The organism is Psychrosphaera sp. 1_MG-2023, assembly GCF_030548245.1.
Classification (GTDB): domain Bacteria; phylum Pseudomonadota; class Gammaproteobacteria; order Enterobacterales; family Alteromonadaceae; genus Psychrosphaera; species Psychrosphaera algicola.
This window is the reverse complement of sequence record NZ_JAUORW010000026.1, coordinates 1-46,358: the sequence shown is the minus strand read 5'-3', so window position 1 is coordinate 46,358 and position 46,358 is coordinate 1. Positions and strand designations below refer to the sequence as shown.

25 protein-coding genes are annotated in these 46,358 nt (G+C 40.7%); 14 read left to right on the top strand and 11 right to left on the bottom strand.

Annotated elements, in window-relative coordinates:
* Positions 1-77: 77 nt before the first annotated feature.
* Positions 78-1,073 carry an alpha/beta hydrolase gene (locus Q4575_RS18290; RefSeq protein WP_303523787.1) on the bottom strand — a complete coding sequence of 332 codons (996 nt, stop codon included), beginning with the start codon at positions 1,071-1,073 and terminating at the stop codon, positions 78-80.
* Between the two features lie 428 nt (positions 1,074-1,501).
* Here Q4575_RS18290 and Q4575_RS18285 point away from each other — a divergent pair, with 428 nt between their 5' ends.
* Entirely contained in the window at positions 1,502-2,932 is a 1,431-nt protein-coding gene (locus tag Q4575_RS18285; protein ID WP_303523784.1) for an arylsulfatase, read from the top strand.
* A gap of 146 nt (positions 2,933-3,078) precedes the next feature.
* Here Q4575_RS18285 and Q4575_RS18280 read toward each other — a convergent pair whose 3' ends face one another.
* The 5 genes from Q4575_RS18280 to Q4575_RS18260 all read right to left on the bottom strand — a co-directional run bounded on the left by Q4575_RS18280 (position 3,079) and on the right by Q4575_RS18260 (position 10,863).
* The gene (locus Q4575_RS18280) at positions 3,079-4,158 is read right to left on the bottom strand and encodes a glycoside hydrolase family protein (RefSeq protein WP_303523783.1); all 1,080 of its coding nucleotides are present in this window, start codon (positions 4,156-4,158) and stop codon (positions 3,079-3,081) included.
* A gap of 64 nt (positions 4,159-4,222) precedes the next feature.
* Positions 4,223-5,641: a sulfatase gene (locus Q4575_RS18275; protein WP_303523781.1), complete on the bottom strand. Its 1,419-nt coding sequence runs from the start codon at positions 5,639-5,641 to the stop codon at positions 4,223-4,225.
* A gap of 59 nt (positions 5,642-5,700) precedes the next feature.
* Positions 5,701-7,269, bottom strand: coding sequence for a sulfatase-like hydrolase/transferase (locus tag Q4575_RS18270; protein WP_303523779.1), 1,569 nt, complete (start codon positions 7,267-7,269; stop codon positions 5,701-5,703).
* Complete coding sequence (locus Q4575_RS18265) at positions 7,269-8,624, bottom strand: sulfatase (RefSeq protein ID WP_303523789.1); 1,356 nt, start codon at positions 8,622-8,624, stop codon at positions 7,269-7,271. The genes Q4575_RS18270 and Q4575_RS18265 overlap by 1 nt, the downstream gene beginning before the upstream one ends.
* Before the next feature lie 322 nt (positions 8,625-8,946).
* Positions 8,947-10,863, bottom strand: coding sequence for a hypothetical protein (locus Q4575_RS18260; RefSeq protein ID WP_303523777.1), 1,917 nt, complete (start codon positions 10,861-10,863; stop codon positions 8,947-8,949).
* Positions 10,864-11,250: 387 nt separating this feature from the next.
* Between Q4575_RS18260 and Q4575_RS18255 the strand changes: the two genes are divergently transcribed.
* The 3 genes from Q4575_RS18255 (at position 11,251) to Q4575_RS18245 (ending at position 17,437) form a co-directional block, all read left to right on the top strand.
* Positions 11,251-12,804: an arylsulfatase gene (locus Q4575_RS18255; protein WP_215962660.1), complete on the top strand. Its 1,554-nt coding sequence runs from the start codon at positions 11,251-11,253 to the stop codon at positions 12,802-12,804.
* 246 nt (positions 12,805-13,050) lie between these two features.
* On the top strand, positions 13,051-15,774 hold the full coding sequence (locus Q4575_RS18250; protein WP_303523776.1) for a GH116 family glycosyl hydrolase: 2,724 nt from the start codon (positions 13,051-13,053) through the stop codon (positions 15,772-15,774).
* Positions 15,775-15,931: 157 nt separating this feature from the next.
* On the top strand, positions 15,932-17,437 hold the full coding sequence (locus tag Q4575_RS18245; RefSeq protein WP_303523774.1) for a sulfatase: 1,506 nt from the start codon (positions 15,932-15,934) through the stop codon (positions 17,435-17,437).
* A 116-nt stretch (positions 17,438-17,553) separates the two neighbouring features.
* On the opposite strand, the gene Q4575_RS18240 is transcribed toward Q4575_RS18245, so the two are convergent.
* Positions 17,554-19,614: a Sip1-related alpha-galactosidase gene (locus Q4575_RS18240; RefSeq protein ID WP_303523772.1), complete on the bottom strand. Its 2,061-nt coding sequence runs from the start codon at positions 19,612-19,614 to the stop codon at positions 17,554-17,556.
* Positions 19,615-19,944: 330 nt separating this feature from the next.
* On the opposite strand from Q4575_RS18240, the gene Q4575_RS18235 reads away from it, so the two are divergent.
* The 4 genes from Q4575_RS18235 (at position 19,945) to Q4575_RS18220 (ending at position 26,704) form a co-directional block, all read left to right on the top strand.
* On the top strand, positions 19,945-22,485 hold the full coding sequence (locus Q4575_RS18235; RefSeq protein ID WP_303523770.1) for a glycoside hydrolase family 95 protein: 2,541 nt from the start codon (positions 19,945-19,947) through the stop codon (positions 22,483-22,485).
* Between the two features lie 429 nt (positions 22,486-22,914).
* The gene (locus Q4575_RS18230; RefSeq protein ID WP_303523769.1) at positions 22,915-24,048 is read left to right on the top strand and encodes a hypothetical protein; all 1,134 of its coding nucleotides are present in this window, start codon (positions 22,915-22,917) and stop codon (positions 24,046-24,048) included.
* Positions 24,045-24,569 carry a polysaccharide biosynthesis/export family protein gene (locus Q4575_RS18225; RefSeq protein WP_215962656.1) on the top strand — a complete coding sequence of 175 codons (525 nt, stop codon included), beginning with the start codon at positions 24,045-24,047 and terminating at the stop codon, positions 24,567-24,569. Before Q4575_RS18230 ends, Q4575_RS18225 begins: the two co-directional genes overlap by 4 nt.
* Positions 24,569-26,704 carry a polysaccharide biosynthesis tyrosine autokinase gene (locus tag Q4575_RS18220; RefSeq protein ID WP_303523768.1) on the top strand — a complete coding sequence of 712 codons (2,136 nt, stop codon included), beginning with the start codon at positions 24,569-24,571 and terminating at the stop codon, positions 26,702-26,704. Before Q4575_RS18225 ends, Q4575_RS18220 begins: the two co-directional genes overlap by 1 nt.
* A 60-nt stretch (positions 26,705-26,764) precedes the next feature.
* On the opposite strand, the gene Q4575_RS18215 is transcribed toward Q4575_RS18220, so the two are convergent.
* The 4 genes from Q4575_RS18215 to Q4575_RS18200 are packed head-to-tail and all read right to left on the bottom strand — an operon-like array spanning position 26,765 to position 30,021.
* The gene (locus Q4575_RS18215) at positions 26,765-27,937 is read right to left on the bottom strand and encodes a sensor histidine kinase KdpD (protein ID WP_215962654.1); all 1,173 of its coding nucleotides are present in this window, start codon (positions 27,935-27,937) and stop codon (positions 26,765-26,767) included.
* Positions 27,934-28,635, bottom strand: a complete 702-nt coding sequence (locus Q4575_RS18210) for a response regulator transcription factor (RefSeq protein ID WP_215962653.1) — start codon at positions 28,633-28,635, stop codon at positions 27,934-27,936. Before Q4575_RS18210 ends, Q4575_RS18215 begins: the two co-directional genes overlap by 4 nt.
* Positions 28,632-29,015, bottom strand: coding sequence for a DUF3019 domain-containing protein (locus Q4575_RS18205; RefSeq protein ID WP_303523767.1), 384 nt, complete (start codon positions 29,013-29,015; stop codon positions 28,632-28,634). The genes Q4575_RS18210 and Q4575_RS18205 overlap by 4 nt, the downstream gene beginning before the upstream one ends.
* 1 nt (position 29,016) lies before the next feature.
* Positions 29,017-30,021 carry a MipA/OmpV family protein gene (locus Q4575_RS18200; protein ID WP_215962651.1) on the bottom strand — a complete coding sequence of 335 codons (1,005 nt, stop codon included), beginning with the start codon at positions 30,019-30,021 and terminating at the stop codon, positions 29,017-29,019.
* 195 nt (positions 30,022-30,216) lie between these two features.
* On the opposite strand from Q4575_RS18200, the gene Q4575_RS18195 reads away from it, so the two are divergent.
* The 6 genes from Q4575_RS18195 to Q4575_RS18170 form a co-directional block, all read left to right on the top strand.
* On the top strand, positions 30,217-36,069 hold the full coding sequence (locus tag Q4575_RS18195) for an autotransporter outer membrane beta-barrel domain-containing protein (protein WP_303523765.1): 5,853 nt from the start codon (positions 30,217-30,219) through the stop codon (positions 36,067-36,069).
* 57 nt (positions 36,070-36,126) lie between these two features.
* Entirely contained in the window at positions 36,127-38,919 is a 2,793-nt protein-coding gene (locus Q4575_RS18190) for a TonB-dependent receptor (protein ID WP_303523763.1), read from the top strand.
* Between the two features lie 49 nt (positions 38,920-38,968).
* A complete protein-coding gene (locus tag Q4575_RS18185) occupies positions 38,969-41,008 on the top strand; it encodes a S9 family peptidase (protein WP_303523761.1) in 2,040 nt (679 codons plus the stop codon).
* Positions 41,005-41,532 carry an energy transducer TonB gene (locus Q4575_RS18180; RefSeq protein WP_215962647.1) on the top strand — a complete coding sequence of 176 codons (528 nt, stop codon included), beginning with the start codon at positions 41,005-41,007 and terminating at the stop codon, positions 41,530-41,532. Before Q4575_RS18185 ends, Q4575_RS18180 begins: the two co-directional genes overlap by 4 nt.
* A gap of 264 nt (positions 41,533-41,796) precedes the next feature.
* A complete protein-coding gene (locus Q4575_RS18175) occupies positions 41,797-43,059 on the top strand; it encodes a TIGR03032 family protein (RefSeq protein WP_303523759.1) in 1,263 nt (420 codons plus the stop codon).
* Between the two features lie 315 nt (positions 43,060-43,374).
* Positions 43,375-46,358: thrombospondin type 3 repeat-containing protein (locus Q4575_RS18170; protein WP_303523758.1), on the top strand; the 2,984-nt coding region annotated here is incomplete at its 3' end.

Genomic DNA, 46,358 nt, shown 5'->3' with positions numbered 1-46,358 from the left:
CTTACTTACTTACTTACTTACTTACTTACTTACTTACTTACTTACTTACTTACTTACTTACTTACTTACTTACTTACCTATTTAATGATTTTAATAGTTGGTTGGCCTTCTAAATACCCTAGAGACGTTAAAAATTCGTCTAATTTGTATAACGTATCGGTAAAATTCTTTTTAGAGTTGTAGTTGAAGAATCCGTGTTTCCCGCCTTTATACAAATACAGTTCAGAGCGAGAACCTAATGCCTGCATTTTGTCTCGGAACGACTCAGCTGTCGCAACTGGTACAAGATGATCTTTTGTCCCTAAAAATACAATTGTTGGCGGCACATCTTTTGTTAGATTATGCATTGGCGAAAAATCCTGCCAGTAATCTTTCACGCGATTAAAGCCATAACCTGCTTTGCTATTGTCATAAACCGGGTTAAATAATGCTAATGCACTAGGCATAGTGTCGATGTTCAAATTATCATTTGGGTCGTCAAATTTTGATATGGTTGCCATAGCTACTGCCAAATGGCCACCTGCAGAACCACCTGACGCAACAATTTTGTTCGGGTCGATGTTAAATTGGGCAGCATTTGCCTTAAGCCAGCGCATTGCGGATTTAGCATCCATTACCGCTTCTTTTGGAGTCGTTTTGTTGCGACTTTTAACTCGATATTCCGCTGCAATCGCCACCATTCCACGAGAGGCTAAATATTCACTTTGGCGATAAAATTGTGCTGGACTACCACCGTTCCAACCGCCACCGAAGTAAAATAGTATTGCAGGGCGTTTTTTGTTGGTATTGCTTGATGGTGGCAAGAACACATGCATCTTAAGTTGTGTCTTCCCTATGGTTTTGTACAAAACTTTCTTGTCAGGTTGCGGCACTGGATCTGCTTTTGCCTTCGCTTTTGCCTTCGCTTTCGCCTTCGCCTTCGCTTTTGCTTTTGCCTTTGCATCTGATTTAGATGCAGAACTTACTTTTTCCGACGAAGCGTCAATAGTCGACTTTTCTACTGTCACTGCCTGTTCACTCGCGCATCCGGTAACAAATACACAAGCAAAAAGTAAACTGAATATTAATTTCATTTATGGAGCCTTTATAATTCTAATTAGTGACCTTTAAAACAAGGTTAAAACCGAAAAAGCGTAAAAATATGTATTAACTAAAGTGCATACAGATTGGGCACGACGCATTCGATTATTTGTCGGGTTCAGTTTAACTTACAATTTAAAGCCGCAAAGGTTGATACATAAGATTTTAGTGGTATTTTTTTACGGTTGTTGCCAATTAAAACTGTTTTAATTTTATGGTCAATAATTTTGATAATATAAAGCACATTGGACAAGGATTTAATTTTCCAACTGCAATTTTTGCTGTGCGAATAAAAAAATTATTCAACGTTATTGGTAAATAAACCGTTTTAAAGAAGAAGAACAACATGGCAATACTCCGTCAAACAGGGTACAAATTTCTCACCACTTTTACACTACTTTCGGTCCTTTCGGCCTGTAACATGTCATCGACAAAATCCGTTTTAGAGAGCAAAGTAGAAAATCCGTCAAAATCACCAACAAAACCTAATATCGTTATCATATTTGCAGATGACATGGGGTTTGGTGATATTCAAAGTTATAACACCGACAGCCTTGTGCCAACGCCTAATCTAAACGCACTTGCATCTGAAGGTATGAAGTTTACTGACGCTCATTCTTCTTCAGCCGTTTGTACACCGTCACGTTATTCATTGTTAACCGGGCGTTATGCCTGGCGTACAGCGCTAAAGAAAGGAGTGCTTGATGCAGAGTCTCCGCTGATGATAGACACTAAGCGCGAAACTATTGCTGGCTTGCTAAAAAAAGCGGACTACGAAACGATTATGGTTGGTAAATGGCACTTAGGACTAGGGGAAGGTAAACCTGATTATCGTGGCCAGTTATCACCGGGACCAAATGTTCTTGGCTTTGATTATTTTTACGGCATCCCTGCATCATTAGATATGGGACCTTATGTTTATATCGAAAACGAACACGTTGTGACGCCATTAACAGGTAATAAAATCGCAGCGAGCAAACATAGAAGAGGCGGTGGTGATGGCTTTTGGCGCAAAGCTGAAATAGGTGACGGCTTTAAACACCAAGAAGTACTGCCTAATTTAACTAAAAAAGCGGTAAGCAAAATTGCTGAAGCGGCTAACAAAGAGAAGCCATTTTTTATGTACTTCTCACTCCCTTCACCACATACACCGTGGTTACCAGCTAAAGAATTCCAAGGCGTTAGTGGTGCAGGCACTTATGGTGATTTTGCCGCTAATACAGACCATGTTGTTGGTGATGTTTTAGCTGCAATTAAAGCCGCTGGCATTGAAGACAATACGATAGTTATCTATTCGTCAGATAATGGCGCGCACTGGAAACCAAATGATCAAAAGAAATATGCGCATCGCGCAAATGGCGAATGGCGCGGACAAAAAGCCGATATTTATGAAGGCGGACATCGTGTACCACTTATCATAAAGTGGCCTGGTAGAGTTGAAACAAATGCCGAATCGGCTGCCCCAATCGTATTAAATGACATTGTTCGCACTATGGCATCAATTGTAGGTGTGCAACCAGGACAGGGTGCTGCGACAGACTCTTATGATTTCTCACAGGTATTGCTTGGGCAGAGCGACAAGTTTGACCGCGCACCTATGATCCATCATTCAATTAAAGGTCGTTTTGCTATTCGAGTTGGCGATTGGAAATTAGTGGAAGGCAAAGGAAGTGGTGGCTTTTCTAAACCGGCTAATATAACCCCTAAAAAAGGTCAGAGCCCGTTTGAGTTGTACAACTTGGCCCTTGACCCTGCAGAAAAAAATAACCTGGCAGATAAAGAACCAGCCCGAGTAAAATCGATGTTAATTGAACTTAACGATATACGAAACCACGAAACGGTTTCATTTTAGGAAGGGAACTAAACCTTCGATATAAAAAAGCTAGGGCACTTAACATGCCCTAGCTTTTTTTTGCTCTAATTCACCAATCAATAATCTCTATTTTGCAATAAAAATAAACAAACTTACTTTTATTGCTCTTGAGGAATGATACGTAATTACTTAGTGTCAGCTTCGATAAACTTAATCTTAAAGACATGAGACCGACTACCATGACCCGGTGTAGAGTTAATTCCGGTAGCCATATATAAATATGCTGGCTTGCCGTCTTCAAACAAGATCTGAGGACGTTCTAGACGACCGGTTAAGTCACCACGGTAGACGGTATTGTCAGCCAATGTTTCTTTGCCAACGTAATGATCTAACGCTTCAAAGCTTCGAGTAACGTTTTCCCAAGGAAAAAACAAACCGTCATCTGATTGCCACAACAGACCACCGCCATGTGAACCTTTTTTACTGCCAAAGTCACGACTTAAAAAATAAACCGACTCATTCATCTCAAACGCGTATACATCTTCAATACCGCGCCAGTCAGGGGTCACTTGTTTAGTGTAGTTGTAAGGGCCTTCAAGCGTATCTGAAATGGCAACACCGTAGGTATATGCACCCCATTTTTTCTTTGGATTTTTTTTCAGGACAGACTTGTTATAAAGAAAATATTTGCCGTCTACTTTGAGTAACGTCGGATTTGAAACCCCAAGCTTAGCGGTTTTATTCCAGCTATTTTCATGGGTGCCTTTTCGTAAAATCGTGCCATCGGGTTCCGCACCAGCAGCCGGACGCCAGTTGTCGTTTAAATCGTCTGCAACGTACATAATAATGCGCTGGGTCACCAACTTATTGTCTTCATTAACAATAAAGCTCAGGACATAGCGGCCATCAATCTTTTTAATCGTTGGATTATGTGGAGCATTAAATTTGCCACCTTTGTCGGCCACAGCGATACCAACAAATTTAAACGGGCCTTGAGGTGTATCCCCAACATAGTGACCGATTTCACTTTCTTTAAACCAACCACTGAAGTCTTTTTGTCCATCTAGAGACCACTGGGCAACATATAAGTGAACCTTGCCATCAGGTCCTATAATCGGCGATGTGCCCCATATGTGTTTGCCTTTGGCTTCTAGCGCGACGCCAAGGTATTCATATTCTAACTTACTCGGTTTGGCGATACTCGGTGAAGGCATTGCGCTTAATATCACTGAGATACACAAGATTAACATAACTTTATACTGCATTTGTGAAACTCCAATTTAAAAAAATCTGTATTTAATTTGTTTATTAATAATAAACAGCGACTATCTACCAGCTCGCTTTATTAGGGTCGTAGTTTTTATTAAGAGGCATAGTTTGGGCGCCGACTTCTAGTCGCCACTGGCGTAATTTTGATAACAACGAAGCGGTTAATTCGGGCTGTAAATGCGCGATGTTGTGCTGTTCGCCAATATCATTTTTCAAATTATAAACCTCAATTTTTTGGTCATTAAAAAATTCAATAAGTTTAAAGTCGCCATCGCGGATCGCGCCAGAAGGCTGACCTTGACGGTGATAATGTGGGTAGTGCCAATACAAGGCATTGCGATGTAATGTTGCTGACGGTTCAAAAAATAAGTGAGAAATGTCAACGCCATCTAATGTTGATGTTGGCGTTTTTGCTCCGCTAATTTGGGCAAATGTGGGCAGCAAATCCACTGTACTAATTAATGTATCTGATGTTTGATTCGGTTTGATCTGTCCGGGCCAACTGGCAATAAATGGAATGCGAATTCCGCCTTCATAAAGCGTCGCTTTACCATTTCGAAGTGGCGCATTATCCGTTGGTCGTCCCGTATCATTTTTATCTAAACCACCGTTATCGGACAACAGGATGACAAGGGTATCTTCGGCTAAATTATTGTCAGTTAAGTAATTCATCACAGTCGCTACGCTATCGTCGAGAGAATGCAGCATTGCCGCGTATTGGCTATTATTTTGGTTCGATTTAACCCATTTTTTTCGTTCGTCATAAAGGGCTTTGATGTCATCATTAAAATGCACTTTGGTATGAACGCTATAGTGAGAAATCGTGACAAACCAAGGTTTGTTTTGTTTCGATATTTGCGAAATATAGTCAATAGCTTCATTGGTCAGTTGATGCACACCTTTTGGATCTTGTTTGTTGTGCACGCCATTGAGACTAAAATCTTGATGTCCGGCGTCGAAACCATGGTATTGGGCTGCGATATTTTTTTCGCTGTCTTGTTTTGTTAATGGTCTATCGACAAACTCTTTAAGACCCTTTATATGCCACTTACCAAACCATGCGGTTTTATAGCCGTTATCTTGCAGGACTTCGCCTACCGTCAGATCTTTTGCCTTAATGCCATCTAAATTCCATGCGGGAACTGAGTATTTTTCGTTTGGATATTGCCATCCTGGGATCCAGTCGGTGACGTGCAATCGGGCTGGGTGCTGGCCGGTTAAAATGCTCATACGTGTTGGTGAACAAATATGTGCGGCGGAATAGGCTTGGGAAAATTTGATGCCGCTGTTGGCAAGTTGGTCTATGTTTGGTGTCTGATAAAAGTCACTGCCATAACTCGATAAGTCTCGCCAGCCAAGATCATCAACTAGGATCATCAAAATATTAGGCTGTTTACTTGTTTCGGTTTGCGCAATCGCGCTCGACATAAAACTAATACAGCTATAAAACAACAGTAAACTGATTAGGGACTGTTTCATTTTACATATCCTAAATGGTATCCCCTCAGTGTTAACTAAGGGGATGTTGTTTCTTAACGCTAATAACGGCCTTGGATGATTTCATCAAGACGTCTTTGAAGCTTTGACACTAACTCTGGATTTTCCGCAGCAAGGTTATTCAGCTCTCCAGGATCGGTGGATAGATCATAAAGTTGATCCTCGTTTATGTAGCCGCCTTTAATTTTTTTGGATTTTATAAAATTCGGCTTTTTGTTCGATTTAGGGATGAATTTAAACTGGTTATGGCGCAACGCCGAATTCCCCAATGACTCTTCAATCAAATCAACTCGGCCATTTTCTGATTTGCCTAACCAAACAGAAAGCTGATCTAAACTGTCGACAGCCTCATCATCGGCTAATTTGACGCCAACCAGTTTCGCCAATGAGCGGTAGATATCCATTTGTGAAACTAACGCATCGTTCACTTGTGGTTGAATGGTTCCTGGCCAGTAAACGAGTGTTGGTACACGTGTTCCAGCTTCTAAACGACTGTATTTACCACCGCTAAATGGTCCCCCGGGTTTATGGTCGCCAAGCATATTGGCGGCATCATCAAAATATCCGTCAAACAAAACTGGGCCATTGTCGCTGGTAAAGATGATCAAGGTATTTTCAGCTAGTCCTAAGTATTCAATTTCTTTTATGATACGACCAGTGATCCAGTCCATTTGAGCAATCGCGTCACCACGTGGCCCCATTGTACTTTTTCCTTTAAAACGAGGATGAGGCAATCTTGGCACATGAATGTCGTGAAATGACTTAAATAAGAAGAATGGGTTAGCTTTATTTTTTCTAATAAAATCAATGGATTTTTCGGTAAATACTTCTGCAAAATCTTCGTCTACCCAATGAGCCGCTTTACCGCCATCCATGTGACCTATGCGACTTACACCGTTTACGATGGTTTTGTTATGTTGACCATCCGCTTTATAACGAAGCAGTTCTGGATTTTCATAACCTGTTGGCATATCGCCAATTTTTTTCTTGTAATTAACTAATAGCGGATCGTCTTTTTGCAAGTTAACGACATTGTGATCTTCAACATAAACCGTTGGTACTCGGTCGCCTGTAGCAGGGATCAAAAAGCTATAATCAAACCCTATTTCGAGCGGGCCCGGTTTTATGGCTTTATTCCAATCTAGATTGCCATCGCCTAAACCAAGGTGCCATTTACCAATAACCGCGGTTGTATAACCCGCTTTTTTAAACATGGATGCCATAGTGGGTTTGCTCGGCTGAATTAATGCAGGAGCATCGCCTTTTAAAATTTGCGCATTATTTCTAAATCCATGTTCCCCGGTTAATAAAGAGTAACGTGACGGAGTGCAGGTAGCCGCAGAAGAATGGCCGTCGGTAAAACGAATGCCGTTTGCTGCAATACGATCAAGCTCCGGGGTTTCAACGCCTTTTGCGCCGTAACTGCCTATGTCGCCATAACCTAAGTCGTCAACATAAAAGATAACAACATTTGGCGTAACCTTATGTTTTGAGCCCTCGGGCATCACATTATCATTCATAGTGCTAGTTGCGTTTTGAGATGATTGCCCACAGCCTGACGCCAGCGCCGCTAGCGTCATCGCAAACAATATTTTTAGTTGCGCTTTCATTACCTTCCCTTATCTTGAAGTAGTTTTTTATTAGTATGATTTAGAGTGAATTCTGGATCAAATTTGGGATTTAGCTCTGTTGGAATTGGCGCATTTATGGCAGTGCGCCAAGAGTTAAGATCTTTACTTAAGTTATTAACGATTTTAGGCAAGTAAGCAGCTAAATTTACATGTTCACCTAAATCATTTTCTAAGTCATATAACTCAAATACGTTATCTTCGAAATAATGGTGTAGCTTCCATTTTCCTTGGCGCATAGTCGAGCCTGGCCGAGTTCGAAATAGCGGGTCGCGACTTTGATCAGCGCTTGCATTGTAGGCCTGTAAATAAATAGGAAAATGCCAGTATAGGTTTCTTTTTTCGAGTGTTTTGTTGTCAAACCAAAGTGGTGATAAATCGCTTCCGTCTAACGTTTGTTTACTCACATCTGCATTGATAACGCTAGCTAACGTAGGGTATAAATCAGCATTTATGACTGGGGTTGCATCGGTTCTTGGTGCAATACGATTTGGAAAAGAAACAACAAGTGGCACACGTGTTCCACCTTCATAATAACTGCCTTTGCCGCCTCTTAGTGGGTCTTGGTATGAAATAGAACGGATCCCACCGTTGTCTGAAGTAAAGATAACCAGGGTATTGTCGAGTAGTTTTTGCTGCTCTAACGAACGCATTATTCTGCCAACGTTGATGTCCATTAGTTCTACCATTGCAGCAAACGTAGCGTGTCGTTCATTGCGAATAAGCGGGTGATCTAAATACTTTTGTTTTACCGACTCGGTTGCTTCAAGAGGGGTATGAACCGTGTAAAAAGGAATGTAAGCAAAAAATGGCTGCTCTTTGACCGCCGATATCCAATCGATAACTTCGCTAGTGAGGCGGTCAGGCAGATATTCTCCGTCAGGGCCATCGGTGATGAATGGTAGGTTATAGGGACTAAAATAGGTTTTTGGATGTCCCTTTTGATACCCCGCCACATTGTGATCAAAGCCCTGTGTTTTAGGATCTAGACCCAAATGCCATTTACCAAAATTGCCCGTGGTATAACCTTGTTTCTGAAACATTTCAGCCATGGTAATGACATCGTCTTCCAAATCATTCGTATTGGGCTCTGGGATCAGCTTACGTGTTTTTGCATTGCCACGAGTTGAAGGCGATACGGTATAAACACCGTGACGCGGCGAATATTGGCCACTCATCAAAACCGCTCGACTAGGAGCACAGTTCGCAGCACCGGCATAAGCATCGGTAAAGGTAAGTCCTTTCGTTGAAAGGGCATCAATGTTCGGGGTTTGAAAAACACCAGAGTGGTCGTTATAGCCAACATCAGCCCAGCCTAAGTCGTCAACTACGATCATGACCACATTTGGCGTCTGTGCTGAATAAGCATTAAAGCAACAAATCGATAGGAAAAAACTTACAATAGAGAGCGTTCGCATTGGTGTGTGTAATTTTTTGATTATATTGGTTAATAACAAAAAAGCGGGCTGAACCCGTAAATTTGTTGCCAACATGAATGGTTGTTTAGGATTAAACCTGTATTAAATCAAAAATCAGTTAAAGATGTTTCGACGATTGGTTTGAATTAAAGTTAGGAAGGTTAGGAAGGTTTACTAAATTGGTGATTTTCTAAAAGGCGCCAGCTTGCGATATAGGCAAGCCTGGCGCATTGAATTGACGTTACTCTGTCTGCGGTGACCACTTAATTATAAAGGTTGCACCCGGTTCCACAGTTATATCAAAATCTGTATTTGCTCGCTTCATAGCACCTAATGGTTCAAGTGTAATAGCGTTAGGATTTGACTTTGAATTATCGATAAGTGGATTGCCAACCGTCGACATCAATGCCCATACTTCTGCTTTCATTGGCGTTTCTGTTTTAAATCCATCCATCGTAATTTTAGCAACCGTTCGCTTTCTGTCAGAGGTATTCGTTAATACCACCCCAACGTGTTTTTGATCAGGGCTGACACTAGCGGTCGCTAAGATTGCAGGTATTTTTTTCCTTCTAAATTTGTTTTGAGCGCCACTGACTTCAACTTTAACAAACTGCTGTTGCATATGTTTGGCAAATATTTCAATAGGGAACGCACGTGAGCGTATTACGCCGTCATCGTTAACCATAGGGGTATTGTTATTGAGAAATAAGGAATGACCCATTAAAGCGGCAACGTCATCACTGTACTCGTTAATTACGGTATGCATAATTGCCAATTGGTTTATGTGATTTTTTAAGCCATATTCGGTTAACCAAATTTGCTCTTTACCGGTTAACGATGGGTTATCGTAGTTGGCATTCCATTCTTTGATTTCTTCAATTTTGTGGCCGATGCCCAAACCTGCATATATTGCTTGCGTATAGTTTTTATGGGCTTGTTTAAGGTCTCCAGGGTAATAATGCTTGGCAATACCGTCAAAAGGTTGTTTCGCTTTGGCCATATGTTTAAAGAATGACTTTTTCTCGAAACTAGAAATGATTTGAATCGACGGATCTACCGCTTTCATTTTATGGTAATAGTCGATAAATCCTGGTTGTTTACCTGTGAGGTAATCCAATTTAACAAACTCATTACTCGGTGGGATCATGCCGTTGACGCCATCGCCAAATGTAATTTCACCGATTTTAGTGTCTAAAACGTAATGTTTATCTTTAGCGCCAGATTGCTCAAAACTTGAGACTCTTTGCCACAAGGTTCCATCAATTCGAAGGTTAAAAGGTTGTTTAGGGTCGTGCAAACTTACCGGTGCAAACTTCACATAGAGTTTTTGATTTGCCGCTGTTGTGGTTTTTATATGACTGTCTTTCCAACTTGTTTGTGCTGCAGCTTTTTGACTTTTGAAGTATTTGTAGCCACCAAAAACATATCTATCGGCATCGCCAAACGCCAACATGCCATTGGTTCCTTTAGCATCGTCTTTTTCGACATTTGCATTACCACGTTTGCCATCGAGTTCCGTAGGATAGGAGCCCCAGTTTAATTCCCAGTTACCAAAGACTTCGTTGCCAATTTCCCAATATTTAATACCGTAAGGTTCAACATGGCCATTTTTGGCACGTTCTGCGGCCCAGTCTTTGCCACCATTAGGGTTTTCCCCGACTTTCGCATTCATGTATTCCACCCAATCGGCGGCGTCTTCAGGCGTTTCATATCCCCAGGCAACCATGATCACGCCGTGAGTAAAGCTGGTGGTTTCTAACAAGCGTCCAAATTCATCCGGGCCAAATTCGTTTGACCGATTACTTTGATTGTTACCACTGACATTATCAATACGTTGAGAAACAGGACCAATTGCTCGTTTCCATTTATATAAGTTAGCTTCAGAACCCCCTGGGAAACGATATGACTGTAAGCCCAGTTTTTTAGCTGCATTCATTTCAACAGGATCAAATTCGCCATTGGCTTTTAAAATGCCCTGGCCACCTTTTGGGTAGATGTTATTGCCACCGTAATAGAGGGGATTTTGTTGTCCTATAACATCGCTAACGTTGATTTCAACTTTAACCGTTTGGTCGGCGAAGCTGAACATGGAAACAGTAGAAATTAATAAGCCTGCTATACAGGTCTTAACTGACAACATTTGTTTATTGGAAGACATAATGGGTTACTTATTGTTATTTTTTAATAGTAACAGTCATTTTAGAAAAACCCGTAAATTATCAATAGAGTTTAACGCTCGCTATTACGCTCTTTGTTCTGCATATAATGACACAGACTCTAGGCAATTTGTCGGCGTACTAAATTGTTTATATAAAAGAATTTATTAGGGATAATCTCAACTTTATTTAACAAAATTCAACTTTTTTTACGGGTTTAGTTTCCTTACAAGGTTTGTAATTCAGAGCTGGCTATTAGCGCTGGTAATGAGCGACAACTTTAAGTAGCAAATTTAAGAGCTAATACATTAATTGTTAATATATAGGCACATGATAGATCGATACCTCAGTGTCTAAATTACTATGTATCGAGAGTTAGGGTAAATTTTATGAATTTGAGCAATTTATTTGCATTAACAAGCTTAGCGGCATGTTTGAGTCTGGCTGGTTGTTCTGGTGCTTCTAAGAGTGAAAGCGACACAGTAGCTAACGTTAAACATGATAAACCTAATGTTATCTATATTTTGGTAGATGACTTAGGTTATGGCGACATTGAACCCTTTGGTCAGGAAAAAATTAAAACGCCAAATCTGCAAAAAATGGCAAATGAAGGCATGACCTTTACGCAACATTATGCAGGTAACACCGTTTGTGCTCCTTCTCGTGCAGCTTTGATCACAGGTCAACACTCTGGTCATGGTCAAATTCGTGGTAACTATGAACTTGGCGGATATGAAGACGCCGAAGAATTTGGTCAAATGCCTTTGGTTCCAAATTCACCAACTATTGGTAAATTAATGCAGAAAGCCGGTTATGAAACTGCGCTTATCGGTAAATGGGGCTTAGGTGGACCTGGTTCTTATGGTTTACCAACCAAACAAGGTTTTGATTACTTCTTTGGTTACTTAGACCAAAAACAAGCGCATAACCATTACCCAACACATTTGTGGAAAAACGAAGAGTGGTTCAAATTGGACAACGAGTGGGTTCATCCACATGCACCATTCCCTAAAGGTGCAGATAAAAATGATCCGTCTGTTTACGAACAGTGGAAACGTCCAGACTTTGCTCAGCAACGTTTAACCAACGAAGCACTAGAGTATGTTGAACAAAATAAAGACAAGCCGTTTTTCTTATATCTAGCTTACGCTGCACCACATGCGGCTTTACAAGCACCAGATGAAGAAATTGCAAAATATGACTTTGAAGAAACGCCATATGACGGTTCGACAGACGGCGGTTATTTACCATCGCTTAAACCAAGAGCAACTCGTGCAGCAATGATTTCGCATATTGACGAAGGTGTTGGTCAATTGATGGCAAAACTTAAAAAGTTAGGTCTTGACGATAATACATTGGTTATCTTTACGAGTGACAACGGTCCAAGCCCTGAAGGTGGTGCAGATCTTGAGTTCTTCGAGTCTACAGGTGAACTTCGAGGCATCAAACGTGACCTTTATGAAGGCGGTATCCGCATGCCTATGGTTGCTCGCTGGCCTGAAAAAATAAAACAAGGCGTGCGTAACGAACATATTTCAGCATTCTGGGATGTTATGCCGACATTAGCCGACATCGTTGGAACTGAAGCACCTAAAGAAACAGACGGTATTTCATTTTTACCAGCACTTACTGGCGAAGGTCAACAGCAGGAACACGACAATTTATACTGGGAATTCCATCACTGGAATGGCACTCATTCACAGGCCGTGCGTATAAATGGTGTTAAAGGTTCTGATTGGAAAGCGATCCGTTATTTCAACGGTAAAAAAGGTAAGCAACCTAAAGTTGAATTGTTTGACCTAACTAATGATCCAAGTGAATCAACAAACCTTGTGGCTAAACACCCTGAGATTGCATCACAGGCATTAGAGTTAATGGACAATTCACGTACTCGTTCATTTATCGATACTTGGAACTTCGATTATTACAAAGGTAAGAAGTAACTTATCTCTGAGTAAAACTATTTTTTTAGTTGTGTGTGTTTTGGGGTGCCTTTTGGCACCCTTTTTTTTACCTACTGCTGAATTTGCCATTTGGTAAAAAGCATAAGTTAAAAAACATAGTTAACAAGAAAAACAAGAACGGCGTTAATAATGAAATCGAAGGTTACGGCGTTCCCATAAAGTAGAAATCAATAATAAAAAGAACCACATAATTTGGTTGTTAAAAAACAGCGTAGTGAGGGGAACATGGATAATTCAATCGACAAAAAACAATCATGCTGTAATACATCGAATCACAGCGAACCCGAGTCTAAAAGCCGTCGACAGTTTGTAAAAGGAAGCGGATTAACGGCATTAATGTTAATGGCTGGCAGTCGCAACGTTATGGCCGGCCCATTTAATATGAAAGACTACAATGAAATTATCCCAGCCGATAAAAAATTAAGTAAGCAATGGATAGCCAGTTTGTATGAACGTGGTAAAGCCATGACAGCAACAGGGGATAATTTAAAATACATTGGAATGCCTATTAATGGTATCTGCACTGGGCAGGTCTATTTGGGTGGTGACGGAACTTTATGGCGTTGGAATATTACCGGTAAACGAAACGTTAAAAAAGAAAACCCGAAAGGCGAACGATACTTAGACCCTGAAGTTGCTGAGTCACCACTCAACCAAGGGTTTGCGATTAAAGTCGATGGCGACGTAAGGACTTTGGATTCAAAAGGCTTCGCTAACATCGTATTCACAAATCAATACCCAATGGCAAATGTGGATTTTAAAGATTCAAATTGTACAGTAGACGTTGCATTACAGGCCTACACCCCATTTATTCCATTAAATCGTGACGATTCGAGTCAGCCAGTTATCGTTATGAAATATACCTTAACCAATCGTTCAACAGTGGTAAAAGACACCACTATTGCTGGTTGGATACCTGATGTTATTGAAGTCGAGAAAGAAGATAAACGGTCAGTGTCTAAAGCGTTTGTATATAGTGAGTTGGATTCAATAGCGACAGTCGAGAGTTATGCGTTAGTCGACTCGACTCGTAATGACGAATTTGGTGCTATGGCAATTGGTCTATTAAATCAAAAAAGCCCGAGCCTGATTAACTTATCCGCTGAAGCTGCGAGACCCGATTCCGTGTTCTGGCCCACCGGGAAAAAGACCAAAAATGGCGATGTTGTCAGCCATCAATTATCTGATAAACAATGTGGCGCACTTGGTCATAACGTAAGGCTTGAACCCGGTGAATCAAAGACAGTGTCATTTGTTTTATCTTGGCATATACCGATGACAAATTATGATATTGCGTTTGGTCGTAAAAAGAGCAACAAAGTATTTGCGCCCAATCATTATGCGACACTGTCAACATCGGCTTCTGATGCGGCAAATAAGTTAGCAAAAAGAGAACAACAACTTCACGCTAATACGCAAAAGTGGACGGACACATGGTACGACTCAACTTTGCCATATTGGTTTTTAGAGCGCACGTTTTTAACTGTTAATTGTGTTCAAACTGAAATGGGTCAACGCGTTGCTCAAACAGACACAACGCCTGAACATTACAATTTTTATGAAGGTGTTCGATGCTGTCCCGGTAATTGCACTCACGTTTTTCATTATGCTCAAGGACTAGCTCGGATATTTCCGTCAATCGAAAGAGAGTGTCGAGACAAGATTGAGTATGGCTTAGGGTTTGACGAGCAGACTGGCGTTATGCATCACCGATATTCAAATACGAAATTTGGTGATGCCATCGATGGTAATTGCGGCACCATTATTCGCGTTTATCGTGAACATCAAATGACAACCGACTATCGTTTTTTAAAAAGTATATGGCCACGGACTAAGTTGTCTATGGAACATGTTATTGAAAAATGGGATGCAAATGAAGATGGAATGTTGGAAGGGCCGCAACACAATACATTGGATGAACCTTGGTATGGACAGGTTCATTGGTTGATCAATCTTTACCATGCATCGCTAAAAGTTTGTGCCGTTATGGCGCGCAAGATGAACGAGCCAAGACTCGCTGAGCGTTACGAGTCCATTGTCGCAAAAGGCGTACCTGCCATGGTGGAGTTATTGTGGCGAGAAGATTTTGGTTATTTTATTCATAAACCAGGACCCGGTGAAAAAGAAAAACATGGTTCTACTAATGGCTGTCACATTGACCAAATCCTTGGCGATTCGTGGTTACTGAATGTTGGCATTGATAACATTTTGCCAAAAAACAAAATTAAACAAAGCTTAGAGTCACTTTGGAAATACAATTTCACGCCGGACGTCGGCGCCTTCAGAGCTAAGATCACCGAAGGTCGTTGGTATGCAGGAGAGGGTGACGCAGGCTTGGTAATGAGTTCTTTTCCTTTTGGTAAAATTGAACCTAAAAGTGGTAAAAAAAGTTACGCCGGTTATCTAAACGAATGCATGACCGGATTTGAGTGGCAAGTAGCTGCCCACATGATTTGGGAAGGAATGGTTGAAAAAGGACTCGCTATTGGTAAAGCGATCAACGATAGGTATCAGCCAGAACTCCGTAATCCCTATAATGAAATAGAATGCAGCGATCATTATTCGCGGGCAATGGCAAGTTATGGGGCTTATACCGCGATGTGTGGTTACCAATATGACGGCCCAGACGGGTTATTGGCATTCGCACCTAAATTGCAGCCTGAAGATTTTCGTGCGGCTTTTACTGCTGCAGAAGGTTGGGGCAGTTTCATCCAACTTAAAAATGGTCGTCGTCAAATCGTATCTTTAGATCTACGTTACGGTCAATTGGCACTGAATACGCTTAAATTGGCAAAACTCGATGGTGTTCAAGCAAATCAAGTTGAAGTAACTATTGATGGGCGCAGTGTTGATGCTAAGTTAAATAATAATGAGGGAAGTTTAGTGGTTACTTTTGAACAGGGACTGACGCTAAAAGAACATCAAATGTTAACCGTGGAGCTTAGCTAGCGGTTTACTAGATTGAGGCCATAAATGATGGCTGGGCGTGTCCTATTCAATGATTGGATTTCGCCTAGCCTGTGTTAACTACAGTGTTATTTAAAGTGTTATTAGCAGTGTTATGTCGAGGCTCTTCATAAAGCGATTTTGTTCAAAGGATACAAAAATGCAATTTTACACAAAATTAAAGTTTACTCGAGTCTGCTTGCTTACCTCGATGGTATTATCAGCCCTAATGTTAACGGGTTGTTTAACAACAGAGGAAGCAAAACAGGAAGCAACTATTAAGGTTAAAAAAAGCGAGAAACAAACAAGTAAGCCCAACTTCATTGTCATCTTTACTGACGATCAAGGGTACGAAGATGTTGGTGTGTTTGGTGGTGATCATGTTGCCACACCTAATTTAGACCAGATGGCCTCAGAAGGACTTGTCCTTACCGACTTTTATGTGGCGTCTCCGTTATGTTCGCCCTCTCGAGCGGCGTTAATGACAGGAAGTTACCCACGACGTATTAACATGGCAACGGGGTCAAACTTTCCTGTGTTACTGGCAGGGGACAGCAAAGGCTTGAACCCAAGTGAAATCACCATAGCTGAAACTTTAAAAGAAGCTGGTTATATCACCGGTATGTTTGGTAAATGGCATTTAGGGGATCAACCAGAAGTACTCCCCACTCGACAAGGTTTTGACGAGTTTTTTGGTTTGCCCTATAGCCATGACATTTCGCCAACACATAAAAAACAAGCACGATTTAAATTTCCAGACCTCCCTTTAATGTCCGGTGAAACGGTTATTGAACTTAACCCAGACCCCGCAAATCTGACGAGGAGAATTACTGATAAGGCGGTGGACTTTATAAAACGACATAAAGATGAATCGTTTTTTTTGTATCTGCCACAACCTATGCCACATGCCCCATTACATGTGTCAAAAGAATACTTAGCGACTGTTGATGACAACACCAAAAATCGGTTAGGTATTTCCGACCAAGATATTAAGCGTGGGCTGAAAAAAGCAATGTATCCCTTGGTGATTGGTGAACTAGACTCTGCCGTTGGACGAGTTTTAAATACACTTAAAGAATTGGAATTAGACGCCAATACGATAGTCATTTACACCTCAGACAATGGACCCGCAGGTAAACTCAATTCTGACGGTAGCAAACGCTATTTGTCTGGCCGTAAAACATTAACGTTGGAAGGTGGTATGCGCGTACCAACCATCGCCTGGGCACCGGGAATGATAGCCGCAAATACAATATCTAAGGAAGTTACCACGAGTATGGATATACTACCGACGTTGGCAGCAATCGCGGGCGCAAAAGTACCGGCAGATAGAGTTATCGATGGTAAAAATATTTGGCCAATTTTAACCGGGAAAAAAGATGCCAAATCACCATATGATGCGTTTTTCTATTACCGAGAAAATACGTTAGAAGCGGTACGAAGTGGTGATTGGAAATTATCAATAAAAGGGGTACGGCCGGGGCTATACAATTTGGTTAAAGACCCAGCTGAAACACACGACCTAACAAAACAATTTCCAAACAAAGCCGAGCAATTATTGGCACATATAATCGACTTCGAAGCTGAACTCGGTATAGATAAAACCGGTGCCTGTGCTAATTGTCGACCGGCAGCTGAAATTGAAGACCCCAAATATATTAGGTAAACATCATAGATAAATGACCTTAGTAAATCGTTTAGCTAAATAACAAAAACCGACGCAGTGAACGTCGGTTTTTTGTTTTCTATTCCCTTTAAACCAAATAATCTAGGACGACACTATTAGCGGGTAACTGTCAGCTGTGTTCTACCTATTGCTACCGGTATATTGGCTAAATACAGGCCATTCCCTAAAGATTTAAATGAGTGTTCTGCCATTTTTGGCGCGCCATTTTGACTCCATATGAGTAGCGGCCCAGATTCCTCCAGCGTAAAGCTAATCTGGGAGTTTGTTACAGAAGTGAGCGTAACCGCCGCTGCAGGCAGGTATTTATCCTGACGACCGATAACGGCCCAACCGTTAACTTTAGGGTATAAAAACACCATTTTAGCGTCGAAATTGGCGACGTTTGTGGTAAATGACTGAGTCAAGTTATGAACCGATAGTGTTGCTGGGTCAAATAACAACAGACCATCTTTAGGCAAGTCCCATGGACCATTGTTTGGCTGCAGCAGTTCACCGGCAAATGGATAGTCTTTTGTGTTTATATTGCCCGTGAGCGCTTTACCGCTTTCGGTAAAGTTAAATAAGGCTATCGCGACGACGCCATCTTGCATCGGCGCAATAACGCGAAAAACCTGTTCATCTCTAAATGGGTGAATAAAAAAACTTTCCGGCAACAGCGTTGCGGGAGCCGAAGTTCGCAACAACTTGCCATCTTCATAGGCAAATGGCAAAAGCACTTCAGGCTTTATCTTTGACGGCTCGTCAGAAATATAAACGGGACCGCCGGCAATGGCGCGAGCAATTGTCATTGGTTTCACGTCACGCGCATCATGGGTATGAAACATATCAAGGTCGCCCCACACGGTTTGGCCCATCCACAAATGATTCGCAAAACTTTGGTAGGTATTCGATTTATTTTTGTCCTTATCCGCTTGGTTATAATCCGGGCTTGAACGGGTTAGGGCGCTGTATTTGGTTTGCATAGAATTGATATTTGGTTGGGCGATGCAGTTCAACAACGGTAAATTCATATCATGGGTGGCATTTTCTAAAGCCTCATTGTTATGACGCATTGCGCCAACTGGATCCGTTGTACCTTTGTATAAGTCGAATGTTCGAGTATGAAAGTCGACTTTTATGAAGTCAAAACCGTTATCTTTGGTATCACTAACCATTTTGTCATAAAACGCTTTTGAGGCTTGTTTAGTGCCATTTGGCAGGAGGCTTCCTTTTTTTACGGTAGGACTAAGATAAGGTTTAAGATCTGACATAGTATGATCATTAGATACACCACCCATATACCCACCAAAATTACGCCAAATGCCAACCCACTTTATTTTCTCTTCGTTTTTAAGCTCCATGATGGGCTTCCAACCATTGGCAAACTTTTTCTTGTTAACACCAAAACTCAGTAGTTTGCTATTTTTAGCATCCAAGTAGCCATCGTCGACCATCACCCAACGAAACGGTGCCGTACTTTGATCTAGGGTATGAAACGCATCTGAAATAATGTCTTCAGAAATATTCTTTTTGTAATGCTCCCACGAACACCAACCTAAATAACCATAGGGCTGCTCAGGAAAATTTTTAAATGCGCGGGGCTGGGCAGCAACGTAACCAGACTGAAATACCTGTTGCCAGGCATTTTGAGTTGCTGAATATGGCGAGTCGCCATAGGCCCAAATCAGAAGGGGGATTTTGCCCGATACCGTTGCCGTACCGAAATTACCGGTTTTTAATAATAGTTGTTCTTGTGCGACAAAAAATTGGCCGTAAACTTTTTCTGAAGCCATTGGCAATAAAGCCAAATATCTTCCGTCATACAGTTCAAGTAAAATATATTGACCCTGTTGAATATTGATGTGGTCTTTTCGGGTTTTTGAAGGTTGGTAATCTTGCAGTTCACTTAAGGAAGTAAATGCAATTGCCTCTACCCGATTACCTCTAGCCACAACGCCTCGGCCAAAAGCGGTGAATGGCCGGTAGTAAACACCTTGTTTAAACTTAGGCAAGTCGATAACTCGAGTTAGCACCATTCCATCGTTATCAGGCTTAATCTTATGCAGTTGCGTTTCGACCAATTGACTCGCTTTGGTCGAAATATAAATCGGTTTGCTAGCAAGAGTTGCACTGGTAAACGACAATAGAATTAAGCTCATCATCAATGTGACTTTCATGGAAATTTCCTTAACTTTTTATTTGATAACCATGCAGCTCAGTTTGAGCCAATTCAAATTCTCCAGAGTTTCATATAATTGAAAGTCACTCAGACGTTTATGGAGGGAACTGCAATAAGTGCTCTTTAAAAAATGAAGCTTTTTATTTAAACAGTTTTAGATATGTGTTTCAATTTTATTAATTATAAAAATACAGTTTTTGTTTGTTTTTTAATGTTTTTGGCTTACTCTTTGTATTTACAATATATAAAAGTGATTTTTATTTTTTGATGAAAATACACTTACATAAACAGAACCAAAACAATAACGATAATAAAAAGAGAAGCAATCATGGCGTTTGTCTATCAGTTCAAACTCTTTAAAACAGCAGGGATCGTCACTTCACTTATCCTCATCAATGCATGTGCGATATCTGATTTAGCCGGAGCAAGATCGGCCGGGGAGCGGGCGCAAGCCACTAGTTTGAGCACACTATATTTCACAAAACCGGCAACGGTTGATATTAATGCCAGCGATAAAAACGACACTAAAAACCGTGGCCGTTTGTTTATGAGCGAAGCCTTACCTCTTGGCAACGGTCGATTTGGTGCTATGTTTGCTGGTGGTATTGAAAGTGAATATCTTGTATTTAACGAAATTAGTCTTTGGGCAAATGCCGTCCGTGGCCTTAGCAACGTTGAACAATCGGGCACGCGACTAGGTGCACATCAACACTTAGAAACCGTCAGAAAAGCGGCTCGGGACAGTAAGTTTGGTAAAGATAGCGACTCGGTTGAGTCATTAGGAACTAAGTATCTCGCAACAAAAACACCATTAGGTCATTACGCACCATTTGCCGATCTGAGGATAGAAACGGGCCAGCAGCGACAATCTGTTTCTGCCTACCGCCGAGAATTAGACATTGCTAACGGCGTGGGGACTGTACGATATGAAATAGATGGCGTTAAATATACCCGAGAATATTTTTGCAGTTATCCAGATGATCTTTGTATGATCAGAATGCAATCTGACGGCGGTGTTATGGATCTCAGGCTGACCGCAGCATCAGCCCACGACAAAAAAGTGATTTCTACAAACGGTAATGAACTCCGCCTACATGGGTATTCTCCAATGGCGCAGGGTGACGATATTGAATTTTTGCAAACCGCAAAAGTGGAAGTGAACTCGGGTGGCAAAGTTGCTTCATATGCCAACGAATTGCATGTCACGGGCGCGTCAGAAGTGGTCATTTATGTGACGGGTTATACCGACTATTTACCAAACTACCCCAACTTTAAAGGTCGTGACTTTCTTTCTGATACTAAGCAAACGCTTAATAGAGCCATTGCCAAAGGCTACTCCAAGATTAAAACTGATCACGTAGCTGACGTTAATGCATTGATGCAGCGGGTCGAGTTTAAGCTAAACGCAGAGCTATCTGATTTACCAACAGACAAATTAATTACCCAAGGAAAGCCACTTGAGCTTTACCCTTTATACTTTAATTATGCCCGCTATCTACATATTAGTTCTTCACGCAATGCGTCAGTACCATCCAATTTACAGGGCCTGTGGAATACATTAGAAAAACCACCTTGGAATTCTGATTACCATACGGATATAAATATCCAAATGAATTATTGGTTAGCCGAAACAACCAATTTATCAGAAACATTTGAACCCTTCGTTAATTGGACCAAAGTGGTTGCGAGGTCTGGGCAACATACCGCTAAGGAAACGTTTGGTGTTAGCAAGGGGTGGTCTATTGGACTTAACAGTAATGTATATGGCTTTACTGCCCAAAACGTACATGGTCGTCGTATGCAACAGGGTGGGCATTGGGTGACTCAACATTTGTTCGAGCACTATGCCTTTAATAAAGACGTCGCGTATTTAGAAGACATTTATCCAGTGCAAAAAGGCGCATGTGAATTTTTTGCAGGTCATGTTGCGCCGTGGCAAGACGGCACAAAACTCGTTTACCCAACCTGGTCACCTGAAAACTACTTTTTATTGGATGAATTTGGCAAATATAACAAACAAGCGTGGGGGGCAAGTTATGATCAGCAGTTACTTGTTAATCTGTTCACTGATTGCATCGAAGCCTCTACGGTATTAAACCGAGATGTTAAATTCCGAGAAGCATTACAAAAGCTTATCCCGGAGTTAACGCCACAAAAAATTAATGCCCATGGCATGATCCAAGAATGGCCAGCAGACTTAGACGATCCTAAAAATACGCACCGCCATTTGTCACACCTCATTGCATTGCATCCAGGTCGCGACTTTTCACCGCTGACGACCCCTACACTCAGCGCGGCGAGTGAAAAAGTGATGATGGCTCGTATTAAGCGCGGAGAATGGGCTGCGGCATGGCGCTCGGCCTTGTGGGCTCGATTAAGAAACGGCGAAGAAGCGTTAAGTTATTTAGACGACTTAGTATTAACCCAAAAAGCTGACAATATGTTTAATGGTAAACCGTGGCAAATAGATGGAAATCTAGGAGCTGGGGCTGCAGTGGCTGAAATGTTGTTACAAAGCCATCTTCGTAGCATTAACCCCAACGCACAAAACATAGAAGAAGCAGCGTTTGTTGCCTATCAAGAAGATCCCAAAAAAACAGGGCAGTTTATCGCGGTAACGCCGCCTCGAACGTTAATCAACGCACCTTATATTCTCGATTTGCTTCCCGCCTTACCGAAAAAATGGCAACAAGGCAGTATTCGGGGGCTAAAGGCCCGTGGAGGTTTTACAGTTGATATCAGTTGGGACAAAGGCCTGTTAACAAATGCAACGATATATGCAAAACATGGGGGAACCTTTCGGATTTTTGCCAATGGTAAATTGACTAAAGAGATAACCTTAGAAAAAAATGGGACCTATATTTTGTAAGGATTCATAAAGCACAGCTCAAATTCAGTTCGTCGACTTATCTAATTCAATAGATTGGTTAAGTTGGCGGAACATTCAAAAATTGATGTTTTACACGTTAAGCACTCCGCTGCGGTAGTGGTATGGAAAGGTATTGTAAAACCGCAGAGTCTTCGCAAAAATCCACAAACGTTATCTAAAAAAGCCCAAACAACGCCATTTAACGTAACTTGTCACTAACGGTAGCAATGTAAGTTTATCATCCAATCTCTTCATTTTTGAGGATATATTCCACACAATAATGCGTTTATTTTAGTCGAATTGAGCGGTTCTAAATAATACCCATACAAAAAATGTGAGAAAGTAGTGTCAAATTGCGCACTAATTGGGTAAATTACTGCGCAGGAAAATAATTATAAATAAACAGGGAGTGAATAGGCGTTTTAGAGAATGTTACGTACAGTATTAGTATTAATTACCTTATTTTTGTCCAATTTAAGCTTTTCCAATGGCTGGGAAGAACAAACTTTTCAAGCTGAAATTGGTGCCGAACACCAAACTCACAGCGCTGATGAAAGTGGCGCAAGTTCTTCCGTATTTATTCAATCTCATTTAACTAAATTGATCCAAGGTGTTGGTATTAAAGTTGGCGGAAATATAAGCCAATTGCAACCTGATTCAGAAACATTTGCTGCCCATACGAATTACAACTTATCCCTAGGTAGTCGTATATTTTTAAGTCCAAACGTAAATTGGGACTTATCTGCTGTGACTTCTGAACAGTTAACGGGTGAAGACCCTATGGCCGCGGTTTATCGAGATGTTCAGTCACCATTTAATTTAACCAATACCCAAGCCTATACAAGTCGATTTAACTTTGGCTCAGACCAAGCTAAACGCGCTCTTATGTTGACTTACGAACATATGAATGATGAGTTAGCGTTAACTGAGAAGTTTATCAATTATGGGCAAGATACCAGGCAAAACTTGAATACGCGTTTTCAAAATCGCATAACAGAAGATACATTTTTGGTCGCTGAGTATAAATTTAGTCAATTTGAAAAGTCATTTGCAAGCTCATCTGAGTCGACGCTTAATTTAAATCAGTTGTTAGTGGGCTTTAAAACCTCCTATTTGTCCAATAGCCGAATCGAGTTTTTAGTGGGGAATAGCAACTCAAAAGACTCTTCTAAAGATAAAAGCGACGACACGTTTTCTTGGAAAATGACCAACAATCTGAACCTTTTTGATTACTTGATTTGGAACGTCAGTATTAGCGAAGATACACAGGATTCTAACGACGAAAGCTTCATTTCGGCGAAAACAGTCGAAATAGCTACCGATTTAAGGTATTTATTAACCGATAACGTGAATATGACAGTTGAACTTAGTGCTAAAACTCGTCAATATGGCGATACAATAAAAAGTAAGCAAGAACTCGCCCAGTTTTCAATCGCATATCGGGTTCTTGAGCAGTTAAACTTACAGACAGCAATCCATTGGTATAGTAATGACGATTCGCGCGATCGTTACGATCTAGATGGTTACCAGTGGAGTATAGGGGTGCTTTGGCGTTTGTTATGAGAATAATAACAACAATAAAAATAACAATAATAAAATGTGTGTTATTGGTTTCAAGTTTACTCGGAGCAGCTGAATATCAGCTGGGGCCAGGTGACGAAGTTGAAATATATGTTTTTCAAGAGTCAGAGCTCACTACAAAGGCACAGATCAGCCAAGCCGGCAATATCTCCTTACCACTCGTAGGTCAAGTTCCACTTGAGGGCCTAACCGCAAAACAAGCTAAATCCAAAATTGAAGACATGTATCGCGATGGTTATTTGGTTAATCCAAATATCACCATAATTGTTCGTCAATATCGTCCGTTTTTTATACACGGCGAAGTGAAAAATCCAGGCAGTTATAAATACCAAGCCGAACTTACAGTAGAGCAAGCAATAGCATTGTCGGGCGGTTTAAAAGACAGAGCGTCTAGCTCCAAGTGGATCATTCTAAGAGGCTATCCTCAACAGTCCTTTGCCGCCGAAAAACAAACGGTCATCATGCCTGGCGACGTCATTAAAATAGAAAAGAGCTTCTTTTAATGTCGCAAATCGAAAACCAATTAATTAACCACGAGGAAGAAATAGATCTTGGCGAACTATTTACCATCTTGTGGCAACGTAAATGGTTTATCGTTTTGTTTGTCATTATGTGTGCTGCCGGAACGTATAAGTATTTGACGCTTATCCCAGATCGTTTTACCTCGTCTATCCTCATTATGTTCAAAGAGTCAAACTCAAATAACGATGCAATGGCGAGCATTATGAGCGGAGGGCTATCTGCCGCAGACGATACTGAAACTGAATTAGAGTTACTTAAAAGTCGACGCTTTGCTGGCCAAATCGTCGACAATTTGCACCTGACTAAACACCCTGAATATATTCTGAACAACGACAAGTTTTCTAATACGTATAATGATACGTCGATCCGCAGAAGCCATGCGATTGATGTGCTCAGTAAAAATATGAAGATAGATAAAACATCTGGCACCAACTTAGTTAGAGTCAGTTATGTTTCTTTATCTGCAACTCATGCCGCCACCGTCGCTAATGATATTGCCAAAACGTTTATTAACTTCAAGCAAGAACTATTGGAAGGCAAAAACCAAGATAGGTCAGCTTGGTTATCTACTAAATTACTCGGTGTGAAAATTAGTTTGGAAGATGCAGAAGCCAAGATAGTTGAGCATCAAAACGAAAATGACTTTGTAGATATCAACAGTGCTATTGCCATAGAAAAATCTAAGATGGCGCAGATGACAAAAGAAAAATTAACGTTATCGAGCAATATAAATGAACTAGAATTACTAAAAGAGCAGGTCACTCGATACGAAAAATCCCCAGAAGAATTGGCCAATTTACCTGGGTTTAGTACGTCGGCGACGATAATGGCTTCTAAGAATGAGTTTAACAATAGGCAACTCGAATTTGCGCAAGTTAAGTTGCGCTACGGCACAAAACATCCCGCATTTAAAAAAGCCAAACAATCGTTAGAAGATGCAAAAGTGAAAGTGGTTTTAGACTTTAAAGATCATGTAAATATGCTCGATAAAAAATTCAGCCTTTGGCAGTCAAAGTTGCTTTCGGTCGACAAACAATTGCATATATCTAATCAACGATTAAAACGTCTCGGCGCTATTGAGTTTGATTACCAAAAGCTTCGCAGAGAGTTCGACGCCAATTTACAACTTTATGAAAACCTAGTTAAAAAGCTAAAAGAATCAAACATGATGCAGGATTTGGCAAATGCGTCAAATGTACTTTTGGTCGAAAAAGCAGAAGTGGCGACTAAAGCGGATAATAAAAAGAAACCGTTAATTATGGCGCTGTGTATTTTATTAAGTGGGTTTATCGCCATGACGTTTGTCCTTATTCAGGCGTTTTTAGCCAACAAAATTATCCAGTTCAGAAAGGTAGTGCGTCAATTTGATACTAAACTTGTTGGCATTATTCCAAAAATTAAAGTAACCAAAAACAAAGACAAACCGCTTTATGCGTTGGATATGAACAAACACGAGCAGTTTTTTGAAGCGCTCAGAACCACCAGAACAAACATTTTACTCGACAACAAACTTGCAGCTCAAAAAGTGATCGCAGTTACGTCAATTACACCAAACGACGGAAAGTCGACCTTATCGATACAATTAGCGGCGAGTTTTTCGGAATTAGAGAAAGTTATACTTATCGACGGCGACCTGCGTTTTCCTTCTATTGGCAATACTCTATGCCAAGACGTAAACCGACCAGGACTTACCAATCTAATCGCTAAAAAGAGTAAATTATCTGATTGTATCTTCCGCGAACAGGGCTATGGCTTTGATGTATTACCTGCAGGTTTTGTTGCTAAAAACCCATTGTTGTATTTATCACAACCGCGATTAAGCAAGGTTATCGAGTTCTTTAAGACTCGATACGAACGCGTTGTTATCGAATGCCCACCAATTATGTCGGTGAGTGACGCTTATGTTATTTCTAAACATGTCGACAGTATCTATTTGGTTGTTGATGCTGAGAAAACCAATAAAGCTGATTTAACCAATGTATTAGAAGAGCTAAAACAAGCGAAAGTTGAAGTCGGTGGTGTCATCATGAACAAAGCGAGACGTTCACAAGGCTATTATGGTCACAATTATTATCGCTCAAGCCGCTCAGACTTTACTGGCATAAAGTTCGCGTAGTCATTTTTTGTCGGTTTTGGAATAAGTAAAAAAGCACTTAATACTTAATTTAACGTTATCTTAATTTATTGGAAGTTGTATTGTCATTTTTGCACCACCCTCGGTGCTCGCGTCAATCGTAAACTTGCCGTTATGCCTAAGGGCGACTTGTTTGACAATATAAAGCCCCAGGCCAAAGCCATGATGGTTCTCGCCATTGGCACTGGATTTTTGAGTCTGTGAAAACCCAGGCCCATCGTCTACAACGATAAAATCAATATTAGACTCTGTTACCAGTATAGACACTTCAATTTTGCTTTTTGCGTAACGCAAAGCGTTATTAATTAGATTGGATAACGCGAGATCCAACTGCAAGCTATTTGCTTTAAATGTATAGTTTGAACTTGGGGGGATAAAACTTACTTGTTTTCCGGTTTCAATGTATTTATCTTCCATCTCTTCACTAAAGCGATACAGATCAATCTCTTCCATATAGTTTTCATCGGTGATTTGACTACGGCCAAATTCTAAATATTCATGGGCCAGCGTTTCTAATGCGTTAATATCGCGTTTAAATCGAGCTAATTGTTTTTCAGGAATGTCAGCCGAAATACTTTGTAAGATGAATTTCATCCGAGCGAGTGGAGTTCTTACCTCGTGAGCAATGATATTAGAAAGATCTTTGTGTAATCGTATTTGATCTAATAATTGGTGGCTCATTTTATGTAATGCTTGAGCCAATGGAAATACGCTTGATTTAGGCGATGTGTTTAAGGGTTGTGAGCTGGGCTTAATACCAAACTCAATTGCGCATTTTTGTAAATAAGCCACATCTCTAAATAATGGTCTTAATAACATTAAAAAGACTAAGGCTAAGGTGCAGTAAAAAATAAATATGCTCAAAGAATCTTTAGGTTCTTCCCATTCCTCTGCAGGCACGGGTCCCCATTGAATTACTTCTTTTTGATTCAACGCCTTAACATAATAACTGTTTACACCTACCGAATAGGCAATGATTTCGTTTTGTTCTAAAGAATCTTGTAATTCTAATGGTAATTGGATATTCGCTTTTTCAATGATTTTAAATTCGGCAGAAGTGTTATTTTGCAAGCCTGTAAATATGTCGTCTACATTAACTGTATGGTAGAGCGGGGGGGCAAAGTAGACTTTATATAATTGAGTAAAACTTATAATAAATAAGCAGGCGACAACAAAAAATAATACGTAAAAACGTAGGAAGTTATTTTGTTTCACCGGATATGAGCCCAGTAGTTAAAGATGTATCCTTTATTGCGAATGGATTCGATAGACAATTCTTTTTTACCAATGGATTCCATTTTTTTTCTAAAGCGACTCACTCTTAAATCAGCAGAGCGGTCAACGCCATCATAAGCCCGACCTATCAAGTCTAAGAAGATAACTTCTCTGCTTATCACATTGTCTCCATGCGCGACAAAAAACCAGATTAACTCAAACTCTTGGTTCGTCAATTTGATATTTACATCGTTGTAATCCATTTGTTTGTGTAAGTTATCAAGTTTTAGATCACCAATGTGAATAATATCACCTGCCGCCGCGGGATGAGAATGTCTCAAATGGGCTCTAATGCGTGCTAATAGTAAGACGGGTTCAACTGGCTTTACGATATAATCGCATGCACCTGAGTTTAACCCTGTTATTTGCGAGTCATTGTCGGACAAGGCAGTTAAAAACAAGACGGGTAACTGAACTGGTAATGCCAATTGCTCTATTAATTCAAAGCCTTGAATGTCAGGCAGATTCACATCACAAATAATTAAGTCAAATGAATTGGCGTTTAGAGCGGCTCTCGCTTCTTCACCCGTCTCAACCCATGTCGTTACAAACTCAAAGTCATCTAAATACTCTTTGGTCAGCTCAGCAAGTGGCTGGTCATCTTCGATAAGTAATAAGTTAAATTTTGTCTCGTTCAAAATAGTACCCATCCTAAATTTCGCCTAGGGCGAGTTTTTTTAGCTTTAATTTTGGCAACACTTAACAATTGAGCTGCTAACAATTCGTCATTTTTGTCTTTAATCTGCAAATATGTACTTTCAGTTAACGGCAAAGAATATCGTTTTAATAATTTATCGGTTTGAATAAAGCAGTCAACAAAATGGGGGTCGTCGATTACAATACAAAAGTCGGTTACGTCTTGGAATTCGACTTTGATATTAAACTCTAGTTGGCAATGCTCTTTACCAATATGTGTGACACACATTTCCGGTGAAATCGCCAAAATATTTGGTTTTTCAACCCCATAGGCGTTAACTACAAAACATGTCAAAAATACTATTAGAGCAAATCTATTCACGTTAATACCTATAACTAAAGCCGACAAATGTTGAAGTGAAATTGTCTTTTTCAACAAGAGGGGAGGTAGTTAAATTACTATCGAGCCAGCTGTGCCTAAGTAAAAACTTCATAGAAAAATGTTTGTTAAATGGGTAGCTTAGATAAAGTTCTGCCGATTTATTAATCGCATTGCCCAAAGAAAGGTTTTCACCAAGAAAAAACTCACCGGGATGCAGTTTATAATAGTAATCAATTAAATCATGTGTCTTATAAATAACGCTGGCACTTACCGCAGTGGTCACTTTATCCCATACTTTCATATGACGGACCTTAAAACTGGCTTCCTGCCCGTCATGTACACCACTTATATCCGTACTTACAATGAATTTGGCATCCCAATTTTGAAAACGATACGAGGTCACGAATCCCCCCATGTAACTTAAATCGCGATCAATTTCGTCAAATTCTCTTTCCATTGGAAATCTATCACGCCCACCGAGCGGTCGGTTGACGGAAAAATCTAAAATGCTCGAAATTGTTAGTTTTTCAAGACCATCTAGTTCAAAAAAGTAGCCATCATCATTGAAGTAGCTAAATACATCGATGATAAAGTTGTCGGTTTCTAATAAGGAATAACCCATCACAAAATTTTCAAGATAGAACCTTTCACCGTAATAGCTGAACTCCGGTAAAACATAAACTTGTAGGTCATTTCTCGCGGCAAGTGGGTTTTCTACTACGCCATAACCTGCAGAAATCTGAAAGTTGAACTCATTGGTAACAATGGAATAGGGCCCTGTATCGTCGATTTTAGTTAGGGCGCTATCGAAGGCCGCATAACCGCCATTTAAGGCTAGTTCCACTTCAGCGATATCAACCGGTTTTGGCTCAGACTCAGGAATAATGGGCTGATTTGGCGCCTGTTTTGGTTCTGGTTGGTTTGTATTTGTAGCAAGTACAGTGGTTGAAAATATAAAACCGAAACAAGCCAATAGAAAACATCTATTAGTCGATGAAACTTTCATAGTTAATAAATAAAGTTCTTAAAATGATGACCTGAGTCTACCCCTATTTTATAGAAGAGGACAAGCCCCCCGTACAATTCGGTACATAAATGCTTTGGATATTTTGCGCACGCTCTTGTTTAATCCTGCAATCGAATAATTGTTATTCATTAATTCATATAACTAGTAAAACCAAATCTAGTAAGGATTTTAAGTATGTCTCAAACACAAAGTATTCCTTCCGTTCATAGGAAGTTAACTAATGCCATTCGGCATGCGTTATTTACTTCTGTCGCGGTTTCAAGCTCGTTGGCATTTGCCCCTGCAGCGTTAGCTCAAAATATTACACCGCCAGCAACAACTGTGGGTGAAGTGAGTGCGGCAACTAGCAAATCCGTGCAGGATGAAACCGTAGGCTTTGCCGTCGCAGATTTAACTAAAGTTGCGGCAAATGACGGCTTAATTGATCCAATCGACATTCACGAAACTGGCACTGAAGAAGTGTACATCGGAAATTCAGGTGATATTGAAGCAGGAAATGCGGAAGTTGTTGGAGCAGATCAATACGAAAAGACTTACACAGATGTTGGTTTCACAGAATCTTTGGCGACACAATTAGGAGTGAATCCCGCTCAATTTGTGGTTATCGGTACGATGGATACTGCAGCTAATGGTATTCAGGTTTCGTTATTAAACCCTGCACAAAGAGATTTACAAATAGAAGCGATCAATGCGGATGATAGCCTTACAGATGAAGAAAAATCTGAACAAGTCGCAGCGCTTTTAGCTGAACCAGCCTGGGATAATGTTGATGAACATCTAGCCGTTACTTTTGGTGCTGATGTAACGCCAGACCAAGTAATAGCTGAATTAGAAAGTGCTGGATTTGTTTTGTCTGATGAAGAGAAAACTGGCATAGCTGAACGTATGGATAACTATGATAGTCGCGAAGATATCACTATTGTGGTTGCCCCAGAAGGAGCCTTAACAACTAAAGATTCCATTGGAATTACCGCCAGCTCAGAAGCTGGGGATATCCTGATCGAAAATTCGGGTGACATTACGGTTGGCTCTGGTGACTCAGTTACCTATTTAATTGATGGTACAGTTGAAATTAAAACTGGTTTCTCACAAATCGACACCTTCGATAAAAATGATGATGGTCTAGATGATACCGCCATTATGGCTTATGGCAGAAGACTACATTCACCTGCCGGTGTTAATACCCTGACGGTTAGTGCTACAGGTGTCGAAGTTGCATCTGTATCGGGTAATATTGAAGTAGTAAATGACGGTGCAATCACGATAGGAGACAGAGCTAAAGGTATCAGTGTCAGTACTCAAACTGGTGATGTGCTTATCGAAAATACAGGAGATTTATCGACTGGCTATAACGCACAAGCTATTTCTGTGGGGACTGGCTCAGTAGTTAAAGATGTATTCCAATACGATCACACATGGTCAGAAACTGAAACAGTTGATGTTAATGGCAATGAGCAAAAGGTTACTCGTGAGCACATTTATAATGACATTACGTTTTATAATGTGGATAGCAGTGATACAGAAGTGACCATTACCAATGATGGCGCGTTAACTGTAGGTGCAGGGAGTAACGGCGTATTTGGTCACAATCCATCGGGTGACTCTGTGGATATTACCAATTCTGGTGATGTTACTTTGACAGAGGGGACTGGTGGCGGCGCTATCGTAGCGTCAACCGTTAACCTTGCAAACTCTTATTACAATGAAATAGACGAAGCTCAAAACAAAACAGTTGTTGCTGACGGGGCGGTGCAAATAGGGACTAAATTTGTAGATAACGAAGCAGTAAAAATATACTCAGAAGTTACCTATAAATATTACCATAACGTTCGCGAATATATAGGTGATAGAGGGGATATAGAAATCACCAATAATGGTGATTTAGATTTGAGTTTAGCCAATTCAGCGGTTGGTATATATGCGGCGGGTAATGGTTCCACCACTATTGTTAATAATGGTGAGTTAAAAATTAGTCGGGACTCCGTTGGTATTATGTCATCAGGTTTAGGTGAGACTTATGTTAACAGCCAAGGTGATATTGAGTTACTGGAAACAGGTTCTGTTGCAATCAACATAAATCATGTTGCAACTATGAGTACGAGTAATTTAGAAGTTGGTGCGGTTGGTGTTAATGCTGATGTTATCGCTCAGTTCGCTGGTCAAGGTGAAGGGGACGCTTTACTGGTCAGTAGTGGCGACATAATACTGACAGAAGATAATACAACACCTGAGCATACATTGTATGTGTATAACAATGCGGGTGAAAAAATCGCTTTAGCAGAAGTGCCATTAACTACAACCGGTATTCAGCTAACTGCAATGGGGGCTAACGTTTCCAGCAATGCAACGATAGCTGCTCATTATGGACGTGGCGATGACGAGGTTCTCGGTGCCAGTAGTGTCATATTCTCTAAATCTACCATTATTAATGACGGTAATATCAAATTAGGCGATAAATCTAACGCTATTTCAGTTAAACAAAAGTTTGGTGAAGTCGAAGTTATAAATAATGGAACCATTGAAGTAGGCAAGGGGTTCCACCATAACGCGCCTGAAACATATAACGCATTTTGGACGTACTCTCACGGCATCCGCGCAAGTAATACTACGGTTGAAGGTTTTGCAAGTCATCGAATTATTAACTCTGAAACTGGGGTTATTATTACTGGTGATTTAGGTCAGGGCATCTTTTCTCAAAGCTGGCACGGTCCGTCGTATGTCAAAAATGATGGTTATGTAAAAGTTGGAAATGGCCATACAGTAGGTCCTGCTGAAGGAGGACGAGACAGTTATAACTATCGCCAATCAGGTGGCATCACTTCAGCAGTTGCTGGTGGTTTAGATGCGTATTCAGTGGCCATTAATAATGGCGAAATAGTGACTGGTGAAATGGCTCACGGTATTTTTGTTTCCAACGTAAGTACGACAAAAGAAAATTTCGAAAACGTTGAATATGATTATACAGCCTCTGCTAAAAACTATGGAACTGTCACAACAGGTGATAATGCAAATGGCATGGCAATCTTTGGCTTGTATGCTTACGGGCTAAATGAAGGGGATATTACCATTGGTGATAATGGCCCTAACGATAACAACTTCGACTTCTTCCAGCGTGGAGCTGGTATGCGTGCTTTGGGCAATGCATGGAGTGAACAAAGTGGTGGAGTCCAAAGTGCGTTGCTTAATAAAGGTTCAATTACCGGTGGCGAAAACGTTGCTGGAATGGAGAACCGTTCTGTATTTGCCGGCACGATTAACTTCGGTCAAGGTATCATTGAAACCGGTGACGACTCATTTGGAATGAGCACGGTAGGTCTTTATCAAGCGTATACTGTAAATGCAGGTGAAATTAATGTAGGTAATGGATCCGACGGCATGAGAGCAGAATCTTATGCATCAAACGCTATAAATGTTGGTGACTTACAAGTTGGAAACCAAAGTTCAGGAATGCATACTTTAGGTTTATCTGGCACTACCTACAATGGAGGTACTATTACTGGTGGCGAAAATTCAAACGGTATCAGTATAGAGTCTATTGCCATAGCCAACACAGAATTTGACAGCCCGTTAACTAAATATACCTATGACGAAAATAATGAAAAAGTTACGCTAACTATATATACAAGAGTTAATGGAGAAGATGGAACTCCATTAGTTGTTGTGGCGGATGATGATGGTATTTTTACGTATTCAGATGATACTGGTGAAAAATATTCAACACAAAAAATAGTAGACGAAGATGGCAATGCAATCTTAACCAATGACGGTTTAGAGCAAGCCTATATTATTCGTTCAGTAAACCGTTCTCAGGTCCGTTTAGGCTCAATATCTCAACAAAATACGAATAATAACGGCACCATCAATGCGACCAATGGTATCTCTATTTCTGGTGATAATAAGCGCCTAAGCTCAGGTAACTCGGCGACAGGTGTTGAATTAGCCTTCGCTGATAAAGCGACATTGGCTACCGCTTATAATGATGGTGTGATCAATGCAGTTGAGTCAGGGATCGTAGTAGAAAATCTTACCCAAGCATTACTAGTTAACCGCAATGAAATTAATTCTGATATTGGTATTAAAGTTTCAGTTAATTCAATTAACGAAACTGAAGAGTCCACTTTATCTTTCAGCCCAGTTTTGATTAACGGAGAAGAATCAATTGTATTTGTTGAAGATGCAAATGGTGATCTAGTTTCAACTGTAGAAATGGCTCCAGATATGGTTGAGCTTCGCGATGAAAATGGTTTCTTGATGCTAGACCAATTTGGTGACCAAATCATGGTCCAAGCGTGGGAAACAGTCACAGTTGATGCTGTAAACGCTATTGCTCAAGTTGGAAATGAGGGCGTTATCAACGCTCGAGTGGGGGTACAAGCTCATATAGACGGTGCAGAAGTTGGTAATGGCAGTTTATCTATCGTCAACTCTGGTCAAATGTTAGCTACCGAAAAAGCTGTCATGGTTACAGGCAATGTTAATACAACTATTTTTAATAGCGGTGTTATTACGGGTGATATAACCACAACTGATGGTGATGATGTATTTGATAATAATTTGAACGCGGCAAGAACGGCTGCTGGTCAAGTCGTATTAGAAAATAATACATTTGATTTTGGTGCTGGTACTAACGTTTTCAATAACACGTTCGGTGATATTTCATTTGCTGGTAATAACGTCATTAACCTTGGTGAGTCTGGCGAAATGAACCATTACTCAGCGACAGACAGTTATGTTTCTATTACTTCGATAAACGGTAGCTCGTCTGATGAATTACGAGTTATAGGCGACATGAACTTCTTAACTACTGGCACAAATGCAGGTTTAGTGATGTTAGAAGTTGGCATGGACGGTAATGACCAATTTATCATCGAAGGAGATTTAAAAGTTGGTACTGAGCAACCTGATGGAGAGTTTTATGCGCGTAGCTTAAATGTGGCAATTGCTCCGGCAGGCCAATTGAAAGGTGAAGCGAGTTATATCTTACTGTCAAATGACGAAGCTGATGGTGCATTAGTAACGGCAACTGGTGAACAAACACTGAAAGACATTTCATTTGCCGGCGCAACAGGCTCGTTTGCAGGAACAATTGTTGATACTGAAGAAGTCGAAGAGAACGGACAGCAAGTACTTAAAGTATCGTTTGGTTTGTCTTCATTAGGTGCAACGGCTAGCAGTATCTCTCATATGGCGTCAAATTACTGGGCACAGAGTGTTGGAAATCACTTCACACGCCGAAGTGATAGTTCTGATGGCTTTAGCGCAACAGTTGATTCATTCCATACTGATTCTGACATGGCCGTGGCAGGTGACGTTGCAGCACAAGACTTAACGTTTGCTCAACGAATGAGTGGCTTAAATGTCTCAGCACAATACAAAGTATCTGACTTAACCTTCGGTTTTAGCGTTGGTCAAGGTAATGCGGATTCCTCTCAAAGTGAACAACAATCTACGGCCAGCTTAGATATGACTTCTGTAGCTATCTCAGTAGGTTACACGCTAGGTGACGTTTATTTAGATGCGGTATTAAACCAAACTAAATTTGAAGGGAAACTAACAGCATATGACTCATCAGCTCGTACAAAAGGTGAGGTGCTAGGTGGCTCTATAGAGGCAGGTTATAAGCTCGAGTTATTCGGATATAACGTCATACCACATGTTCAATTGTTAACTAGTGAAGTCAGCTCTGATGGATTTACAGATTCGACATCGGCCTATAACTATGCCTTTGACAATGATGTAAGCCAGCAAATAAAAGCAGGGGTTCACTTAGACAAATACTATGAATTATCAACAGGTTCAGTCACACCATATGCAACATTGAATGTGGTAAGTACAGCAGCTGAAAATCAAGTTATTTCTAATGATGTGTCATTCCTAAGTGACATCAGTGGTACTGGCTACCAATTTGATGCAGGTGTGAATGCAGTATTTAAAGAGTGGAGCATTAAGAGTTTGATCGGCATTTACGATGGCGAAGCAAACAAAAATGGCTTCTCAATTGGTTTCTCAGCAGGCTACCGCTGGTAAAAGGTTGGAGGGGCTTAGCCCCTCTACGGAAAAGTATTTAAGTTATTAGGATATATCATGATATTTAATAAAAAGAAGCTAGCCAGTGCAGTATCTCTATTGTTATTGGGCTCTTTGAGTTCAGTTGCCCTTGCAGCTCCAGAAAAAGAAAATAAAAGTTCGGCTGATTTAACGCAAGTTGAAAAAACAAGCGATAAAAACGTAGCGTCGAAAGAGAAAAAAGAAGATAAAACTGTAGAGCGCATCGTCATTACTGGTTCATTTATACCACGTGAAGGTTACGACGGTGCAGAGCCAATGACCATCATCGATGAAGAAGAGATGAAAGCAAAAGGGTTGTTGACAATTGCCGATGTAATCGAGTCTTTGTCAGAGAACTCAGGTTATTCAGAGGGGGATTCAGGTAACTTGTTATCGGGCTTTACCGTCGGCGCACAGGAAGCTAATTTTAGAGGATTAGGCACCGGACGTACATTGGTACTAATCAATGGTCGCCGAGTTGCAGATTACCCATTGCCATTTGGTGGAGAACAAAACGGGGTGGATTTAGGTTCAATCCCAAGAAGTGCTATTGCTCGTGTTGAATATTTAAGTTCAGGGGCATCGGCTATTTATGGTTCGGACGCCGTTGGTGGGGTACTTAACTTCATCACCAAGCGAGACATGGAACAAACGTCGATTTCAGGCTACTTCGGCGGCTTTGAAGAAGGTTATGGTGGTACCGGTAACATTTCTTTCATTAGCGGAAACGCCTGGAGTAAAGGGTCGTTAACGTACGGTATCGAAGCTTTTACTTCAAAAGCGACAAGCGCGGATGAAGTTCCATATTTACAAGACCGCCGTTATACAACGACAGCAATATCGGCCGCAGAGTATCGTGCAGGTCAAATCTCACAGGATAATCCTTACGTATCGCCAGATATGGCTTGTGAAGACATGCAAGGAAATATGACGGCATCAGAAAGCACCGGCGATGTTGGAAAACAAGCCTGTACGTATGATGGTTCTGAAGGCATTGCCATGAATTCAGATTACAACAAAGTGTCATTTTTCTTAGATGGTCGTTACGACTTTACTAATGACGTAACTGGTTTTGCAACGTTGTTAGTGTCTTCGGCTCAGGCAAAAAGTTCAAATCCTTCGTTAAACTGGAACGGTTATGTCTATGGTGAACGTGGTTTACGTTCAGACCGTTTGTATGTCTCACGTCGTTCATTTGCGCCAGATTTAGGTTATTCAGAATCTGAATACAATATGGATGTTGTTACAGGTGTCGTTGGGGTTGAAGGTATTTTTGAAATGTTCAACGAAGATTGGTTATGGGATGTATCAATTTCTAACTCACGCTATGACCAAACTCAATCCAGTGATGCATTGAAAAAAGAAGCTGTTGAAGCGTGGTTGTTTGAAGGTAGTGAATATTATTCAGAAGTCGCTGAAACAACTTATGAAGTCGACAATGACTTTTTTGATGATGCCTTTGTCAATAATATTTTTAGAGACGCTTCTGCGGATCGAGATTTATTAGTGGGCCAAACTAATACTGAAGCCAGTTCAACCGCGTCGTCTTTCCAAGCTAAATTAGCAGGTTCAATATCGGATTTTGGATTGTTATATAACCCAATGCAAATGGCATTGGTGTTAGATTACAACCGTTCAACTACCGAAGTGGTGCCAGATGCACGTGCATTAGGAGAAGACGGATTGAGCTGGATGAATATCGGTTCAGTTTACGCCAAAGGTACACGTGAACGTTATGCCGCAGGCGTTGAATTTCGTTTACCATTAACTCAAAAGTTAGAGGTAACGTTAGCGACTCGTTATGACGAATATAACGACGACAGCTCAATCGGCGGACGTCAAACCTCCCAAGCGAAATTTGTTTACCTGTTAACGGAAGCGATAAAAATGCGTGGTGGTATGTCACAAAGTTTCCGAGCACCAGATATGTTTAATATCTACGGTGAATCAAAGGGATTCACTGGGGCGACTGATTTATTATCACCAGGTTGTTATGACGGCGAAGCATTTGTTGGGAACTGTAGCTCATCGATTATTCGTTCAACGCGCAGTGGTTCAGATAAATTGGAAGAAGAGAAAGGTTCAGAAAAAAGCATCGGTTTTGCGTATTCACCAAACTTAAATTTTGGTGTATCGATTGACTGGTGGTCAATTCGCCTGAACGACATGGTAACCAGTGAAAGTGCTTTCGACCTATTTGTAGGCGAATGGCAGTGTGAAAATGGTGAACGTAATTCAGATAGCCAATTCTGTGAAGATGTAAATTCAAGAATTCAACGTGATTCGGTAACAAATGAATTAATCGGAGTGACCATTCAACCACAAAACCAAGAATTTGTGGAAAAAGAAGGGCTTGATATTCGCGTAAACGGGAACTGGGAATCAGCCGCGTTAGGCCGTTTTGGTGCTGGTATTAGTCATTCAGCAACATTAAAACATGATTGGTTGCGTTTTGCTGGTGATGAAGTCGTTAGTTTAGTTGATGGACAACTGGGGTTATCAACGCCGAATTCGGTAACAAACTTGTACTTAACTTATTCAAATAATCTTACAGGTTTCAGACGTATTAATTCGAGCTTATTTATTCGTCGCCAGTCAGCGGTTAACAATTTCATTGGTACTAAGAAATTACCGCCATATTACACAGCTAATGCAAGCGTTAGTTACTCATTTGATAATCACTTAAATTTACAATTTGTCGTGAATAACTTAACAAATGAGATGCCTGTTACTGATGAAACAAGTCCTCGCTGGCCTTACTACTGGTCACATTTACAATCGCCATTAGGGCGTTCAGTGGCATTGTCATTTAGTTACCCATTATTCTAGAAGGATGCATTGCAGGCTGTAAAAAGCCTGCAAATGGCAGGAGAAAGAAATGAAATTTTCAAATTTAGTAAAAGCGGCAGCAGTGCTATTAGGCTTATTAAGCCTAAGTATTAAAGCTCAGGTGCCTATTGAAACGTTTTTCAAAGGTGTGTCTTACGCCAATATGCGCTTATCACCAAATGGTAAGTTTTTAGCTGCTGGTAAGGTATTACCAAGTGGTGAAATGCATGCGTTTATCATAAACCGGAAAACCAATGAAATGGTTTCTGAAATGAAGTTTGCCGGAAAACTAGGTGTGAGCTCAGTAACATGGTTAAACGATAAGCGTGTCATTGTAGGTTTAGGCTTTGCGTCGGAGATGAGCGAAGGTTTTGGTGGCATTGGTCAATTACTCGGGATGGACATTGATGGCTCGCGTAAAGATATTTTGTGGTCAGGTCAAACTTCGGATTACGGCGGTAATGAAGGGATGAGATTGATTGGTCCATTGGATGCTGAGAATTACTTAATCTCGGTTTATCCATCGGGCAGTGGTATGAGTAAATTCCCATATACCTATATCTATAAATTAAACATGTATACCGGTGAAGCGACTAAGTTATATCGTTCGCCAATTAGAGCGGCATCGCCAATACGTAAGAAAAATAAGGAAACTGGCGAATGGGAAGTTACCCATTGGGTAGGTAAAGCGGCAGATAGCTTTTCTTCAACAGTTGTATTAACAAAAAAAGAAGATGGTAGCTGGGAAGAAATTCGCTACGAAGAAAATGAAGGAATGCGCATTCCTAGAGGTTATAGCTCAGATGGTAAATGGTTATATGTTCGTGACACGATTAGTGCACCAACCTCAGCCGTTGTGAAAGTGAATGTCAAAACCGGTGAAGAAACAATCATTTATCGTCATCCAAAAGTTGATGTAAGCCAAATGTTTCAAGATGACAATGGTGACTTCTGGGGGGCTTTAATAAATTATGACTATCCAAAAGTAGTGATATTGGATGAAGACAACTATTACGCTCAAGTTCAATTGAAAATGGAAGCCGCGTTTCCAAATCAAGCAATTCAGATTGCTTCTAAAACGGCTGACAGCACTGAATGGTTAATTCATGTGTCGAGTGATAAACATCCAGGTAAGTATTACATATTTAATCAGTTTGACGGCTCATTGAAGTTTGTTGTTAATCGTGCCGATTGGGTCGACCCGAAAGAAATGCCAACGACACACGCTATCCGTTTTAATGCACGAGACGGATTAGAAATAGGTGGGTATCTGACAGTTCCAAAAGGTAAAAACGCCAAAAATTTACCGCTGATTATTTTACCTCACGGTGGACCACATGGCCCAAGAGATGTATGGGGATGGAATAGTGAGCGCAATATTTTAGCAAACGCAGGTTATGCGGTATTAGCTGTGAATTATCGAGGTTCGGGCGGCTTTGGTCGAAATTTCCAATACGACTGGTATGGTCATTGGGGATTAGAGATGCAGGATGATTTAACAGATGCAACTTACTGGGCAATAAACAGCGGAATTGCAAATGTTGATCGCGTTTGTATTTACGGTGCTTCTTACGGTGGTTATGCCACACTAATGGGTTTGGTTAAGGAACCTGACTTATATAAATGTGGGATTGGTTATGTTGGTGTTTATGACTTAAACGTCATGATGTACACCGGTGACGTAGCAATGCGAAAAGCAGGTAAAAACTACTTGAATTGGGCATTGGGTGATACCGAAGAAAAACGTAGAGCACAGTCTCCAGCGCCAAATGCGGAGAAAATTAATTCACCTGTCTTTTTGATGCATGGCATGTTGGATTATCGTGCTCACTTCGAAAACTATGTGGTCATGCGTGATGCTTTATTAGAACAAGATCATCGTTTTGAGACTTTGTTAATCCCGCGCGCAGGGCATGGTGCAAGAGACCAGTCATCACGTAAGCAAATATTTTGCAGAATGTTAGACTTTTTTGACCGCCACATTGGTGAAAAACCGGATCCAATGAGAGCACCAAGCACAGATTGTGATGTAGAGGGCGTAGATCCTTTACCGTTTGAGTACTTCGCAGGAAAAGGAGCATACAAATGATGAATATACGTTTCCTTGGTTTATTCGCCATCGCGTTATTTGGGTTTGCAGCTCAGGCGTCAGAACAGGTGGACTCAGAGGCGGTTATTGTTGAATGGCAAGCACCTGATTGCAGTTCTTATACGTCATATAAACGATGCAGAAATGCGGTTAAAACTGAATATCGTCGAATGCGTCAGCAAGAAATGAAATCTCAAGGGTTATCATTTTGGTATTATGAACGTCCTAGCTATAAAGGTGACAGTCAAAAAGCGTTGAAAGATGAAGTACCGGGGATGTTGACTATTGCATTTGATGTCGAGAAAGATGGCACAACATCAAATGTAAAAGTCACAGCGGTATCGTCGGAAGAAGCTAAAGTCTATGGCGAGACGTTAGTGAGTGCGATAACACAATGGACATTTGTTCCTTTGGACAACAAAGTTGAGGGCGTGACATGGCGCACCGAGTTGTTCTTTGAGGAGGAGGCTTGCAAGGATAAGCCAAAAGAAGGAGTAGAAAAAAAGGAATGTTACTCCGATTAACATAGTGAAAATCATCAAAACCCAGCACATGCTGGGTTTTGTGTTTTCGGCCAATAAGCTTGGAGTGACCTTCTTTTAATTCGAGCCTTGGTATTGGAACGCGTTAAACAGATAAGTATGGCATCAAACGATTGTACAAATTGCTACTTAAAATGACGGTTTCGACGGCTGTATGCTATTTAATCACTACGTTGCTTGATATAGAATCGTTGACACTAAAATTGTGTAAGTGCTTAAAGGCCAATAAAGGCCTGGAGATTATCAATGCCTGAGCTAAAAAATAAAGAAGCAGAACTAACAACGAAGCCCGTTAAAAAGGCAGCATCAAAAGCGACGGCAAAAAGAACGTCAGCAAAACAAGCATCTACAAAAAAAGTAGCATCGACTAAAAAAGCGACCGCTAAAGCAAATGATAAAACCGAACAAGTTGTTGATTTGCCAGCGTCGGATGAAAATCAAAATACTGAACAACCAGCGCAGGAGCCGGTTACAAAGTCGTGCTCTAAAGGTTTATCGAAATGGATTGTTCGCAATAACATGTCTTTGGCATTTACCTCTTATCAATCGGGACGAGTCTACTTTGTAGGTGCAGATCCAGAAGGTAGGGTGTCATTCCATGAACGCGTTTTCCAACGAGCTATGGGTATTGTTGGTAACGAACAACGCATCTATATGGGCGGTCTTTATCAAGTTTGGCGTTTTGAAAATGTATTACAGGCAGGTCAAGTTGCCAACAAGATGTTTGATAAATGTTACGTCCCACGTAATGCCCAATTTACCGGTGAAATAGACATTCATGAATTAGGGATCCAAAAAGACGGTACAATTGTATTTGTGAATACAAAATATAATTGTTTAGCCGTTCCTTCAATAACACATAGCTTTAAAGCGATCTGGAAACCAGAGTTTATTTCTAAATTGGTACCAGAAGATCGTTGCCATTTAAATGGTTTGGCAATGGTAGATAGCAAACCTAAATACGTAACAGCAGTATGTAAGTCGGACACAATCGATGGTTGGCGTGAGCGCCGTCACGATGGTGGCATTATTATTGATATAGAAACCAATGAAATTGTTTGTGAAGGGTTATCAATGCCGCATTCCCCTCGTTGGCATGAGGGCAAGTTATGGGTGCTTAATTCTGGCACAGGTTATTTAGGTTATGTTGACTTTGAGCAAAAGAAATTTGTTCCTCATACCTTTGTACCTGGTTTCGCTCGCGGCTTAGGACTTCATGGTAATTTTGCCGTGGTGGGTTTGTCTAAACCTAGATACGAACGTTTTGAAGGATTAGATTTGGATAAAGCCTTAGCTGATAAAGATTCAACAGCATGGTGTGGATTGCAAATCATAAACTTAACCACTGGATCTGTAGAAGAATGGATCCGACTAGACGGTCCAATTTCTGAATTATTTGACTTAACATTGCTCCCAAATGTTAGGTGTCCGATGGCAATTGGACAGCAAAATCAAGAAAACCTATCAATGGTTACATTTGAACACGAGACATTAAAGACTTCCGTTTAAAGACTAATCCCAGCCTAAACTGAAGAGCGTCGCCGGGTAGGCATAACTACCCGGCTTTTTTATTTATACCTACTCAAAAATACCTAATCCACTATTCAGCGTCATTTAGAACACCTGCTTTTTTCCAAAATTTCTTATTGTACAAAATGCTACACAACACGTTTGGACTCTGCTTGTTAACTTATATAAAACACTAGTATGGCTAAATATTTATCAATTTTTAAAGTTTTGATGAATTAACGGTTTTAAGCGATAGAAAGCGATATTTAGCCCTATTAACAACAAACCGGTACAAAAAGATACTGGGTAATTCACATGAATACGGAGCACGTAATGCAAGGTATAGACAACAACTTTAAGCGATCTGTTGTAGCTGCAAGTTTGGCTACAGTTTTATCTACAGGCGCTAATGCGGCAACAGCACCAGAGCCAGTTATGGTTCCATCAATAAACTCTGGAAACGCCAATGGTAGTTCAATTAGTAATATCGTTACTTTGGGTGACAAAATCTATTTTAGAGGTATTCATGCAGAAGATGGGTACGCTTTTTGGCGAGCTAACTACGATGGCTCTTCCCCAGAAAAATTATCAACGACCTACTCTGAAGATGTTGCGGTTCGACCTGATAACTTAATTAGTTATAACGGGAAGATTTATTATCAAGGTATTATAGAGAGTTCTGGGATCTCTACTAAAAATGCCATGTTTGAGTATGATCCAATAACGAATACGATTACGGATTTAGATCTTAATCCTGGTGATTCGTTTAATTATAGCGACACTTTCAAAAACCCATATGTCTACAATGGCAAGCTCTATTTCTCCGCCCAAACAGGCGAGACTCGCCCAGTTCCATCCACAACATCTATTACGGGTGATTATGAACTTTGGGTAAAAGATGGTGATGCAGCGCCAGTTAGATTAGCCGATATTAATTTAGGTGAAGAACCTTCAAATCCTAATTACTTCACAGCTTACAAAGGTAAATTGTATTTTCAAGGCCGTACAGCTAGTCAAGGTGTTGAGTTAATGGTTTATGATGATACTCAGCCTGTTGAAGCCGGTATTAACCCTTCAGTAGTATTTGATTTACCTGGTCAAGATAGCAATAGTAATCCTAATTCAAGTTCTCCAGCTGAATTGGTTGTTTATAACAACGCTTTATACTTCACAGCGACAATGGAAGAAGCTACTGGTAAAGAAATTTATTTCTATACAGGTGAAGGCGAGCCCACTCTATTGAGTAATGTTACTAGCGAGGGACAAACAGAAGCTCCGTCAAAATTGACTGTTTATGCAGGTCACTTATTATTCACGGCGGGTACAGGAATTAATAGTGGTTCAAGAATTTGGATTTACAACTCGTTAAATAGTGCACCAGAATTATTGTCAAATAAGATACCAGGTGCAACTCAAGTTGAAGACGCAAATCACTTTACGGTTTACCACGACCGTTTATATTTTGAAGGCAATCAAGGCAACTTTAAAGATTCGTTATGGGTGATGGATGGAATTTCATCGCCAACGTTAGTGACTGACTTTAACCCGGTTAATATTGATGAAAATGATAATTTAGTAAGTGAGCAAGTGTCGGCGCTAACAGTTGCCAATGGCCGCTTGTATTTCTCTGCAAATGCAGGACAAGGGCAAGAGTTATATATCATTGACGAGTTCCTAGATAGCGATGGTGACTTAGTTCGTGATGAACTAGATGCGTATCCAAATGACCCAACTCGTTCACAGTTTGATGAAGGAGAGGGTGGTAGCTTTTTAGATAGCGACGGGGACGGTGTTCTTGACCATCTAGATTGGGCTCCGAATGATGCTTCTGAATCGAAAGATAGTGATGGAGATGGTGTTGGTAACAACGCTGATGCCTTCCCGTTCGACAAAACTGAAACGGTAGATACCGATGGAGATGGTATTGGTGATAATGCAGATCCATTCCCAGAAAGTGCCGATTCGTTTGATTCAGACGGCGATGGTGTATTAGATGTGGTAGACGCATTTCCTTTAGATCCTACTGAAACCATAGATAGTGATGGTGACGGTATTGGTGATAATACGGACAAATTCCCTCAAGACGCTATGTACCATGCTGATGCTGACAATGATGGTGTAGCTGACTCTTTAGATGCTTTCCCTACAGATGAAAATGAGTCAGTCGACTCGGATGGTGACGGTGTAGGTGACAATGCAGATAAATTTCCAAACGATAAAGCAGCCTCAATAGATACCGATGGAGATGGTTATCCAGATTCGATAGTTGCAGATATAGAAACTGATTTAGTCGTTGATTCATTTCCAGATGATGCAACTGAATTTGTCGATACTGACCAAGATGGAGTGGGTGATAATGCGGATGGCTTCCCCACAGATAATACTAAGTCAGCAGACTTAGATCGTGATGGAATCGAAGATTCAGTAGATACAGATCAAGACGGCGACGGTTACAGTGACGAACTGGAGCTGGAATTTGGTTCAGATCCAATTGTTGCAAGTTCAATCCCTTATCAAAAAATTGAATTGGCCTCAGATATTCGTGCAGGGTCAAGTTCAAGCACGCCTAAATACTTTACCGAATTTAATGGTAAGACGTATTTCCAAGCCAACGATGGCACAAGCGGCATTGAGTTGTATGTCTATGACGGTACGTCAACGGAGTTAGTATTTGATATCCGTACAGGCACAAGCTCAAGTAGCCCTGTTGAGTTGGTTGTCAATGCAACTGGCGATACGATGTACTTTGTGGCCAGCGACGGTACTGATAAGGCGCTTTGGTCACTAAGCGATGTTGATGGTGCCGTGCCAGTTAAAGTGGCGGCATTTGCAACAACCGCAGATGACACAGAGACAGCAGAAATTGACGAGTCGGTTACCGCGTTTAGTACGATTAAAAACCTATACGTTATGGGCAGCAAAATTTATTTTGCAGGTAAACGCTCAGGTGACACCAAAGACATTTCGACGTATTCGTTAGCGGATGCAGAATATTCTGAAAACGTGGCAACCGATGAAGAGTTGTATTCATTTGATACGATAACCGGTGAGATCACCTTAGAAGTTGTCGCGGATAATGAAGACGGCATTGAGCCAGCAAACTTTACTGAGCTTGATGGGGTTTTATACTTCAGCGGCAATAGCAAAGTCGAAATACAAGAGATTTACAATCCACGTGCAGACACTTGGTTTAATGTAGCAGTCCCAGTGGTGTCTTTATTCAAGTTGGATAGTTCAGGTGTCGAAGTTGTTGAAGGGGTGCAAAGTGTCGAATCTGTGTATGCCCATGACGGCAAGAT

Bases quoted from the DNA above. Each gene is read 5' to 3' on its own strand.
- Q4575_RS18180 (WP_215962647.1), top strand. From the start codon at position 41,005: ATGATGAATATACGTTTCCTTGGTTTATTCGCCATCGCGTTATTTGGG.
- Q4575_RS18235 (WP_303523770.1), top strand. From the start codon at position 19,945: ATGGCGTTTGTCTATCAGTTCAAACTCTTTAAAACAGCAGGGATCGTC.
- Q4575_RS18240 (WP_303523772.1), bottom strand. From the start codon at position 19,614: ATGAAAGTCACATTGATGATGAGCTTAATTCTATTGTCGTTTACCAGT.
- Q4575_RS18190 (WP_303523763.1), top strand. From the start codon at position 36,127: ATGATATTTAATAAAAAGAAGCTAGCCAGTGCAGTATCTCTATTGTTA.
- Q4575_RS18285 (WP_303523784.1), top strand. From the start codon at position 1,502: ATGTCATCGACAAAATCCGTTTTAGAGAGCAAAGTAGAAAATCCGTCA.
- Q4575_RS18220 (WP_303523768.1), top strand. From the start codon at position 24,569: ATGTCGCAAATCGAAAACCAATTAATTAACCACGAGGAAGAAATAGAT.
- Q4575_RS18250 (WP_303523776.1), top strand. From the start codon at position 13,051: ATGGATAATTCAATCGACAAAAAACAATCATGCTGTAATACATCGAAT.
- Q4575_RS18175 (WP_303523759.1), top strand. From the start codon at position 41,797: ATGCCTGAGCTAAAAAATAAAGAAGCAGAACTAACAACGAAGCCCGTT.
- Q4575_RS18255 (WP_215962660.1), top strand. From the start codon at position 11,251: ATGAATTTGAGCAATTTATTTGCATTAACAAGCTTAGCGGCATGTTTG.
- Q4575_RS18265 (WP_303523789.1), bottom strand. From the start codon at position 8,624: ATGATCGTAGTTGACGACTTAGGCTGGGCTGATGTTGGCTATAACGAC.
- Q4575_RS18200 (WP_215962651.1), bottom strand. From the start codon at position 30,021: ATGAAAGTTTCATCGACTAATAGATGTTTTCTATTGGCTTGTTTCGGT.
- Q4575_RS18245 (WP_303523774.1), top strand. From the start codon at position 15,932: ATGCAATTTTACACAAAATTAAAGTTTACTCGAGTCTGCTTGCTTACC.
- Q4575_RS18225 (WP_215962656.1), top strand. From the start codon at position 24,045: ATGAGAATAATAACAACAATAAAAATAACAATAATAAAATGTGTGTTA.
- Q4575_RS18260 (WP_303523777.1), bottom strand. From the start codon at position 10,863: ATGTCTTCCAATAAACAAATGTTGTCAGTTAAGACCTGTATAGCAGGC.
- Q4575_RS18290 (WP_303523787.1), bottom strand. From the start codon at position 1,073: ATGAAATTAATATTCAGTTTACTTTTTGCTTGTGTATTTGTTACCGGA.
- Q4575_RS18275 (WP_303523781.1), bottom strand. From the start codon at position 5,641: ATGAAACAGTCCCTAATCAGTTTACTGTTGTTTTATAGCTGTATTAGT.
- Q4575_RS18230 (WP_303523769.1), top strand. From the start codon at position 22,915: ATGTTACGTACAGTATTAGTATTAATTACCTTATTTTTGTCCAATTTA.
- Q4575_RS18195 (WP_303523765.1), top strand. From the start codon at position 30,217: ATGTCTCAAACACAAAGTATTCCTTCCGTTCATAGGAAGTTAACTAAT.
- Q4575_RS18270 (WP_303523779.1), bottom strand. From the start codon at position 7,269: ATGAAAGCGCAACTAAAAATATTGTTTGCGATGACGCTAGCGGCGCTG.
- Q4575_RS18185 (WP_303523761.1), top strand. From the start codon at position 38,969: ATGAAATTTTCAAATTTAGTAAAAGCGGCAGCAGTGCTATTAGGCTTA.
- Q4575_RS18280 (WP_303523783.1), bottom strand. From the start codon at position 4,158: ATGCAGTATAAAGTTATGTTAATCTTGTGTATCTCAGTGATATTAAGC.